We start from the raw sequence: 55,977 nt of genomic DNA, 5'->3' as shown, positions 1-55,977 counted from the left end.
GGCCGCCGTCGGCGGTCTCGTAGGTGCCGTAGTACGGGCAGCCGCCGTCCAGCAGGTTGGCCCCGCGCCGGTCCTGCCAGCCGCCCGCGGCCACCATGCCGTGGATCATCGCGGCCAGGTGCGCGGTGCCGTCCACGATGGCAGCGTCCACGACCTGGCCGGTGCCGGTCGCGCGCGCGTGGTGCAGCGCGGCCAGGACGCCGACGACGAGGTAGAGGGAGCCGCCCGCGTAGTCGCCGAGCAGGTTGGCGGGGACGGCCGGGGGCTCGTCGGGGCGGCCGATCATGCCGAGGGTGCCGGTGAGGGCGATGTAGGCGATGTCGTGGCCCGCGCGGTGCGCAAGGGGCCCCTCCTGGCCCCAGCCGGTCATCCGGCCGTAGACCAGGCGGGGGTTGCGGGCGTGGCAGTCCGCCGGGCCGACGCCGAGCCGCTCGGCGACGCCGGGGCGGTAGCCCTCGATGAGGATGTCGGCGCGCGCGGCCAGGTCGAGGACGCGGGCGGGGCCGTCCGGGGACTTGAGGTCGACCAGTACCGAGCGCTTGTTGCGGTTGGTGACGTCGTACGCCGGGTCGATCGCGAGCCCCGGGCCGCCGGGCCGGTCGACGCGGACCACGTCGGCGCCCAGGTCGGCGAGGAGCATGGCGGCGAACGGGCCCGGTCCGATGCCGGCGAGCTCGACCACGCGCACGCCGGAGAGCGGGCCGTGTCCTGGCGTCCCTGCCGTGGTCATGCCGCCCCCAGTCATGTGACACAACTGATGTAACACCAACGATGCTAAGAACACGTTCCACTGGGCACAAGAGTGGACGAGCAAGCGCTTAGTCAAGATACCCGGTGGGGGTGCGTCCGCACTCCTCACGCTAGCCTCAGCCACCGACAACGGCACGGGTTGCAGGACCGAGAGGTGTCATGAGCAGGCTGAAGACGACGGACCGCCCCTACGACCTCGTGCTCTTCGGAGCCACCGGCTTCGTCGGCGAGCTCACCGCCGAGTACCTGGCCGCGCACGCGCCCCAGGGCCTGCGCTGGGCGCTCGCGGCTCGGGACGAACACAGGCTGGAGGCCCTGCGCGAGCGGCTGCCGGGCGGCGCGGCGGTCGGGGTGCTGCGCGCCGACGTCGCGGAGCCCGCCACGATCCGCGCCCTCGCCGAGCACGCGCGCGTGGTGGCCACGACGGTCGGCCCCTACGGCCGTTACGGCGAGGACCTGGTCGCGGCCTGCGCGGACACCGGCGCCGACTACCTGGACCTGTGCGGCGAGCCGGAGTTCGTGGACCTGATGTACGTCCGGCACGACGCACGCGCGCGTGAGACGGGGGCCCGCCTGGTGCACGCGTGCGGTTTCGACTCGGTCCCGCACGACCTGGGCGCCTACTTCACGGTCCGGCAGCTGCCGGAGGGCGTGCCGCTGACCGTGGACGGGTTCGTGACCGCCGACGCGACCTTCTCCGGGGGCACTTTCGCCTCCGCGCTGGACCAGTTCGCGCGCCCACGGCAGATGCTCGCCGCCGCGCGGGACCGCGCCCGGCACGAGCCCCGGCTGATGAGCCGCCGGACCAGCGCACCGACGGGTGCCCCGCGGTTCGCGCCCGAGGTCGGCGCCTGGGCGCTGCCGCTGCCCACCATCGACGCCCAGATCGTGCGACGTTCGGCGAAGGCCCTGGACCGCTACGGTCCCGACTTCCGCTACCGGCACTACGCGGCCGTCAGGCACCTGCCGGTGGCGCTCGGCGGGATAGCCGCCGTCGGCGCGGTCGCCGCGGCGGCCCAGCTGCCGCCCGCCCGGCGCTGGCTGTCGGACCGGCTCAGGCCCGGGGACGGGCCGGACGCCCAGAAGCGGGCCCGCAGCTGGTTCACGGTCCGGTTCGTCGGCGAGGGCGGCGGACGGCGGGTCTTCACGGAGGTCTCGGGCGGGGATCCCGGCTACGACGAGACGGCGAAGATGTTCGCCGAGGCCGCCCTCTCCCTCGCCTTCGACGACCTGCCGCCGACGGCCGGCCAGGTCACCACCGCCCAGGCGATGGGCGACGCGCTGACCGAGCGGCTGCGGACGGCGGGCATCGGGTTCCGGGTGGCTGCAACGTTCTAGTGCCGCATGAACCAACGTTCGCCCTGTAGTGCCGCGCTGTTTGTTTTCGCCGTCCTGGGTTGCTCAGCGGGCTCCCGCAGGGGCACGGAGCTGTTCGGCCAGCCGCTCGAGTTCGGCCGCCGGGGCGGGCGAGGGGTCGTTGAGTCCGCTGTGCACGGCCGTCGGGCTCTTCAGGAAGCGCCGGAGCACGGCCACGAGGAGCCCTTGCGGCAGAGCCCGCAACGCGGCGAAAGCGCGAGGTACCGGCGGCGTCTCCATCGCGGCGAGGTTCTGCCGCACGAGGTGGAGCATGCCGCGGACCGCGTCCGGGTCGTCGGCCAGCGCTACCGGGCCGCCCGCCGCGCGTACCGCCTGCCCGAGCGGGACCTCGAACGCGGCGTGCGTCCTGAGCCAGGCATCCATCCGCGGCTCGGCCTTGGCGTTGATCCCGGCGGTACGGAACGTCTCCACGATCCGTTCCAGTCGCGGGGTGGTACGGCCGTCGGGCTCGCCGACCGGCATCGCGACCCGGCGGGTGATGAAATTGGTCTTGCGGTAGCGGACCACGTCGCCGTCCATCGTGCCGCCAGTCGTGGGGAAGCCGAGCAGCACCCGCTCGTGGCCGATCACCGCACCCAGCGTCTCCGGGCCGGCTGCCCAGTTGAGCAGGAACAGCACGTCACCTTGGACACCGGCGAGTGATTCCAGCACCGCATCCACCTGGTGGGTGCGGACGAAGACGGCGATCAGGTCGTACTCGCCGTCCGGGTGCTCCACCACCGGTACCGGCACCCGCCTGACAGGGCCGTCTTCCTCGGCGAGCTGCACTCCCTGCCGGCGCAGGGCGGTCAGGCGCTCGCCCCGGGCGAGGAGCGAGACGTCGTGGCCGGCCTCGCGCATGCGGGCGGCGAACAGGCTGCCGCAAACCCCGGCGCCGTACACGAGCAGCTTCATGGCAGTCCTCTTTCACACGTTCGTTTGATTCATACGTTCGTTTCATTCAAACATATATATAGTCCCTCGTGTGGCGACCCCAGACACCCGCACCCAGATCCTCGACGCGGCCGAGCACCTCTTCGCCGAGCACGGATACCGCGGCACCTCGGTCCGCGCGATCACCAAACTCGCCGGGGCGAACCTGGCCGCCGTCGGCTACCACTTCGGCTCGAAGGCGGAGCTGATGGCGGCAGTCGCCCACCGCGTGGTCGAGCCCATCACCGCTGCCCAGTGCGCCGGGCTCGACAAACTGCTCGCCCGAACCCCCGACCCACCGGTCAGCGAACTGGTGGAGGCATTCGCGGGGCCGCTGTTCGACGAGATGCCGGCCGGCGACGAGGGCGGCGCCCGGACGTCCCGGCTGATCGTGACGATCCTCAGCGACCCGGCCGAGGAGGCACGCAGCTGGACCGGCCCGGCCGAGGACTCGGTCCGCGAGCGCTACTTCGCAGCCTTCGCGCGCGTACTGCCCGGCCTTTCCCCCGAGGAGCTGTGGTTCCGGATGCGGGGGATCTTTGCCGTGACGGCCGTCGACCGCCTCCAGGTCCACCAGCAGCCCTCCCCTGGCTGCGCGTCCCCGGTAGCGGGCGAGGCGGCCCGGCAATGGGCGATCACGTTCCTGACGGCAGCGATGAGTGCACCGCCGATCCGGTCCTGACGACCCAGGACAGACGCCGGCGGCGCGGGTCAGGCGGCGTTCGCCCTGTGGACGAGGGCAGCGAGGCGCTGGTCGGCAGCGTTCTTGTTCCGTCAGGTCGGGTGGCCGGTGCCGTCGAGGGCGAAGTGACGGAGGGCGGTGAACTGGGCCTCGATCCTGTTCAGCCAGGAGCCGTTGGCCGGGGTGTGGACGATCTCGGCGTCATGGGCAGCCGCCCACGCGCCGACCCGCCGGCAGCGCTCGGTCTTCTTGATGTGGCCGTAGAGCTGGTCTTTGCCCAGCTCGTAGGCTGCGAAGAGGTGACGCACGCCGTGCGGGCGGGTGTAGGTGGCGCGGCGGCGCGGTCGAGGTTCGCGGCCGGGGTAGGACAGCGTGACGGATGACCGATGTCGGCCACGTCCTTCACACAGCGCGGCACTACAGGGCGAACGTTGGTTGATGCGGCACCAGCAGACTCGGGCGCCGTCAGGCCTGCCACGACAGCACGGTGTAGAGCATCCCGACGATCCAGGCGAACCCCGCCACCACGGCGAGGACCAGCGCCGCGTTCACGGCACGCTCGGCGGACTGGACGGGCTGGGCCACGGACTTGGGTGCACGGTGTGTCGTCATGCGGGCCAGCCTGCCGCCCGACGGTAACAGCGGCATCCGTACTCGTACTCAGAATCGCTACTCAGGTCTGGGCTGCTCAGGTCTGGGCTTCCCGCAGCGCCCTGCGGCACAGCGCGTCCGCGCGGCGGGTGGTCTCCGGCAGGCGGTACTTCGGGGTGAGCGCGAGCGTATGGGCGCAGGCGTTGTCGAGGCTCACCCGGTGGCCGACGGAGACGAACACCGGTTTGACGGCGTCGCGGGTGCGCAGGGCACGGCCGACCTCCTCGGCGCCGGCGAGCAGCGGTGTGTGGCTGCCGCGCGGGGTGTCCGGGTCGTCGTGCGCGAAGGTGAAGGGGTTCTTGGCGACGCCGATGGTGGGCAGGCCGGTGAGGACGCCGAGGTGGCTGGCGAGGCCGAAGCGGCGCGGGTGGGCGAGGCCGTAGCCGTCGCAGACGACCAGGCCCGGCGGGAGGGGCAGGGCGTCGAGGGCGGCCCGTACGGTCGGGATCTCACGGAAGGCGAGCAGTCCCGGCACGTACGCGAAGGACACCCGGCCGACGGCGGTCGCCTCGGCGACCACCTCCAGGGTCGCCGCGTCCAGGACGACGGCCGCTGCGGCGACCAGGTCGCGCTCGTCGTCGTAGGCCACGTCGACGCCGGTGACCTGCCCGGTGCCGGGCGCCGGGCCCGGCTCGTCGAGGACCACCCGCCCCCGCAGCTCGTCCTGTACGGCCAGGGCCTGTTCCTCGGTCGCGGGCCAGCCCGCGGGTACGCGTACGGTCGTCGTCATGGTGGGCACGAGCGTACGGCGTGCCACGCGCGCGTGCGGTGGCGAATCAGCCCTTCCTGGCGTTGACGGCGCGTTGCAGCTGGGCCTTGTTCATGTGCGAACGGCCTTCGATGCCCCGCTGTCCGGCCTCGTTGTACAGCTGGTCCCGGGTCGGTCCCTGGGAGCCCTGCCGGTTGCCCGACCGCAGGCCGCCGCGCCTGCCGGACGAGATGTCCTGGGTGGACGTCCGGCTCGCGGTCTCGGACTCGCCGGACCGGGCGCGTTCCTTGTTGACGGTCCGGGCGGCGATCTCCTCGGCGCGCCCCTGGCTCTCGCCCCGGTCGAGGGCGCTCTCCTTGATGTGCTCGTACTGGCGTTCCCGCTTCGGGCTGGATCCGCGTGGCATGACCGCTCCTTTCCCGGTCGACGAGAAACGGGTACCCGCGGGTCAGTTCTCCAGGCGTGCCGCCCGCCCCTGCTCGCCGGCCGCCCAGCAGCTCAGGTCCGGCGTGCAGGCCACGGTGTCGTACGAACCGGTGTCGACGGTCCGCCAGGTGCGGCCGCCGTCGGTGGTCAGGTCGGTGCCGGTGGGGCCGACGGCGAGGGCCGTGGCGCGGCTGTACGGGAGCCAGGCGACGCCCGAGCGGTAGGCGGGCGGCGGGGTGGCGGCGGGCTGCCAGCTGCGGCCGCCGTCCGGGGTGACCGCGGCCGCCTGCGGCGAGGCCTGGTCGGCGCGGTAGTCGCCGCCGACCGCGATGCCGTGGCCGCGGTCCCGGAAGGCGAGGGCGAAGACGCCCTTGGCCGGGTCGCCCGCCGGGATCGTGGTGTCGGCGGCGGTCCAGGTCAGGCCGCGGTCGGTGGAGTGCAGCACGCGCGCGTGCGCGCCGCCGCCGGTGGCCAGCCAGGCGTCCTTCGGCCCGGAGGTGACCAGGCACTGTCCGCTCGCCGCGAAGCCCGCCTCGCCGGCCAGGGCGGCCGGCATGCCGTCGTCCGGCAGCACGCGCCAGGAACGGCCGCCGTCGCTCGTCGACAGGATGCGGAACCTCCCGTCGACCGGGTCGCTCATGGCGAGGCCGTGGCGGCGGTCGAAGAAGGCCATGCAGTCGTAGAAGGCGGCGGGGTCGGTGTTGCGGAAGGACTCCGTCCAGGTCCGGCCGCCGTCGTCGGTGCGGTAGACCCGGGACGCCTCGCCCTCACCGATGGCCAGGACCACCGCGCGGCGCGCGTCGAACGCCTCGACGTCCCGGAACTGGAGGTCGCCCGCGCCCGGCGGAGAGACGTTCCGCCAGCTCGTCCCGCCGTCCGTGGTGCGCAGCACGGTGCCGCCGGTACCGGCCAGCCAGGCGGTGTCCCGGTCGACGGCGGCCAGGCCGCGGAACCGCACGTCGGGGGTGCCGGTGTCCTTGACCGCCCAGTGCGGGGCCCGCGTCGTGGCCTGTGCGGAACCGGCGGTCAGCGCGGCCAGCGCCGCCGTGCACGCCACCCCCACCGCGACCGCTCGGCCGGTACGTCGGGCTCGTCCTGTGCGTCGCGTGCTCCCCAAGCGCCTCATGGCGCGCGAAGCTAGCTGACCGGCGCGGTGCCGTCCAGAGGGCCCCGCAGCCCCTGGCGACAGGTAAGCCCCGGGTGTGAATAGGGCCGGTGACAGAGGTCACTCGCCCTTCGCGTGCACGGATCGGCCACTTCCGTCGTCTCTTCCAGTGCCAGGTCTCACACGCCCGGAAATTCGTACAACCGTCACGAGGGAGCAAGGCGTTGTCCATCGTCATCGAGCAGCCCGTAGAGGCTCGCCTGGTCGCCGCGTCACCGCGCATGCCGAGCATTCCCGCCACCCTGGGCTACGACCGCGAGGATCCCTTCGCCGTGCGCATGACCTTCCCGGCCCCGGCGACCCTGGAGGGGGTCGACGTCTGCTGGACGTTCTCCCGCGAGCTGCTGGCAGCCGGACTGCACGCGCCGGAGGGCAACGGGGACGTCCGGGTGCGGCCGTACGGCTACGACCGGACCGTGCTGGAGTTCCACGCCCCCGAGGGCACCGCCGTCATCCATGTGCGCACCGGCGAGATACGCCGGTTCCTGGAGGCGACCGGCGACCTGGTGCCCACCGGTCTCGAACACCTCCAGCTGGACCTGGACCACGACCTGGCCGAGCTCATGCGGGACGCCTGCTGACCTGGCGCTCCCGCGTCGGCCGGGCGTCGGGCTCGCCGTGGTCGAGCCCGCCCTGATCGCCGCACGGTCGCCGGTGGTCAATTGCGTTGACACTCCAGGTGGGCCCTCCTAGCGTGTACATCGGTTCTGTTGCCGTCGATTGGAGAAGGACGTTGCTCGTCTGAGGTCCTGAGACACCGCGTCACACCCGTGAGGTGTGTCTGTGGCGTTCGACCTCGGCGTGTGAGCCGTCCTCCCGGCGCAGGATCTCTTCCTGGCCCTTTCGGCTTCTGCCTCGCGGTGTCTCGACACGCGTCTGTCCCCCGACACCGCAAGCAACCGCGAGGCGCCCATGTCTGCATCCGTCACCATCACCTCCCTGTCCTTCGCCTGGCCCGACGGCTCCCCCGTCTTCGACGGCCTGGACATCTCCTTCGGCCCCGGCCGCACCGGCCTGGTCGGCGTCAACGGATCGGGGAAGTCGACGCTGCTGAAGCTCGTCGCCGGAGAACTCACCCCGGCCGACGGCTCCGTGAAGGTCGCCGGTGAGGTGGGCCACCTCCCGCAGAACGTCACGCTCGACACCGCGCTGCGCGTCGAGGAGGTGCTCGGCATCGCCGCCCGGCGGGCCGCGCTGCACGCCATCGAGGCGGGTGACGCGTCCGAGCGGCACTTCGAGACGCTCGGCGACGACTGGGACGTCGAGGAGCGCGCCCTGGTCACCCTCGGCGAACTCGGGCTCGGCCACATCGGCCTGGACCGGACCGTCGGGGAGGTGTCCGGCGGCGAGTCGGTGCTGCTGCGGCTGGCCGCGCTGCTCCTGCGGCGGCCGGACGTGCTGCTGCTCGACGAACCCACCAACAACCTCGACCTGTACGCCCGCAGGCGGCTGTACGCGGCCGTCGCCTCCTGGCCGGGCGTGCTGATCGTGGTCAGCCACGACCGCGAACTCCTCGACCTGGTCGACCAGATCGCCGACCTGCGCGCCGGGGAGGTCACCTGGTACGGCGGCAACTTCTCGGCGTACGAGGAGGCCCTTGCCGTCGAACAGGAGGCGGCCGAGCGCATGGTGCGGGTCGCCGAGGCCGACGTCCGCAAGCAGAAGCGCGAACTGTCCGACGCCCAGGTCAAACTGGCCCGCCGCAAGCGGTACGGGCAGAAGATGTTCGAGCAGAAGCGCGAGCCGAAGATCGTCATGGGGGCGCGCAGGCGCGCGGCCCAGGAGTCCGCGGGCAAGCACCGCATCATGCACGAGGAGCGGCTCAGCGAGGCGAAGGAGCGGCTGGACGAGGCGGTGGAGGCGGTACGGGAGGACGACGAGATCCGCGTCGAGCTGCCGTACACGGCTGTTCCGCCGGGCCGGAACGTGCTGACGCTGGAGAACCTGGAGCTCGCGCACGGCTCGCGGGTGAAGGGGATCGTCGACCTGCGCGGGCCCGAGCGGATCGCACTGATCGGACGCAACGGCGCGGGCAAGACGACGCTGCTGCGGACGATCGCCGGGGAGCTGGCGCCGGTGGCGGGCGAGGCGCACGCGCACGTGCCGCTGCGTTTCCTGCCGCAGCGGCTGGACGTTCTCGACGACGAGCTGACCGTCGCCGAGAACGTGGCCCGGTTCGCACCGGACGCCGGCAACAACCGGATCCGGGCGCGGCTGGCCCGCTTCCTGTTCCGGGGCGCCCGGGCCGACCAGCAGGCAGGGACGCTCTCCGGCGGCGAGCGTTTCAGGGCGGCGCTGGCCGCGCTGCTGCTGGCCGAGCCCGCGCCGCAGCTGCTGATGCTGGACGAGCCGACGAACAACCTCGACATGGCGAGCGTCCGGCAGCTCACCACGGCCCTGGAGTCGTACGCGGGCGCCCTGATCGTGGCCAGCCACGACCTGCCGTTCCTGGAGTCGATCGGGGTCACGCGGTGGCTGCTGATGGCGGACGGGGAGCTGACCGGCACAACTCCGGACGAGGTGGCGCGTCTCGGTGAGGGCACAGCCTGACGACAGGGGTTTTGTCGACACCGATCCGCCCTGCATGATGGCGGTCCGGCGCCCCCACAATGGGCGCCGGACCGAATCACCGACCCCGGAGACCCGTCGTGCCCAGCAAGAAGGCCCTCATCCGCCGCCCCAGCCCGCGCCTCGCCGAAGGCCTGGTGACGCACATCGAGCGGGAGAAGGTCGACGTCGAGCTCGCCCAGGAGCAGTGGGAGGCGTACGCGGAGACGCTGCGCGCGCACGGCTGGGAGACCGTCGAGGTGGACCCGGAGGACGACTGCCCGGACTCGGTGTTCGTCGAGGACACGGTCGTCATGTACAAGAACGTGGCGCTGATCACCCGTCCCGGCGCCGAGTCCCGGCGCGAGGAGACGGCCGGCGTCGAGGAGGCGGTGGCCCGGCTCGGCTGCTCGGTGAACTGGATCTGGGAGCCCGGCACCCTGGACGGCGGTGACGTCCTCAAGGTCGGCGACACCGTCTACGTCGGCCGCGGCGGGCGGACCAACGCGGCCGGGGTGCACCAACTGCGGGCCGCGTTCGAGCCGCTGGGCGCGCGCGTGGTCGCCGTACCGGTGAGCAAGGTGCTGCATCTCAAGTCGGCGGTGACCGCGCTGCCCGACGGAACGATTCTGGGGCACATCCCGAACGTGGACCGGCCGTCGCTGTTCCCGGGCTTCCTGGCGGTGCCCGAGGAGGCGGGCGCCCATGTGGTGCTGCTGGGCGGCGGGAAGCTGCTGATGTCTACGAGCGCCCCGAAGACCGCGGAGCTGCTGGCCGATCTCGGCCACGAGGTGGTCACGGTGGACATTTCCGAGTTCGAGAAACTTGAGGGATGTGTGACGTGCCTCTCGGTGCGGCTGCGGGAGTTGTACGCCTGACGGGTGATCGTTTCACCCCTTCAGCCCTGGGACCTGCGAGTCCCGGGGCGGCTTGGCATGTCCCGATTCGCCTTGTGCACCGGGCCTGATCAGCAGTCTTTACAGCGCACTTAACCTACGGCTTCGTAACCTACGCTTTCGTAGCCTACGATCACGTAGGTTTCCGGCCCCGCTCGCCGGTCTTCTCCCGTTCATCCGCTCTTGTTCGGCGTCCCCCTGGAGTTCTCGTGACGATCACTTCTCCCCACCTCGGCAGCCCGTCCGTGTGGACCGACGCGCGGCTGCTGTACGCCCTGGAGGAAGTGGTCGAGAAGGAGCTGAACCGGCATCTGAAGGTCGCCAAGGACTGGATGCCGCACGAGTACGTGCCGTGGACGGACGCCCGTAACTTCCCCGGCTTCTTCGAGGACGGCGAGGCCTGGAGCAAGGAGCAGTCCAAGGTCACCGAGATCGGCCGGACCGCGCTGGTGGTGAACCTGCTCACCGAGGACAACCTGCCCAGCTACCACCACGAGATCGCCTCGCTGTTCGGCCGGGACGGCGCCTGGGGCACCTGGGTGCACCGCTGGACCGCCGAGGAGGGCCGGCACGGCATCGTGATGCGCGACTACCTGCTCGCCTCGCGCGCGGTGGACCCGGACAAGCTGGAGCAGTTCCGGATGTCGCACATGAGCGAGGGCTTCGAGTCGGACAACCGGCACTCGATGCTGCACTCGATCGCATACGTCGCCTTCCAGGAGCTCGCGACCCGCATCTCGCACCGCAACACCGGCCACCAGTCCGGCGACCCGATCTGCGACCGCATGCTGGCCCGCATCGCGACCGACGAGAACCTGCACATGGTCTTCTACCGCAACCTCCTGAAGTCCGCGTTCGAGCTGGCCCCCGACCTGACCATGCAGGCGGTGCGGGACGTCGTGGTCGACTTCCGCATGCCCGGCCACGGCATCCCCGGCTTCGAGCGGGCCGCCGCCCAGATGGCGATCGGCGAGGTCTACAACATGCGCATCCACCACGACGACGTGCTCCAGCCGGTGCTGCGCCACCTGAAGGTCCTGGAGATCGACGGCCTCGGTCCGGAGGGCCTGCAGGCGCAGGAGGAACTCGGCCTGTTCATGGGCGGACTGAACGCGGAGGCCACGAAGTTCGACGAGAAGCTGGCCGCGCGCAAGGCCCGGATGGCGGCGCGCGCCGGCGCCTGACGCGACGACCGGCGGGCGCCCGGATTTTCCGGTGCGCCCTGTCGGCGGCCTGCGGCATCATGCGCGCATGCGTGCTGACACCACCTCCGGCCGGGCGGTCGGCTTCCTCCTGGACCTGATCGACTCCGCGGACGCCGACCGGGTACGCGCCCGTGTCGGGCTGCCCCGGCCGGCGCCGGAGGACCTCCGGGAGGCCAGGCGCCGGATTCCCCAGGGGCTGCCGGCGCTGCCGTCCTCGGTGGTGCTGTGGATGCTCCAGGAGGACGACCCGGATCTCAACGCCGTCGTCTGGCGGCTGCTCACGGACCGGGACACGGCACTGCAACGGGCGATCCTGGACGGCGTGCCCTTCGCACCGGGGCGACTGCCGGCGGTGGAGGTCGACCCGGTCCTGCGCGACGACTACGAGGCACCGCCGGTCCCGGACCGGGTCGCCCGCCTCGGACTGGTGCCGGCCCTGCGCGAGTCGGACTCCATGGCCGCCGCGCGGGAGGCCACCTCCATGGTCTACCGGCGTGAGCACTGGCAGACGGTCGCCGAGGCGGACCGTGAGAACTCCCTGCCCGGCTACGTCCGCTGGGCCCTGGCCGTCCGCCCGGACTGCCCGCCCTCACTGCGCGCCCAGTTCGGCACGCACCGCAAGTTCGATTTCCGCGTCCGCCAGGCGGGGATCCTGGACGGGCCCGCCGTGTACGCGCTGGACCACGGACCGGCCCTGGACGTGCTCAAGGTGCTCTCCCTGGGGCACGTGATGTTCCCGCGCCGCGCCGCCGAGGCCGAGGACGCGCTGCGCCCGCTGGTCCGGGACCACCTGGGCGACCGCGAGGAGGCCTGGGCGGTACTGGCCCAGCTCCTGGACACCTTCCACGGCACGACCGGCGAACTGGTCAGGACCGCGGGGGCCATCGCCTAGCCGGGCCGCCGCCCCGCTGCCGATCACCGGCCCGGAGGGCCTGCCTCTGCGCTGCGGGCCGACGACGGGCCACGCCCTCTTCGAGGCGCTTCAGGGGGGCGGGGCGGCCGGATTCGAACCGGCGTGTTCTGGTTCTGGAGACCGGTGCGCCTGCCTCTGCGCTACGGCCCCGCCCGTGCGGCAGATCGTAATGCCTTGGCCCGTTGTCGGTGCCGGCTGGTACCAATGAAGCACCGGGGGAACTGCGGGGCGGGGGACGGCGCATGACGTACGGAGAGCGGGGGCGGCCACGCCCTCCTGTGGTCGACCTGGCCGACCGCAGGGCACTTGCGGCCTACCGCCCGGCCGATCCGGAGGTCGTGGCTCAGGCGCGGCGGCTGAAGGAGGCCGCGCTGCTGGACTTCGGGCTGACGGAGTCGGCGGTGGCCTCGTGGCTGTACTCGAAGTGCGCACATCAGATCCCGACGACGGCGGTGGACACGGCGGCCGTGGTCGCCTCGGGCGACGGCACCTGCCTGCTGCTCTACAACCCGGACTTCTTCGTCGCACTGGGCCTGGACGGCGTCAAGTTCGTGCTGTTCCACGAGGCCCGGCACCTGGTGCACCGTCATCTCCTGGCCGATCCCGAGCTGCGCGAGGACCCGGTGTTCGCGCTCGCCGCCGAGGTCGCCGTCAACCACGTGGCCCTGGTCCGCCTCGGCCGTACGGAGCTGCCCCTGCTGGACGGCCGGCCGACGGGCGTCGACCCGCGCAGGGTCTACGACGCCTACCGGGAGGACCTGACGGCCCACGGCCTGGAGCCGCTCACGTACGAGGGGTTCACCGAGACCGACCTGCGGATCTACGGGGAGCTGAAGCGCATGTGCGATCCGCCGGTGCCGCCGCCGCTGTGCCCGCACCTGGTGGCCGGTCTGGTCCCCGCCGACCAGGTGACCGTGGACGAGGTGGCGTCGTCGGCGCTGCTCAACTCCCTGCTGGCGGCCCGGCGCGGCCACCCGGGCGCGGAACGCGAACTGCTCGATCTCATGAGCCGTACCGAGGAGGGATCGGCGCGGGCCGCGCGGCTCTGGGGGAAGCTCGGCGCGGGCATGCTGCGCGGCGAGACCACCCGTACCCGGACCGTCGACTGGTGGCAGCGCTGGCTGGTCGACGTGCTGGGCTCCCGGCTCCGCGACGGCGAGCGGCTGGTGTACCCGAAGAAGCGCGGTGCCCTGCTCGCGGCGCTCGGCCAGGACCCGATCCTCGCCCGGCGCGGCCCGGTACGCGAGAAGGTGCTCGTCATCGCCTACGACACCTCGGGCTCGATGCCGGACCGGGTGATCGACTGGCTCACCCGGCTCGTCGGCCGGATCGACGGGGTGGCGGCGCACTGGCTGTCCTTCGACGCCGTGGTGATGCCGTTCCGGCCCGGCGAGAGGGTGTACGGCGGGGGCGGCACCAGCTTCCAGGCGGTCGCCGACTACGTGGAGGGCCGTACCGAGGTGGCGGGCCGGCGCTGTGAGGCGAACCCGGACGCGGTCGTCGTCCTCACCGACGGATACGCGCCGCCGATCACCCCGGCCGAGCCGGAGAAATGGATCTGGCTGATCACCGAGGGCGGCAACGACTGGCCCGAGACGCACACACCCGCGATGGACTGCCATCGCGTCACCACGGGATCACGGTAGATGACCACGGAAACACAGCAGTCGACGACGTCCCGGCTGGAGTCGTTCATCGACGCGATGATCGACCTGCGGCAGACCGGGCAGGTCTTCGGCGAGCACGGCATCGGCAAGACGGCGACGTTCTTCTCGCATCTCGCCCGCGCGTACCCGGACACCACGCTGGTGTACGTGCCGGCGGCGAACCTGACCCCGGACGACCTGCTGGTCAACGCACCGGTCCGGGACCCGCGCACGGGCGAACTGGTGCTGCGCCAGCTGGTGATGAGCCGGCTCCGGCCGGGCCGGCCGTTCGTGCTGCTCATCGACGACTCGCTGCAGGCGGGCGACACGATCCAGTCGCAGCTCATGCAGGTCGCCTGCAACTGGTCGCTGGGCGAGCACGATCTGCGCGCCCTGGGCTGCGTGGGCGTGTTCCTCACCGACAACGAGTCGCTGTCGGAGACCTCGGCACGCCGTGGTGACCTGGCACTGCTGGACCGCATGGTGACGATGCGGATCACGGCGAACGACACGTCGTGGCGCCGGTATCTCGCGGCCAAGTACCGTCCCTGGGACCTGCGTCCGGTCTTCTCCCTGTGGGCGTCCCTCTCCCCCGCCCTGCGCGAGCTGCTCTCCCCGCGCACCCTGGACCATGTGCTGGCCAACGCGCGCGAGGGCTTCCCGCTGCGCTGGGGCCTGCCGCTGGTCGACGGCGAGCGGCTGCGGCTGGCCGAGCCGGGCCCGGACGGACGGCCGGGGCAGAACCGCACGGCCGAGATCCTCGACCGGATCGCCGCGAGCCTGGGCGTCGCCAACCCGGCGACGGTCGCGGACCCGGTGCGGCAGGTGGTGCGGGCGGCGCTGCGCAACCGCTGGACGGTGCTGCTCCAGGGGCCGCCGGGCTGCGGCAAGACGGAGCTGGTCCGGGAGACCCTGCGCGCCGGGCTCGGCCGGGACGCCCTGTACTTCTCGCTGCCGGTGACGAACGTCGAGGACCTGTGCGCGCCGGTGCCGTCCCCGGACGGCACGCTCGACAACCTCCTCGCCGCGCCCTTCACGGGCCCGGAGCCCAAGGCGATCGTGTGGGACGAGTACAACCGGCCCAAGGACCGGGCCGCGTTCGCCAAGCTGATGGAGGTCACCCAGGAGTGGTCGCTGGCGGGACGCCGGATCGAGAACCTGCGGGCCCAGATAGCCGTGCAGAACCCGCCGTACCACCTGGGCCGCAAGCTGCTGGTGTCACGGAACAACATCGCCCAGGCGACCCGTTTCACGGCGTCCCTCCTGGTCGAGCCCGAGGACATCCCGGCCAACGAGTGGCTGCTCGCGCGGTACGGCCGGGACGCCGAGACGGTCCTGGAGTGGTGGAAGCACGACATCGACGACGAGGGCCGGGAATGGATCACCAAGCGGACCCTGGAGCGGCTGGTCAAACTGCACCGCAAGGGGCTGCCGCTGGAGATGGCCACGGTCTACCTCGGCGACGGCGAGTACGCGCCGGTGCCCTTGACGGCCCTCGTCGACCGCTTCAAGGGCCGCCCGGTCACCGGTCTGCGCGAACTGGCCCGGGACGTCGACGCCTGGGAGGCCAGGCTGCGCGCGGCCGCCGCGCACTCCGGCGAGGGCGGTGACGACAGCGACGTGGTGCACCAGATCCTCGCCAACGCGGAGCTGTCCCAGCTGAAGAGAGACCGGGCGGTGGTGGGCCGCCTGGTGGCCCTGCTCCCGGCCAAGCTGCGGGCGACCTACCTGGTGGGGGCGTCGGAGCGGCACCAGCGGTTCTGGACGGAGGTGTTCACGGAGCTGCGGCGGAGCTGACGGCCGGGCCGCGGGCGGCGGAATGCGGCGCCCTGCTCACCACTCCGCCTCCCGGTAGTCCTTCAGGAACACGCCGGACACCGGGTCCCCGGCCTCGCCGCGCACGATCGGGTCGTAGACGCGGGCCGCGCCGTCGACGATGTCGAGCGGGGTACGGAAGCCGGCGCCCGCCATCCGGGCCTTCTTGGGGGCCGGGTTCTCGTCGGTGATCCAGCCGGTGTCGACGGCGCACATGTGGACGCCCCGCTCCGCGAGTTCGGCGGCGCTGGTGCGGGTGAGCATGTTGAGGGCGGCCTTGGCCATGTTGGTGTGCGGATGGCCCGGCATCTTGTTGCGGACGGTGAATCGGCCCTCGACGGCGGTCACGTTGACCACGTAGCGGCGCGGCCGGGGCGAGGCCAGCAGCAGCGGCAGCAGCCGGTCGCACAGCAGGGCCGGAGCCAGGGCGTTGACGAGCTGGGTCTCCAGGACCTCGGCCGGGTCGAGGGCACCGAGCCGGGCCGACCAGGAGTTCTCGGGCGACGGGTCGGGCAGCAGCCCGGCCTCGTCGGCCTCCCGCAGGGCGACGGGCAGGGCCGCGGCCGAGCCCGCCAGCCGGCGCATCGGGGTGAACCCGGGGGCCTGCCGGGCGCCCGGGGGCAGCGCGTCGGGTTCGCCGGCGGCCAGCAGGGCGTACGACTCGGGCGGTCTGCGCACGGTCTGGGCCGCGTTGTTGACGAGGATGTCCAGCGGCTCGCCCTCCTGCCGCAGTTCCTCGCACAGGCCGAGCACCTGGCGCGGGTCGCGCAGGTCGACGGCGAGGACGGTGAGCCGGTCCAGCCACTTGGCGCTGCCGGGGGCGGCCTCGAAGCGGCGCATGGTGTCCTGCGGGAAACGGGAGGTGATCAGGACTTCGGCGCCGTCGCGCAGCATCATCAGGGCCAGCTGGAAGCCGATCTTCACCCGGCCGCCGGTGAGCAGCACCCGGCGGCCGCCGAGGTCGGTGCTCAGGGCGCGCCGTGCGGTGTTGTCGGCGGCGCAGTCGGGGCAGAGCCGGTGGTAGAAGGTGTCGACCTGTCGATAGGGCGACTTGCAGACGTAGCAGGTACGCGGCTTGCGGAAGACACCCCCGGCACCGGGCACGGCCAGCGGCGCGTCCTCGCGGCGGTCCAGGGCGCCGGTCGCGGTCGCAGCCATCACGGCGGCGTCGGCCGTCGACGTCTCGGTGCCGCGCGTCCTGCGGCGGCGCAGCCGGCCGTCGCGGGCGAAGGAGGCGGCGACCTGCTCGGCACGCAGCCGTACCGGATCGTCGACGGGCAGCGCCCGCAGCTTCCCCACGACCTCGTGGAAAGCGGCCAGTTCCGCCTCGGTGATCGCCTCGCTCATCCGCCCCGCCCCGTGTCCGCCGTACCGCGGTCCCGGCCGGATTCGAACCGGCGTATCCACCTTGAGAGGGTGGCGAGTCTGCCTCTGCTCTACAGGACCTCACCGCGCGGCCCGGACGACCGGATTCGAACCGGCGTGTCCGCCTTGGCAAGGCGGTGCGTCTGCCTCTGCGCTACGTCCGGCCGCGTCCCCGGATGGTATCCGGGCCTGGGCGTACGGCCGCACCGCATTTCCCGGGCGGGCGTGGGTTCAGCGGGACCCGCGGCGCAGTTCCAGGCGTTCCTTCTCGGACAGGCCGCCCCAGACGCCGAAGCGTTCGTCGTTGTCGAGCGCGTACTCCAGGCAGGCCGGACGCATCTCGCACATGCCGCAGATGCGCTTGGCCTCGCGCACCGAGCTGCCGGGCTCGGGAAAGAAGAAGTCCGCCCCGGTCTGCGCGCACAACGCCTGCGCCTGCCAGGCCGGGACGGGCGTGCGGGGCGGGGTGATGGTGTCGAAGTGCATGGCCAGGATCGTGCCGGGCGGCGAAAAACGTTCGATCAACGCCCGCTCAACGTCCCGGCGACAGAGCACCGCAGCCTCGATCATGCTCCCGTGCGCCACGCCCGCGCACGGCGGCGCGCGGAACGGATCCGAAACTCGGCGACTGCGTCGGGTGACCCACGGTAACCGGGCTGCGGTGGGCGTGGTCGGGCAGCGATTGTCAGTGGGCGGTGGAAGACTCGGCGCAGCAGAGAACAGGACCCTTCCGAGGAGGGCGATGATGCTCACCACCCGTTTCGTCAACGGCGCTCCCAACTGGATCGACCTCGGCACACCCGAGATCGACGGCGCCGTCTCCTTCTACAAAGGTCTCTTCGGCTGGGAGTTCCAGTCGGCGGGTCCCGACGCCGGGGGTTACGGATTCTTCCAGCTGGACGGCAGGACCGTCGCCGGCGGTATGCAGACCACCCCGGAGCAGGGTCCGCCGTCCTGGACCGTGTACTTCCGGAGCGAGGACGCGCAGGCCACCGCGAAGGCGGCCGAGCAGGCGCACGGCAGCGTCCTCGCCCAGCCGATGGACGTGATGGGCCAGGGGCACCTGGCGATCCTCGCCGACCAGGCGGGCGTGCCCTTCGGCATCTGGCAGCCGGCGCTGACCAAGGGGGTCGACGTGGCGGGCGATCCGGGTTCGCTGTGCTGGGTCGAGCTGTACACCCCGGACATCGCAGCCGCCGCGGCGTACTACCACAAGGTGCTCGGTCTGGAGACCTCCGGCGTGCCCTTCCCCGGTGGCACCTACACCTGTGTCAACCCGGCGGGCGGTGACGACGCGTCGATGTTCGGCGGGATGGTGCCGCTGGCCGAGGACCCGGCCGAAGCGCAGACCGGCGCGTACTGGCTGCCCTACTTCGAGGTCGAGGACCCCGACGCGGTGGTCGAGAAGGCCCAGCAGACGGGCGGTCGGGTGCGGATGCCGGCGACCACGCTGGAGGGGGTGGGCCGGATGGCCAAACTGGCCGACCCGTACGGCGCCCGCTTCGCGGTGATCAAGGGCGAACCGCAGCAGACCTGAGGCGGCAGCCGGGATCCGCTACGCGGTCGCGCGCCGTATCAGCGTCGTGGGCAGGACGACGCTGGACGGCGCGCCGGTCGCCGCCTCGCCGCGGGTCAGCGTGGACAGCAGCAGGCGGGCCATCAACCGGCCCATCTCCTCGATGTCCTGACGGACCGTCGTCAGCGCCGGCTCGGTCTGTTCGGCGACGGGCAGCACGTCGTCGAAGCCGATCACGGCGACGTCCTCGGGCACCCGGCGGCCGCGCTCGCGCAGGACACGCAGGGCGCCGAGGGCGGTGAGGTCGTTGGCGGCGAACACGGCGTCCACGTCCGGGCAGCGGTCGAGGAGTTCGCCCATGGCGCGCTCGCCGCCGGTGGGGGTGAAGTCGCTGGCGACGACCAGCCGGGGATCGGTCTCCCCCATCACGTCCCGGTATCCCTGCAGCCGGTCGGCCGCCGACGTCTGGTCCAGCGGCCCGGTGATGTGCGCGATCCGGGTCCGGCCGAGGCCGACGAGGTGGCGCACCGCGTCCTCGGCACCGCCCCGGTTGTCGCAGTCGACGTACACGGCGCTGTCCGTGCCGTCGCTCCAGCCGGGCCGGCCGCCGAACACGGTGGGCACGCCCGCGCCCTCGATCAGACCCGGCAGCGGGTCGTCGAGGTGCAGCGAGAAGACCAGCGCGCCGTCGACATGGCCGCCGGCGAGATAGCGGGCCACCCGCGCGTGGTCGTCCCGTCCCTCGGTGAGCAGCAGGACGAGCTGGTTGTCATGGGCGGTCAGTTCCTTGCTGATGCCGCGCAGTTGGAGGGCGAAGAAGGGATCGGTGAAGATCCGGGTCTCCGGTTCGGCGATGACGACGGCGACGGCGTCGTGCCGTCTGGTGACGAGGCTGCGGGCCGCCTGGTTGGGGACGTAGCCGAGTTCCTCGACCGCCCGCCGGACCCGCTGGACGAGGGGCTCGCGCACGCCGTCCCCGCCGTTGACGACCCGTGACACGGTGGCCCGGGAGACCCCGGCCCGCGCGGCCACGGCCTCCAGCGTGGGGCGCGACACTGCCTCGGACACCCTCGGCCCTCCTCCTCGGCGGCTGACGATCAGCATAGTCCCGGGCACCGGAAGGCGGTCGGAGCGCTCCCGCTGGGCACCGCGCCTGCCGACCGCCGCCGGGGCGTTGCCGACTCCCGCCGTCAGGAAGGCTGTTCGGGCCGTGCCCGGCTCGGCTGGACGCGTTTGGGCTCGCCCGGCATCTTCGGGTACTCCGGCGGATAGGGCAGGTCTCCGAGGCCGTGCTCCTCCTCGTCACGGCGGGCGAGTTCCAGGAGGGCGTCGAGGGAGTAGGCGTGGTCGTCCATGTCGGCGTGCACGTCGCCGAGTTCGGCGAACCGGGCCTCCATCGTGACCAGGTCGAAGTCGGCGGGCTGCACGTCGTCGACCTCCTCCCAGCGCAGCGGCGCCGAGACGGGGGCGTTCGGGCGGGGCCGCAGGGAGTAGGCGGAGGCGATGGTGCGGTCGCGGGCTGTCTGGTTGTAGTCGACGAAAATGCGCTCGCCGCGCTCCTCCTTCCACCACTTGATGGTCACCCGGTCCGGCATCCGGCGTTCCAGCTCGCGGCCCACGGCGATGGCGGCGCGCCGGACCTGGGTGAAGGTCCAGCGGGGTTCGATGGGCACGAAGACGTGCAGCCCGCGGCCGCCGGAGGTCTTGGGCCAGCCCCGCAGTCCGCCGAACTCGTCCAGGACGGCGCGCAGTTCGTGGGCGGCGCGGACCGCGTCGGCGAAGTCGGTGCCGGGCTGCGGGTCGAGGTCGATACGGAGTTCGTCGGGACGGTCGACGTCATCGCGGCGCACCGGCCAGGGGTGGAAGGTGAGCGTGCCGTACTGCGCGGCCCACACCACGGCGGCCTCCTCCGTGGGGCACATCTCGTCCGCGGTACGGCCGCTGGGGAAGGTGATGTGAGCGGTGGGGATCCAGTCGGGCATGCCCTTGGGGGCGCGCTTCTGGTAGAACCACTCGCCCTCGACGCCGTCCGGGTAGCGCTGGAGGGTGGTGGGGCGGTCGCGCAGGGCACGCAGGATGCCGGGGGCGACGGCCGCGTAGTAGCGGGCGACGTCCAGCTTGGTGAAACCGCGCTCCGGGAAGAACACCTTGTCCGGGCTGGACAGCCGTACGGTCCGGCCGGCCACCTCCAGTTGCACCGCATCGCCCATGCGGCCACGGTAGGCGCACCACCCCCACCCCGCATATCGGCTCGACACAACCGCCGGGTCGGTACCGAAGTGTGCAGCGTGACGAGCGGACGCCCGGGAGCGCTCGTAGAGTCGTGGCATGGATCTGCCGGTGATGCCACCCGTGAAGCCGATGCTCGCCAAGTCGGTGGCGACGATCCCGCCGGACATGCAGTACGAGGCGAAGTGGGACGGCTTCCGCGCGATCGTGTTCCGGGACGGCGCCGAGGTGGAGCTCGGCAGCCGGACCGGGAAGCCATTGACCAGGTATTTCCCCGAGCTGGTGGCGGCGCTGCAGGAGCGGGTGCCCGAGCGGTGCGTGCTGGACGGGGAGATCGTGATCGCGCGGGAGGGCCGGCTGGACTTCGACGCGCTGACCGAGCGGATCCATCCGGCGGACTCCAGGGTGCGCACGCTGGCGGAGCGGACGCCCGCCTCCTTCGTCGCCTTCGACCTGCTGGCGCTGAACGACGAGTCCCTCCTCGACGTCCCGCTGACCGACCGCCGCGCCCTGCTCACCAGCGCCCTGGCCGGCGTGACCCCTCCGGTGCATCTGGCGCCGGCCACGACCGATGTCGAGGTGGCCCGGCAGTGGTTCGAGCAGTACGAGGGGGCAGGCCTCGACGGGGTCATCGCCAAGCCGCTCACCCTGCTCTACCGCCAGGACGAGCGTGCCATGTTCAAGGTCAAGCACGAGCGGACGGCCGACGTCGTGGTGGCCGGCTACCGCTTCCACAAGAGCGGCCCCGTGGTGGGCTCGCTGCTGCTGGGCCTGTACGACGACCGGGGCGCCCTCCAGCACGTGGGTGTGTCGGCCGCGTTCCCGATGAAGCGGCGGGCCGAGCTGGTCGAGGAGCTGGAGCCGCTGCGCATGGCCGACGTCTCCGGGCACCCGTGGGCGGCCTGGGCGGAGGAGGCGGCGCACGAGTCGGCCCGGCTGCCCGGAGCGCCGAGCCGCTGGTCGGGCAAGAAGGACCTGTCCTGGGTGCCGGTGCGGCCGGAACGGGTGGCCGAGGTGGCGTACGACCACATGGAGAACGGGGCCCGCTTCCGGCACACGGCCCGGTTCCGCCGCTGGCGCCCGGACCGCACGCCGGAGAGCTGCACGTACGCCCAGCTGGAGGAGCCGGTGCGCTACGACCTCACGGAGATCCTGGGGTCCTGACCGTCCCCGATCCGGTTCGACCAGGTATGGCCCCCGATGACTTGTTGAGCACACAATCAAGCAAGAGCGTGAACGGGGTGGGACGAACGGGGGGCAGCGGTGGACAGGCGACACGAGGCGCCGACACGTCGGACCGTGCTGACAGCAGCACTGGCGGCGGTCGCGACGACGGCTTCCCTCACGGCGGGCTGCACCCGGCACGGCACGACCGACGACGGCCGCACACCACAGGCCACCCCGACACCGCGCGAGGGCACCCCGGCACCGAGCGGGCGGCAGGCCACCGGATCCGTCCTGGCCGTGAAGATCGACAACGTGGCCGCGGCCCGCCCGCAGACCGGGCTGGACTCGGCGGACGTGGTGTACGCGGAGCAGGTGGAGGGCGGGCTCAGCCGGCTGATGGCGGTGTACGCCACCCGGCTCCCCGAGGTCATCGGCCCCGTCCGCAGCGCCCGCGAGTCCGACCTGGAGCTGCTGCGCCAGTTCGACCGACCGACGCTCGCCTTCTCCGGCGCCCAGAAGAAACTGCTCCCCCTGATCGGCCGAGCGCCGTTGCGGCCGGAATCACCCGCGGAGGCGTCCGGCGCCTACTACCGGGGCAGCGGCCGGCCGGCCCCGCACAACCTGTACCTCCGCCCGGCCGAGCTGATACCGGACGGGGCGCCCGGCAAGGCGGCGCTCACCACCGGCTTCCGCTACGGCGCGGCCCCGGCCGGCGGCACGGTCACCGCCTCCCGCACCGTGCGGTACCCGGCGGCCCGTTTCACCTTCACCTGGTCCGGCGACCGGAACCGCTGGCTGGTGTCCATGGACGGCACACCGGCGAGGACGACGGCGGGCAACCGGCTGGCACCGGCGACGGTCGTGGTGCAGCACGTGCAGGTCCGGCCGTCGGAGTACCACGACGTACTCGGCAACAACACACCGTTCACCGAGACGGTGGGTTCGGGGAAGGCGGAAGTGCTGCGGGACGGGCGATCCTTCGGAGCCACCTGGTCACGCCCGGAGACCACCGGCGGAACGACGTTCACGAACGCGGACGGCAGCCCGGTGAACTTCGCCGACGGTCAGGTCTGGGTGGTGTTCGCGAAGTCCTGATCCTGCGGCACGGCCGGCTCGGCCGGGTTGCGCAGGTCCTCCGCCGCGTCCGAGACCCGGCGGATCAGATCGAAGAACTGGGTCTGCTCCGCGGCCGAGAGCGGGGCCAGGAAGACCTGGTTCATCCGGGCGGTGCGCACGCTGAGCTTGCGGTGGGTGCGCAGGCCGTCGTCGGTGAGACGCAGCAGGAAACGGCGCCCGTCCTGCGGGTCGCGCACCTTGTCGAGGAGCGCGCGCCGGCCCAGCCGGCTGATGACCTCGGCGATGGTCGACCGGTCCAGGCCCACCCGCTCCCCCACGGTCCGCTGGTCCAGTCCCGGCTCGGCGACGAGCGCGTTCAGTACGGCGAACTGCGGCGAGGTGATCTCCTCCGAGACCATCGTGTTCCACAGCAGGTAGTGGGCCTGCTGGAGCCGCCGGGCCAGGTGCCCGGGGTGGGTGGTGAGGTCCACCGCGGCCATATGCGCTCCCGTGGTCCGAATTCGTTGGTGCACTGAACGATACCCGCGGTCATCCGTCCTGTCTGTACACCCGACTGCCGTCGGCCGAGGCCTTGACTGGTGCTGATGCCAGTGGCAGCGTGGCAGACATCTCGCTGAAATACTCAGTGCCCTGATTAATCCGCTGAGAGATGAGGCTTCACGAATGGACAAGGTGGTCGCCACGGCGGCGGAGGCGGTGGCCGACGTGCCGGAGGGCGCGTCTTTGGCGGTGGGCGGGTTCGGGCTGAGCGGTGTGCCGAACGCGCTGATCGGGGCGTTGTACGAGCGGGGTGTGAGCGGCCTGTCGGTGGTCTCGAACAACTGCGGGGCGATGGACACGGGTCTTGCGGTCCTGCTGGCGGCCGGGCGGATCGCGCGGGTGACGGGGTCGTACATCGGGGCGAACAAGGAGTTCGCGCGGCAGTATCTGGCGGGTGAGCTGGAGGTGGAGCTGATCCCGCAGGGCACCCTCGCCGAGCGGTTGCGGGCGGGCGGTGCGGGGATCCCCGCGTTCTACACGCCGGCGGGAGTGGGCACGCAGGTCGCGGAGGGCGGGCTGCCCTGGCGCTACGACGGCTCCGGCGGGGTGGCCGTGGCCTCGCCCGCGAAGGAGGTGCGGGAGTTCGACGGCACCGAGTACGTCCTGGAACGGGGGATCCGCACCGACTTCGCGCTGGTGCGGGCGGCCAAGGGCGACCGGCACGGGAACCTGGTCTTCAGCAAGTCCACCCGTAACTTCAACCCGCTCGCGGCGATGGCCGGGAAGATCACGATCGCCGAGGTGGAGGAGCTGGTGGAGCCCGGAGAGATCGATCCGGACGCGGTGCATCTGCCGGGGATCTTCGTGCAGCGGGTCGTGGCCCTCACCCCCGAGCAGGCGGCGGACAAGAAGATCGAGCAGCGGACGGTGAGCAGCTGATGGCCTGGACGCGTCAGGAGATGGCCGCGCGGGCGGCGCGTGAACTCGAGGACGGGCAGTACGTGAATCTGGGGATCGGGCTGCCGACGCTGATCCCGAACTACCTGCCCGAGGGGGTGGAGGTGGTCCTGGAGTCGGAGAACGGCATCCTCGGCACCGGCCCCTACCCGACCGAGGACCAGGTCGACCCGGACCTGATCAACGCGGGGAAGGAGACGGTGACCGTGCTGCCCGGGGCCTCCTTCTTCGACTCGGCGCTGTCGTTCTCGATGATCCGCGGCGGGCACATCGATGTCGCCGTGCTCGGTGCGATGCAGGTCTCGGCGGGCGGGGACCTGGCGAACTGGGCGATCCCGGGGAAGCTGGTGACCGGGATCGGCGGGGCGATGGACCTGGTCCACGGTGCCCGCCGCGTGATCGTGGTGATGACGCACACCGCGAAGGACGGCTCGGCGAAGATCCTGACCGAGTGCGCGCTGCCGCTGACCGGGAAGGCGTGCGTGGACCGGATCATCACCGACCTGGGCGTGCTCGACGTCACCGATGACGGACTCGTCCTCGTCGAGACCGCTCCCGGGGTCGGTGCCGAGGAGATCATCGCCAAGACCGACGCGAAACTCACTGTCCCGGAGGGTCTGCTGTGAACACGGTGTACATCGTCGACGCGGTCCGGACGCCGATCGGCCGCTACAACGGCGGTCTGGCGGGCGTGCGCCCGGACGACCTGGCCGCCCACGCCATCCGCGAGCTCCTCGCCCGCACCCCTGACCTGGACCCGGCCCGGATCGAGGACGTCTACTTCGGCAACGCCAACGGCGCGGGCGAGGAGAACCGCAACGTCGGCCGGATGGCCGCCCTCCTCGCCGGCCTGCCCACGTCCGTGCCGGGCGTCACCGTCAACCGGCTGTGCGCCTCGGGCCTTGAGGCGGTCGTCCAGGCCGCCCGCGCCATCGCCGTCGGCGACGCCTCCATCGCCGTGGCCGGTGGCGTCGAGTCCATGACCCGGGCGCCGTACGTCCTGCCCAAGAACGACCGGCCCTTCCCCGCCGGACACGCCGAGCTGTACTCGACCACCCTCGGCTGGCGCATGGTCAACCCGAAGATGCCGCCGCAGTGGACCATCCCGCTGGGCGAGTCGGCCGAACGCATCGCCGACAAGCACAAGATCAGTCGCGAGCAGCAGGACGAGTTCGCCCTCGCCTCCCACCGGAAGGCCGCCGCCGCGCAGGAACAGGGCCTGTTCGACGCCGAACTCGCAGCCGTGCCCGTCCCGCAGCGCAAGGGCGACCCGGTCCCCTTCGCCGCCGACGAATGCGTACGCCCCGATGCCTCCCTCACCGCGATGGCAAAGCTCAAGCCGTCCTTCCGTACAGAGGGCGGCACCGTGACCGCGGGCAACGCCTCCCCCCTCAACGACGGCGCGGCGGCGCTGCTGCTGACCGACGAGGAGGGGCTGAGGACGCTCGGGCGGGAACCGCTGGCCCGGGTCAGCGCGACCGGGGTGTCCGGGATCGACCCGGACTACTTCGGGCTGGCCCCCGTCGAAGCGGTGACGCGTGCGCTGGGCAAGGCCGGCAAAACCTTCGCCGACCTCGACGTCCTCGAACTCAACGAGGCGTTCGCCGCCCAGGTGCTGGGGTGTGTCGCCGAGTGGCCCGAGTTCGACCCGGCCATCCTCAATCCGCAGGGCGGCGCCATCGCCCTCGGTCACCCGCTGGGAGCTTCGGGAGCGCGGCTTGCCGGGACCGTGGCGCATCAGCTGGCACGGCGTGGAAGCGGTACCGGTGTTGCCACCCTTTGCATCGGCGTCGGGCAAGGACTCGCGCTTGTTCTTGAGCGATAGGTCTCAGGGCACCTGCGGGTGCGTTGTGGCTGGTCGCGGCCACGCGGCGGAGCCGCATATTGACACAGCCCCGCGCCCCTACAGACAGGGCGCTTCACCGAGGACTTCTTATGACACTCACCCAGGCCGACATCGACGTCGAGATCGCCGCCAAACATGCCGACTACGAGAAGGGCGTCGCCGAAGGCGCCCCGGTCGAGCACCATCCCCGCCGGGACTACGCCCCCTACCGGTCCTCCGTTCTCCGGCATCCGAAGCACCCCCTGGTCGCCATCGACACGGCCAAGGACCCGGAGCTGGTCGAGCTGCACTCCCCCGCGTTCGGGGAGCGGGACATCACCGGGATAGACAATGATCTGACGCGGCAGCACAGCGGTGAGCCCGTCGGTGAGCGGATCACCGTCTCCGGGCGGCTCCTGGACCGGGACGGCAGGCCGGTCCGAGGACAGCTGATCGAGATCTGGCAGGCCAACTCGGCGGGCCGCTACGCACACCAGCGCGAGCAGCACGACGCCCCGCTGGACCCGAACTTCACGGGAGTCGGTCGTACGATCACCGACGCCGACGGCGGCTACCGCTTCACCACCATCCAGCCGGGCCCCTACCCCTGGCGCAACCACCTCAACGCGTGGCGCCCGGCCCACATCCACTTCTCGATGTTCGGTACGGCGTTCACGCAGCGGCTGGTGACGCAGATGTACTTCCCGAGCGACCCGCTGTTCCCGTACGACCCGATCATCCAGTCGGTGACGGACGACGCGGCCCGCCAGCGCCTGGTCGCGACCTACGACCACAGCCTGTCCGTGCCGGAGTTCTCGATGGGCTACCACTGGGACATCGTGCTGGACGGCCCGAACGCCACCTGGATCGAAGAAGGACGCTGACCTGCCATGACGAAGATCGACACGAGCAGCCCGGAGCACGTGCTGCCCACCCCGTCGCACACGGTCGGCCCGTTCTACGGCTACGCGCTGCCGTTCCGCGGCGGCGAGGACATCGCACCCCTCGGGCACCCGGACACGATCACGGTCCACGGGTACGTCTACGACGGGGAGGGCACCCCACTGCCCGACGCGCTCGTGGAGCTGTGGGGCGCCGACCCGGACGGGAACGTGTCCACGACCGACGGTTCGATCCGCCGCGACCCGGCGACCGGTGACTACCTCGGCCGCAACGGCGTGGAGTTCACCGGCTGGGGCCGGATCCAGACGGACACCAACGGGCACTGGTACGCGCGGACGCTGCGGCCCGGCGCACGTGGCGGCGGTGCGCCCTACCTCAGCGTGTGTGTGTTCGCGCGCGGGCTGCTGGTGCACCTGTTCACCCGGATCTACCTGCCGGGCGACGACGCGGCGCTCGCCGCCGACCCGCTGCTCACCCGGGTGGGCGAGCGGCGCGGCACGTTGATCGCCGCCGACGAGGGCCGGGGGACCTACCGTTTCGACATCCGCCTTCAGGGCGAGGGCGAGACGGTCTTCCTGGAGTTCCAGTGAGTTCAGTGGATCACGGCGGCGGTGACGCCGGGCTGCTCGGTCCCGGGTGGTCCGGTTCCGCCGCCGCGGCCGCATCGAGCGACGGCGCCTTTCTGCGGGCGCTGCTCGACGCGGAGGCGGCTCTCACCCGGGCCCAGGCCGCTCTGGGCCTGGCCCCGGCCGGGGCCGCGACGGCCGTGACCGAGGCGGCCGACCCCGGCCGTTACGACGTCGGCGCCCTCGCGGAGCGCGCCCGCGGCGGCGGCAACCCGGTCATCCCGCTGGTCGCCGACCTGACGAAGGCGGTCGGCACGGAGTACGGGCCGTTCGTCCACCGGGGTGCGACCAGCCAGGACATCATGGACACGGCGACGATGCTGGTCGCCGCCCGCACCCTGGACCTCGTACTCGCCGACCTCGGACGAACCGAGCGGGCGCTGGCCCGGCTGGCCGCCGCGCACCGCGGCACACCGATGCCCGGCCGCACCCTCACCCAGCACGCCGTACCGACGACGTTCGGGCTGAAGGCGGCCGGCTGGCGCTCGCTGGTCCTCGACGCCCGGGACCGCGTGACCCCGGTCCGGGAGTCCCTGCCCGCTCAACTGGGCGGCGCGGCAGGCACGCTGGCCGCCTTCGGCGCGTACGGCGCGGCGCACGCCGAGGAGCTGCCGGCCGCGTACGCCCGTGAACTGAGCCTCGCCGCACCCCTGTTGCCCTGGCACACCCTGCGCACGCCGATCGCCGACCTCGCCGGGTGCCTCGCCTTCACGGCCGGGGCGCTGGGGAAGATCGCCGCGGACGTGCTGATCCTGTCCCGTACCGAGATCGGCGAGGTCTCCGAGGGCAGCGGGGGCGGTTCCTCGGCGATGCCGCACAAGGCGAACCCCGTGCGATCGACGCTGATCGCGGCGGCCGCCCGGCGGGCCCCGCAGCTCGCGGCCGTCCTGTACGGCTCGATGGCCGCGGAGGACGAGCGGCCGGCCGGTGCCTGGCACGCCGAGTGGGAGCCGCTGCGGGATCTGCTGCGGACCGTCGGAGGCGCGGCGCGGGACGCGGCGGAGCTGGCGGAGGGACTGCGGGTGCACCCGGAGGCGATGCGCCGCCATCTCGACCTCACCGACGGGCTGATCGTCTCGGAGCGGCTCTCCGCCGAACTGGCCCCCGTGCTCGGCCGGGCCCGCGCCAAGGAGCTGCTCACCGAAGTGGCCCGCCGCACCCGCACCGAGCACCGGACGCTGCGCGAACTCCTCGCCGAGGAACCCGACTTGAAGGACGTCGACCTCGACAACCTGACCGACCCCGCCCGCTACACCGGCTCCGCCGGCGTGCTCACCGACCGTGCTCTGGAGCGACGTTGACCGAGAACCTCCTCAACCACCGCGTCGAGGGCCCCGCTTCGGCTCCCCCCCTGCTCCTCGGGCCCTCGCTCGGCACCTCGTACGCCCTGTGGGACGCCGTGGCGCCCGAACTGTCCACCGCCCACCGGGTGGTGCGCTGGAACCTGCCGGGCCACGGCGGTTCGGCACCCGACCTGATCAAGGCGGGGGCGACCGTCGGTGACCTCGCCGACCTGGTGCTGGCGCTGGCCGACTCGCTCGGCATCGGGCGGTTCGCGTACGCGGGCGTGTCGCTGGGCGGTGCCGTGGGGCTGCACCTGGCCGTCCACCACCCGGACCGGCTGGAGAACCTGGCGGTGATCTGCTCCTCGGCCCACTTCGGCGGGTCCAGGCCGTGGGAGGAGCGGGCCGAGCGGGTGCGCCGGGAGGGTGTGGAGTGGCTCGCGGAGAACGCCCCCAGCCGCTGGTTCACCCCCGGCTTCACCGTGCCACGGCTGGTCGAGGACCAGCGGACGGCCGACCCGGAGGCGTATGCCGCCTGCTGCGACGCGCTGGCCGCCTTCGACCTGCGGGACCGGCTCGGCGAGATCGCCGTCCGCACCCTGCTGATCGCCGGCCGTCAGGATCCCGCGACCCCGCCACCGCACCTGCGGGAGATCGCGGACGCGGTGGCCGCGTCCACGCTGGTCGAGCTTCCGGGCGCCGCGCATCTGGCGCCCGCACAGTGCCCGGAGGCCGTCCTGACCGCGCTCCGCTCCCACCTCGACGGGGGCGCCAGGCGCGGGATGGCGGTACGCCGCGAGGTGCTCGGCGACGCGCACGTCGACGGCGCCCAGGCCCGGCAGACCCCGTTCACGGCCCGCTTCCAGGACTTCATCTCGCGCTACGCATGGGGCGAGATCTGGACCGACCCCACGCTCTCCCGGCGCGAACGCAGCATGATCACCCTCACCGCGCTGGTCGCCCACGGCCACTACGACGAGCTGGCCATGCACGTACGGGCCGCCCGGCGCAACGGACTGACGCCGGAGGAGATCGGCGCGGTGCTGCTGCAGACGGCGGTGTACTGCGGGGTCCCGGCGGCCAACTCGGCGTTCGCGACGGCCCAGCGGGTGCTGGCGGAAGAGGAAGGGTGACCCTGCCGGTCGTACCTCCAGCGGCACCACCCACCCGGCACCGTCCCGCGCCTAGGCTGACGGCATGTCCACTGTTCTGATCACCGGTGCCACCTCCGGGCTCGGCCGGTACGTCGCCTTCGAACTGGTCCGCGCCGGACACCTCGTCCTCGCCCACGGCCGCGATCCGGGCCGTACCGAGCGACTGGTCGACGAGCTGCGCACCGAGGGCGCCGCGGAGGGCTTCGTCGCGGACCTGGCCTCGCTGGCCCAGGTCCGCGAACTGGGCGCGCGGGTCGCCGACGCCCATCCCGACCTGGACGTACTGGTCAACAACGCGGGCGTCGGCGCCGGTGCCCCCGGCTCGGGCCGCGAACCGAGCACGGACGGCCACGAGCTGCGCCTGGCCGTCAACTACCTGGCCCCGGTGGCCCTCACGCACGCCCTGCTTCCGGTGCTGCGCACGCGTACCCCCGCGCGGATCGTGAATGTCGGCTCGGCGGGCCAGGAACCCCTCGACTTCGACGACCCCGAATTCACCCGCGGCTACCAGGGCTTCGCGGCGTACTGCCGTGCCAAGTTCGCCCTGGCGGCCCATACCTTCACCTTGGCGGAGGAGTTGGCGGGCACGGGCGTCGCAGTGAATGTCCTGCACCCAGCCACCTTCATGGACACGGCGATGGTGAGGGAGGGCGGGGTGGCACCGTGGAGCACGGTGGCGGACGGTGCGCCGGGGGTACTGGCCCTGGCGACGCAGAACCTGGGAACGGGCGGCTACTTCGACGGCACGAGCCCGGCCAGGGCACACGAGGCGACGTACGACCGAGAGGTGCAGAAACGCCTGTCAGCGGTGACTGATCAACTCCTGTCCCTGTAGCGCCCCTTCTTTTAGGGGCGCGGGGCTGTATCGATATGCGGCTGCCGCCGCGTGGGCGCGACCAGCCACATACAACCCGCACCCTTCAACGCAACCCCCGCCCGGTATCCAAAACCTCCCGCGCCTGAGCAACCAGCCCATCGGCCCCACAGGACCGAGCCAACGCCAGCCCCCTGTTCAGCTCGGCCACCGACCGCGCAGCGATCCCGTACTCGACCCGCGCCGCCGCATGCTCGTACTGGCAGGGCGAGGCCTCCAGATACGCCACCGCCTGCGAGGCGAGCCGCACCTGGCGTTGCCCGGTCTCCAACGCGGCGGCGCACCGCAACGCCTCGCCGATGGCGGTGTCCGTGCCGAACCGCTCGGCCTGCCGTCGCGCGTCGCCCGCCAGTTGGGCCGCCCGCGCCGGATCCTCGCTCGCGAGGGCGCGGGCGAGGTCGAGCGCCCAGGGCACGACCACGGGGTTGAAGTGGCCGCGCGCGGCGGCCGCCTTCTCCGCCGCCTCCAGTTCGTTGACGGCCTCGTCCGTGCGGCCGACGGCGAGCAGCAGCCGGCCGCGCACCGACCGCGGGTCCGGCATGACGATGGTGGAGGGGTACGGCGGTGCGAAGCCGTACTGTTCGGCGGTCTCCCAGGCCTGCTGGACATGGCCGCGGGCGAGCAGCGTGTCGACGAGGTTGCAGGTGGCGGTCCAGTAGAGGGGCAGCCGGCGGCCGACCCGCTCGGCGATCCGCAGGGACTCGCGCAGGGAGGTCTCCGCGTCCCGGAGCCGGCCGCGCCTGCGATGGCCGAGGCCGACGTAGGCATGGGCGAGGGCGAGGTGCCCGCCGCTCCAGCCGGACGACTCGTAGGCGCGCAGGGCCTCGTTGTACAGGCTCTCCGCGCGGTCGAGGCGGTCGGTGTAGACGTAGGAGTTGGCGAGCATCAGCAGGAGTTCGATGCCCCACTCGGTGTCGGTCCAGCCGAGGCCGGGCGCGAGCCGGCCGTTGACGAGGGCGCGGTCGCACAGTTCGACGACCTCCTCGGCGTTCTCGCCCTGGATGAGGAGGTCGAAGCCGCGCAGCATCAGCAGGGCGCGCTCGGAGTTGTCGCGGCCGGTGCAGGTGGCGGCGAGGTCGGCGAGCCGTTCGGAGCGGCGTGGGGAGACGGCCTCGCCGGCGATGCCCTCCCACATGAACTGGACGGCCTGGAGCCGGAGTTTCGCGGGTCCTTCCTCGTGCCGGGCGGCCTCCGCCTCGACCGCGCGGACGGCTTCCTCCAGCTGGTCGTTGTGGAGGAGTGCCTGGGAGAGCCGGAAGACGGCGTCGACGCGTTCGGGGCCGGAGAGGCCGGGCATGCCGAGAGCGCTCTGCAGATGGCCGATGGTGACGGCGGGCTTGGTGAGCAGGGTCGCGCAGCCCAGTTCGTACAGCACGCGCGCGTGGACCTCGGGGAGGGGCGGTTCGCGCAGGGCGCGTTCGAGGCAGCGGCGGGCCGCGTCCGGGGCGCCGACGGCGAGGTGTTCCTTGGCCGCGTCGCGCAGCTGTTCGACGAGTTCCTCGTCGTCGTCCGGGTGCACCTTCAGCAGATGGCGGGACGCCTCGGCGATGCCGCGGCCGTCGTCCAGGACGATCTGGGCGGCGATGCCGTGCATGGCGGTGCACATCGCGGGCGGGATGGAGTTGTAGACGGCGGTGGCGATCAGCGGGTGGACGAACTCCAGGTCGCCGGTGTGGGTCCGGGAGCCGGCCGGGTCGGGCGCGGTGAGGATACGGGCGGTGCGCAGCAGTTCGGCGCAGCGCTCGGCGTCGTCCACGGCCATGCTGGCGAGCTGGGCGACGAGACCGACGGAGATGCCGGTGCCGAGGATGGCGGCGGCCCAGGCGAACCGGGTGGCGTCGACGCCGAGGCCTTCGAGGCGGGTGACGAGTCCGCCGCCTCTGGCCGACCGGTTCAGGGCGCGCAGTTCGCCGGCCCGGGCCTCGACGGGTTCGACCTCGCTGTCCTGGACCTTGGCGAGGAGCTCGACGGTCTCGTAGGGGTTGCCGCCGGTGACGGCCCAGACCTCGCGGCAGAACGGGGCGTCGGCGTGCTCGCCGAGGGTGGCGCGGGTGAGGCCGGCGGTGGCGTCCGGGGTGAGCGCGCTGATGGTGCGGACGGGGCGGCCGGCCGCGGCGGCCACGGCGTCGAGGTAGCGGGCACTGTCGCCGTTGACCTCGCCGGGGCGGCGGGCCACCAGGACCAGGACGGACAGGTCGTCGAGACGTTCCACGAAGGCGGCGAGCCAGGTCAGGGTCTCCTGGTCGGCCCAGTGCGCGTCGTCGATCAGCAGGACCAGCGGCCAGTCGCGTTTGGCGAGCCGGCGGACGGCGGCGACCAGGCCGTCGCAGACGCCCTGCGGGTCGGCCCGGCGGTCCCCGGGGTCGGTGATGCCGAGGGCGGGGCCGGCGATCTCGTACCAGTCGCCGAGGTACTCCCTGGCCTCCTCGGGCAGCAGGGAGACCAGGGCGGGCTGGAGCAGTTGCCGTACCACGTGGAAAGGGACGCTGCGCAGGGTCTCCACACCGCGGGTGGACCAGACGGTGCAGCCCCGGCGTTCGGCGATGCGGCGGGTCTCGGCCAGCAGCGCGGTCTTGCCGAGCCCGGCCTCGCCGCGGATCACCAGCAGGTTCCCTGACGTGGAACGGTCGGCGCACAGGACGTCGAGCGCCTCGGTGACGGCGGCGATCTCCTCCTCGCGCTCCCAGAGGCGGGCCGAGGCGCCTCCCGGGGGCTGCTCCTCCGTCATCCTGCTACCTCCCCAAGTCGCCCGAACGACGTACAGACCACGAGCGTAGCCGTCCTGTTGGCTGTCCGGAGGCGGGTCCGGACAGCTGTGGCCGTGACGGGTGAAAGCGGGTGCGGCCGGGCGACGCGGGACGGCCCCGACCTGCCGCTGTGCAGCGAACGGACCGTCAACGGGCAGGGACATGAAGCTGACTTTCGAAGATCGGGCAGTACGGGAGCGGAACCGGCCCCTCCGGGCGCTGGCGGCGGGCTCGGTGGGGAACTTCATCGAGTGGTACGAGTTCGGTGTCTACGGCTATGTCGCGACCGTCGTCGCCGAGCGGTTCTTCACCCCGGCGGGCGGCAGCGCGGCCGAGGGGCTGGTGCGCACCTACGCCTCCTTCGGGCTGGCGTTCTTCTTCCGTCCGCTGGGCGCGGCCCTGTTCGGCCGGCTGGCGGACCGGCTGGGCCGGCGGCCGGTGCTGATCCTGGTGGTGGCGCTGATGACGGGCGCGACGGCGCTGATCGGCGTGCTGCCGACGTACGCGCAGGCCGGTGCGCTCGCGCCATGGCTGCTGACGTTCCTGAGAGTGGTTCAGGGACTGTCGGCTGGCGGAGAGTTCGGTGGCGCCGTGGCGATGCTGACCGAGTTCGCGCCGCCGGGGCGGCGGGGGCTGTACGGGGCGTGGCAGTCGTTCACCGTGGCGTTGGGGCTGCTGGGCGGGGCGGGCGTGGCGGTGGGGCTGTCCACGCTCCTGACGGTGGACCAGTTCGGTTCCTGGGGCTGGCGGTTGCCGTTCCTGCTGGCATTGCCGCTGGGCGCGCTCGCGCTGTGGCTGCGGATCGGGCTGGACGAGACGCCGGAGTTCCGGGAGCCGGCCGTGGCCGCCGCGCGATCCGAGCGCGTGCCGGTCCGGGCGATCGCGCTGGCCGCCGCCCGGGTGATGGGCTGGTCGGCGGCCGGGTACACCTTCCTGGTGGTGCTGCCGTCGTACCTCCAGGCCGCCCTGCACACCGGCTTCCGTACGGCGCTGCTGGCGACCGTGGTGGCGAACCTGGGGTTCGCGGCGGCGATCCTGCCGGCGGGGCTGCTCAGCGACCGGGTGGGGCGGCGGCCGGTGATGCTGGCGGGCGCCGGACTCGTGGTGCTGCTGGCGCTGCCCCTGCTGCACCTCCTCCAGGATCCGGGGACCCCGGCCGCCGTGAAGGGGGCGGCCCTGTGCGGTGCGGGCGCGGTGGTGGGGCTGATGGCGGGGCCGGGGCCCGCGCTGCTGGCCGAGATGTTCCCGGCGCGGTCCCGCTGCACGGGCCTCGGACTCGCCTACGCGCTGTCCAATGCCGTGTTCTCGGGCTGTGCGGGCCTCATCATCACGGAGGCGGTGCGGCGCACCGGGAATCTGGACGTTCCCGGCTACTACGCGGCGGCGACCTGCGCGGTCAGCGTGCTCGCGCTGCTCGGGTCGCCGCGGACCGAGGCGGGTCGCGAGGCGGGTGGAGAGGCAGGGTGAGACGGTGCTGGTGATCGGCCTGATGTCCGGGACGTCGTACGACGCGGTGGACGCGGCGGCGGCCGAACTGCGACTGCTGGACGGCACGCTGCTGCTGAAGCCGCTGGGCATGGTGAGCACTCCGTACGACGAGGAGCTGCGGGAGGCGCTCGCGGGGGCACTGCCGCCGGCCGCCGTGCCGCTGGCGCGGGTGTGCCTGCTGGACACCCGGATCGGGCAGGCGTTCGCGGCTGCGGCGGTCCGGGCCGACCGCGAACTGTGCGGCGGCCGGGCCGGGTTGGTGGCCTCGCACGGGCAGACGGTCTACCACTGGGTGGCGGACGGCCGGGTGCACGGCACGCTCCAGCTCGGGCAGCCGGCGTGGATCGCGGAGGCGACGGGGCTGCCGGTGGTCGCCGACTTCCGGCCGCGGGACGTGGCCGCCGGGGGCCAGGGGGCTCCCCTGGTCAGCCTGGTCGACCTGCTGTGGCTGCGCGGGCGGCCGGGGACGCCGGTGGCGCTGAACCTCGGCGGGATCGCCAACCTCACCGCGCCCGACGGCACGGCCTTCGACACCGGGCCCGGGTGCGCCCTGCTGGACGCGGCCGTCCGGGAGTTCACCGGCGGCCGGCTGACGTACGACGTGGACGGGGCGCTGGCGGCGCGCGGCCGTCCGCACGGACCGCTGCTCGACGAGCTGCTGACGGAGCCCTACTACGCGCTGCCCGCGCCGAAGACGACCGGCAAGGAGCTGTTCCACGCCGGGTACTGGCGGGCGCCCGCCGGGATCCCGGCCGAGGACGCGCTGGCGACCCTCACCCACCTGACCGCCCGGACGGTGGCGGACGCGGTGCGGGGCGTGGCGGCGACGGAGGTGGTGGCGTCGGGCGGCGGCACCCGCAACCCGGAGCTGATGCGGACGCTGCGCGGTCTGCTCCCGGAGATCCCGGTGCGCGTCTCGGACGAACTCGGGATGCCCGCGGCGGCGAAGGAGGCGTACGCCTTCGCGGTCCTCGGCTTCCTCACCGCACACGGCCTCGCGGGGACGGCCCCGGCCGCCACCGGCGCCCGGCACCCGAGCATCCTGGGCACGCTGACCCCGGGGCGGAACGGCCTGTGTCTGCCCCCGCCGGCACCGGCGCCACCGGTCCGGCTACAGCTCGAATGAGGTGTGCCGGACCGCTCGTACGAACATTGCCGGATCCTCTCATCCGACTTTCACCGATGCCTCATACGGTGGGGGCATGACGCAGGTGACTCCCCCCGGGTGGTATCCCGATCCCGGGCAGACAAGTGACGGTCCGGCCACCGAACGCTGGTGGGACGGCAAGGCCTGGACGGAGCAGACCCGGCCCGCCGGGTCGGCCGCGGACTGGGGTCCCCCGCCGCAGCCGCCGGCCGACGAGGCCCAGCCGGCCGCCGGGGCCCACCCGGCGTACCCGGCCGACGGGGCCTACCCCGCCTACCCGGGTTATCCGGGCTACCCGGCGCAGCCGCCGGCCCCCGCCAGGCGCGGGCTGCGTACCGGCATCGCCGTCGGCGTCGCCGTGGCGGTCCTCGCCGCGATCGGGGTGGGTGCCTGGGCGCTCACCGGCAACGGCAGCGGCGACCAGCAGGCCTCGCCGCAGAGCTCGGGCGGTCAGGGCGGTTTCGGCCAGGGCGGTCCCGAGGGGCAGAGCGGCGGGCAGAACGGCGGTCAGGGCTTCCCGTTCGGCGGGTCGGGCGGTGGCTCGGGTTCCGGTGGCACCGACGGGGGCGCGTCGCCGTCGCCGGGCCAGTCCGAGGCGCCGAAGGTCAAGGGCGGCGGCACGGTGTCGGACTCGATCAACGCCATCAGCATCCCGGTGCCGGACGGCTGGACCGGGCAGGCGATCAGCTACGGCGCCAACGTCAGCTCCGACGACTCCTACAAGTGCCCGGGCGACACCTCGCAGACCTGCACCGCCGGCGGTGCCTACTCGGCGCCCGCGGTGGTGCTGGGCACCAAGGGGACCACGGCCGAGGAGATTGCCAAGGCGGACATCTCGGCCAACGCCACGGAATCGTACGGCGGCAAGACCTACGGCTCGATCACCTCGCACCAGGTGCTGGCCTCCAAGGCGGTCACCGTGGCCGGGCAGAAGGGGTACATGGTCCGCTGGAAGGCGATCACCAGCAAGGGCGCCGACGGCTACGTCGAGTCGCTGGCCTTCCCGTCGCCCGCGAACTCCGCGCAGATCGTCGTGGTCCGGTTCGGCATCGACGTCGGCCAGAAGGAGTCGGTCATCGACACGATCACCAGCGGGATCAAGGTGTCCTCGGGCAGCGGCAGCGGTTCCAACGTCTGACCCGCACCGGTCCCGGAACACCAGTCGGCCGGGTGGAGCGCCCCTCCGCTCAAAGGGGCACCCCACCCGGCCGGGGGGTGCGCGCCGCCCCCGTCCCCACGGTGCGGCGCGAGCAGGTCGCCGTCCAGTCATCCCGTGGACGGCGGCCTGGGTCTCATGTCAGTCCGAGTGCGGGCAGCGCGACGGCCTCCACGAAGCGGACGAGATAGTCGGCGTCGGCGTACTCGCCGGTGAGCACGGGCCGCACCCGCAGCACGCCGAACATCATGGCGGGCACGTAGTCCAGCGCGGGATGCCCCTCGGGCACCTCGCCGCGCTGGACACCGCGGCGCAGGATCTCCTGGAGCGCGGCGACCTCGGGTTCGACGAGCGCCTCGCGCAGCGCCGTCGCCAGTTCCGCGTCCGAGTGGAGCGCGTGGCCCAGCGCCGAGAGCAGCTTGGTGTCCTTGCGGGACCAGTCGCCCGCGGTCCGCGCCACCTCGCGCAGGTCCCCGGCGAGTGACCCGGTGTCGACGCCGGCGAAGCGCACCTCGCGGTTGGCCCGCAGCGCGGCCGCGACGAACTGCGGCTTCGTCTTCCACTGCCGGTAGAGCGTGGACTTGCTGCACCGGGTGCTGGCGGCGATCCCCTCCATGGAGACGGAGTCGTAGCCGCACTCGCGGATCTGTTCGAGCACGGCGTCGAAGAACTCCCGCTCACGCTCCGGCGTGATCTTGGAGCGGCGCGAGGCGGCGACCATGTCCGGTCCGTCCGCGGCCTGCGACGTCATGTGCCCTGCTCCTCACTCGTTCATCACGTGCGGATCACTTCCGCCCCGCCCGCCGTTCGACCGGCGCGGAAACCTACAACCAGTGTGGCCTACGTCTATCGATACGCCACTGTACCGGTACTCGACCGTATCGGTACAGTGGCGTATCGGTACGCTTCCGTATCGAAGAGTTCGGGCCACCGTCCGGGACTCGCACAGCACCACCGTCAGTGAGGGGGCCTGGGATGAGATCCCAGTCCGAGCCGGCAGCAGCGGAGCCGGGCGCGATAGCCCGGCCGCCGCTCGTCCGTGAGCTCCTGCTCGTCGCAGGGCTCTTCCTCGTCTACAAGTTCGGGCGCCAACTGGCCACCGGCCATACCGCCGAGGCCCTGCACAACGCCCACCGGATCTGGGACCTGGAACGGACGCTGCACCTGCCCTCGGAGGTCGACGTGCAGTCCGCACTGCTGCACGGCGACACCCTCGTACACCTGGCCAACACCTACTACGCCACCGTTCATTTCCCGGCCACGCTGGCCTTCCTGGTCTGGCTCTACCTGAAGCGCCCCGCGCACTACGTCTGGGCCCGCCGGGTCCTCGCCCTGGTGACCGCGGCCGCCCTGGTGCTGCCGTTCACGTTCCCGCTGGCACCGCCCCGGATGCTGGCGGCGACCGGCCTCGTCGACACCGCCCGGGTCTACGGCCCCTCCGTCTACGGCCCGCCCTCCAGCGACCACCTGTCCAACCAGTTCGCGGCGATGCCCTCGCTGCACTTCGGCTGGGCCCTGATGGTCGCGATCGGCCTGATCGTCGCCACCCGCTCCCGATGGCGCTGGCTGTGGCTGCTGCACCCCGCGATCACCCTCCTCGTGATCGTCGGCACCGCGAACCACTACTGGCTGGACGCGATCGTCGCCACCGCGATGCTCGGCGCCGCTCTCGCCCTCATCCACCCCCCGCACCGCACGGCCACCACGGCTGGGCGCGGCACCCGGCACCTCGTCTCCGAGGAGCCCGCACTGGTGGGGGCGGGCCGATGAGCGCCGCGGCCCTGATCGCCGTCGTCCTCTCCCTGGTCTCGGCCGTCGCCTACGCGGCCGCCGCCGTGGCCCAGGAACGCCTCGCCTCGAAGACCGCCGGCGCGGGCCTGCTGCGGCTGCTCGGCTCCGGTGCCTGGTGGGCGGCGGTGGGCCTGAACGCCGGCGCCGCCCTGCTCCACGTCGTCGCACTGAAGTACGGCCCGCTGACCCTCGTACAGCCGCTGGGCGCGCTGACCCTGGTCGCGGCCGTACCGATGGGCGCCCGGGTGGCCGGCCGCCGGGTCACCGCCACCGAGTGGCGGGGCACCGCCCTGACCCTGCTCGGCCTCGGCGCCCTCCTGATCACGGCCTCCGGCCCCGCACCCCACCAGGTCCTGAGCCTCACCGAGGCCCTCGCCGTCGCCGGTACGACGGCCGCCCTGATCGGCTTCCTGTCCCGCCCCGGCACCCGCCCCGGCCTGCGGCACGCGACCGCGTCCGGCTTCGCCTCGGGCGTCGCCTCGGCCCTCACCCAGACGGTGACGGTGGCGGCGACGGACCGCTCGGGCCCGGCCCTGAGCGTCGAGGTGATCGTGGTCGCCCTGCTGGTCGCCGCGTTCGCGGTGGGCGGCCTGCTGCTCTCCCAGACGGCCTACCGCGGCGGCCTGGGCGCCCCGCTGGCCATGGTCACCCTCTCCAACCCACTGGCGGCGGCGGTCATCGGCCTGACCCTGCTGGGCCAGGGCCTCCAGGACGGCGCATGGGGCATCCTGCTCGCCCTGACGGGCGCGGGGCTCGCCTCCTGGGGCGTGGTCCTGCTGACCCGGGTGACCCCCATGCCGGTATCCGAACCGGACGAGGAACACCCGGTGGCAGCGGTCCTGGCCCTGGACCCGACCCTGCTCCCCCGGCAATCGCCGGAGCCGAAAAAACTCACGGCCCTCTAAGCGCCCCGTCAGGGGCGCGGGGCTGTATCGACTGTGCGGCTGCCGCCGCGTGGGCGCGACCAGCCACGACTCGCCCGCAGCCGCCACACAACCGCTCCCCGCACCCCCTCAGGCGGACCTCACACCGTGATGATCGCCGGGTCGCTGACCCCGGACTCCCCGTTCTCCACGTGCCCCGCGAACCGCCGCGCAAAGCTCGCGTCGGCCTCGGACGTGACCGTCAGGTCGTACCACCGCTCGCTGTGGTTGAGGTGCACGATGTGCGTCACGACGGCACCGGCACGCACCGTGAACGTGCGGCCCCGGCCGCCGTACCCGTCGGCCACCGCCAGCTTCACCGTGCCGCTGCCCTTGTTGGTGAAGGTCAGCTCGATGTCGTCGCCGTGCGGCCGGGCGGTGACCTCGGGGCCCGCCACCTTGCCGGGGCCCTGGAAGGTCCGCAGGAAGCCGTTCGGGCCGTGCACGGTCAGGTCGTACGAGCCGCCCGAGTACACCGAGTTCCAGGTGTCGGAGACGGACTTGCCGGCCTCGGTGGTGTAGCTCCAGGGACCGTCGGCGCGGTTGTTGGAGGTGACCAGGAAGGCGGCACCGGCCTGCGCGCCCGACGCGAAGGTGAGCGTGAACTTGCCGGCCGCCGCGTCCAGCGAACCGTCCACCAGCGGGGCGTACTTCAGCGGCCGGGTGGGCCGCGAGCCGCGCTCCTGCTTCGGCAGCGCCGGGTTGGCCGGCGGGGTGGGCACGTAGTCGGGGTGGCGGTTGCCGTCCGGCGGCCGGTAGCCGTCCGTGGACGGCAGCGCGACCGGCTTGGTGTCCTTGCGGGAGAAGTCGAACGCGGCGGTCAGGTCGCCGCTGACGGTGCGCCGCCAGGGCGAGATGTTGGGCTCGTGGACGCCGAAGCGGGCCTCCATGAACCGGATGATCGAGGTGTGGTCGAGCGTCTCGGAGCAGACGTAGCCGCCCTTGCTCCACGGGGAGACGACGAGCATCGGGACGCGCTGGCCGAGGCCGTAGGCGCCGGCGGGCCGGCTCGCGTCGCCCTTGTAGAGGTCCAGGCTCGGGTCGACCGTGGACTTGCCCTGCGCGGCGGAGGACGGCGGGAACGGCGGGATCAGGTGGTCGAAGAAGCCGTCGTTCTCGTCGTACGTGATGAACACGGCCGTCTTCGCCCACACCGCGGGATCGGCGGTGAGCGCGTCGAGGACCTGGGAGACGTACCAGGCGCCGTAGTTCGCGGGCCAGTTGGGGTGCTCGGTGAAGGCCTCGGGGGCGACCACCCAGGAGATCTGCGGCAGCTTGCCGGCCTTGACGTCGGCCTTCAGCTGGTCGAAGAAGCCCTCACCCTTGGTGGCGTCGGTGCCGGTGCGGGCCCTGTCGTACAGCGGGTCGCCGGGCTGGGCGTTCTGGTACTGCTTGAAGTAGAGCAGCGAGTTGTCGCCGTAGTTGCCGCGGTAGGCGTCCTGGATCCAGCCCCAGCCGCCGGCCGCGTCCAGGCCGTCGCCGACGTCCTGGTAGATCTTCCAGGAGACGCCGGCCTTCTCCAGGCGCTCCGGGTAGGTCGTCCAGCTGTAGCCGGCCTCGTCGTTGCCGAGGACCGGGCCGCCGCCCCGGCCGTCGTTGCCCGTGTAACCCGTCCACATGTAGTAGCGGTTCGGGTCGGTGGAGCCCATGAACGAGCAGTGGTAGGCGTCGCAGATGGTGAAGGCGTCGGCGAGGGCGTAGTGGAACGGTATGTCGTCGCGGTTCAGGTACGCCATGGTGGTGGTGCCCTTGGCCGGCACCCACTTGTCGTACTTGCCGGCGTCGACGGCGGTGTGCGTGTCGTTCCAGCCGTGCGGGAGGTCCTGGATGAAGGCGAGGCCCAGGTCGTCGGCGTCCGGGTGGAAGGGCAGGATGTCCTTCGTGCCGTTCGACTGCTTCCACACGGACTTGTTGTTCTGGGTGACCGAGCGGGGGTCGCCGAAGCCGCGGACGCCGTTGAGGGTGCCGAAGTAGTGGTCGAACGACCGGTTCTCCTGCATCAGGACGACGATGTGCTCGACGTCCTCGATCGACCCGGTGCGGTGGTTCGCGGGCAGCGCGGCGGCGCGCTGGATGCTGCTGGACAGCGCGGTGAACGCCGTGGTGGCGCCAGCGAGTTGGAGGAATCGGCGCCGGTTGACTTCGGGCATGGGTGAGCGACCTCTCATCCTGACGCACGGGATGGCCGGAACAGGGCGGATTGTGCGCGGGTGCGAGTGTTCCAAGGGCATCGAACGTCAGGGAAGGGTCTGATGGCGCTGATGTGAAACTCGGCGGTACGTGAGGTAGGTAATCGGTAAGGAGACGGAGCCGACCGCGGCGGAGGGGCGGTGACCACGGCCGGTCGCCCGGCGTCAGCTGATGAACGATCCCGCGGCGCAGGCGCTCTGCGTCACCCACTGGTGGGACAGGATGTTGTCGTTCATGGGGTGGCCGTCGGTGAAGTGGTCGCGGGTGAGGTCGTCCACGTAGAGCTCGCCCGGCTTGAGGCAGCCGTAGCCGCCCGAGTAGTTGGCGTAGTAGTAGAAGGCGACGACGTCCTTGCCGCCGACGTAACCGCTGTTCATCACGGAGGAGGCGGCGTTGCCGGCGCCGGCCTGGAAACCGCCGGAGTTGTCGTTCCAGTTGGCGTCGTTGCCCGCGCTGACGCCGAGCAGGCCGCCGGCGCAGTCCCAGTCCTTCCAGGCCCGCACGTTGCCGTCGCGGCCCGGCCAGGCCGCGTTGCAGCCGGCGGAGGCGTGGGCGGTCGCCGGCACGGCGAAGCCGACGGCCGCGAGGGCCAGCGTGGTGAGGGCGAGGGTCATTTTGCGCATGATGAGTCCCGTTCTGCCTCGTCGGAGGCGGTCGGTGTGGGAGAGGGCCGCGGCGGGCGCCGCGGAGTCATGGGGTCGCGGCAGGTGTCAGGTGCGGGCGGGCACGATCCGCTCGGCGCGCTCCAGCGCCCTGAGGCGCACCTGCCGGTAGGCGTCCAGCCGGGCGCCGTACTCGCCGTCCAGCTGGGCCAGATAGTGGGCCTCGCGGTCCTGGCCCACGGACTTGAGGGAGACCTCGCGGGCGCAGGTGGCGTCGGCGACCGCGATCCGGGTCTCGGCCGCGAAGCTCCGGTCCTCTTCGGCCCGGGTCTGGACCGCGGGGTGCTCCCGGGTGGCCTGCCGGGCCGCGTCCGGGTCCGGGTAGGGGTGGCCGGCCCACTTCATGCAGCCGGACCACGCGTGCACGGCGGCGGTGAACCGCCGGTCGTGCAGCAGCTTGCCGACGTAGAGCGGGCGCAGGTTGCTCGCCGTGGTGTCGAGCCGGAACCAGGTCTGCGGATCGCCGTAGAGCTGCCGCTCCGCCTCGCCGTCGCAGCCGCCGGTCTGCTTGCTGACCTTGCCGCCGCCCGGGACGTCGGTGCGCAGCAGTTCGGCCTGCCGGCCGCCGTCGAGAGCGGTGTCGTACGCGGCCTTCCGGGTGGCGCTGAGGCCCTTGCGGTAGGCGCTGTTGGGGTTGCGCAGCCGGGCGCGGTCCTCCTTCGCCGCGATCCGGCTGCCGTATCCGTAGGTACGGGCCCAGCGCACGTCGTCCTGGACGTAGCCGAGCGGCCTGCTCTCGGCCAGGCTCAGCGGGCGGTCCGTCCAGTAGCGGAACCCGTGGCGGGCCATGCACCGGGCGACCAGACGCTGTTCGGCGTCCGAGACCCGCAGGTCCTCCGCGTAGGTGAGGTCGCGGACCCGGTGCGCGGCGGCGGGGGCCGAGCCGTCGCCGGACGCCCGGGAGCAGCCGGTGAGGGCGAGCGCGGCCACGGCGGCGGCGGCGCTCAGCTGCGCGGTCCTTCGGCGGAAGGCGGTGCGCTTCATCGGGCGACTCCCTGGGCGTACGGCGAACGGCTCGGTGCTTACGGGCCGTTGACGCCGCCGGCAGGGCGTTCGTATGACATGCGGCCGCGAAGAATTTCCGGCGCCACGGATTTCGCGGCGGATCCGGGTACGCGGTCATACGAGGGCCGGAGGCGGGCCGTCTCCCGCACAGGGGCCGCTATGGCCACCCACAGAAACCAGCCAACTGCGGCAGGAGGGAGAACGGCTCCCGCGGCGCCGACGGGCCCCGTTCCCGTTCGGCATACCGGGCCTCGCGGCGGTTCCGTCCGGCAGGTGGGACGGAACGGTTCCGGACACGACGGCCCGGCTGTCGCTCTGCCCGGACGGTGGCCGCCGATATCGTTGTCGCCATTCGCGGGGCGGCGATCGGGGACCGATGTTCGAAGTACGTCTGCTCGGCCCGGTGGAGGTCTGGGAGGGGGGCAGGCGGGCCCCGCTCGGCGGCTCCCGGCCGCTGGCCGTCCTCGCCGCTCTCGTCGTCCATCTGGGCGAGGTGATCTCCACCGAGCGCCTGGTGGACTTCGTCTGGGACGAGGAGGCACCGGCCACCGCGGGCGCCCTGGTCGCCACCCATGTCTCCGCCGTACGCCGGGCCCTGGCCCGGGTCGGCACGGACGAGGTGATCCGCACCCGCCCCCCGGGCTACGTCGCCGAGCTCGCCGCGGACCGGGTCGACGCCCGCCGCTTCGAGGAACTCCTCGCGGCCGGGCGGTCCCTGGGGCGCACGGAGGAGGCCGCCGACGTGCTCGCCGAGGCGCTGGGGCTGTGGCGCGGCCGGGAGGCGCTGGAGGGGCTCGGCCAGTCGTTCGCCCGGATCGAGGCGGCCCGGCTCGGGGAGCTGCGGCTGGTGGCCCAGGAGGAGTCCTTCGGGCTGGACCTGGAACTGGACCGGGCGGACGGCACCATCGCTCCGCTGCTCGCCCATGTGGCCGCGCATCCGCTGCGGGAGCGGCCGCGCGGCCAGCTGATGACCGCGCTGTTCCGCACCGGCCGGGTCTCCGACGCGCTCCGCGTCTACCAGGAGGGCCGGTCGGTGCTCCGCGACGAACTGGGCATCGACCCGGGGCCGGAGCTGCGGGCGGTGCACCAGGCCGTCCTCACCCATGACACCGGCGTGCTGGGGACCGGGCGGGCCACCCGGCCGGTACCGGCTCCCAGAAGCGGGCGGACGCGCCCCGCGCCCTCCCATCTCCCGCCCGACATCGCCGACTTCGTGGGCCGGGCGGAGCAGGTCAAGTGGGCGACGGAGCTGGTGCGGGGCGTCGGCGACACCGGCCGGACCGCGCCGCCGATCGGGGTGATCTCCGGGCGCTCCGGCATCGGCAAGACCGCCCTCGCGGTGCATGTCGGCCACCGCACCGCCGACCTCTTCCCGGACGGCCGTCTCTTCGTGGACCTGCGGGCCGCCGACACCACCCCGCTGGAACCCGCCGACGCGCTGGCCCGGCTGCTGCGGGCGATGGGCGTCGACCCCGACACGCTGCCCTCCGGCGTCGAGGAGCTGACCGGCCTGTACCGCACCCACATCGGGCACCGGCGGACCCTGATCGTCCTGGACAACGCGGCCGGTGAGGCGCACCTGCGGCCCCTGCTCCCGCCGGGCCCCGGTTCGGCGGTGCTGATCACCAGCCGCCGCCGGCTGGTGGCGCTGGAGGGCGCCGCCCATCTGGACCTCGCCGCCCCGGACGAGGCCGAGGCCCTCGACCTGCTCCGCCGGGTGGCCGGTGCCGGACGGAGCTGGGCGGAGCCGGAGCAGGCCGCCGAGATCGTCGCCCTGTGCGGGCGGCTGCCGCTCGCGGTGCGGATCGCCGGTGCCCGCCTCGCCGCCCGCCCGCACTGGGCACCCGGCCGGCTCGTCGGCCGGCTGCGCGACGAGCGCCGCCGGCTCAACGAACTCAGTGCGGGGGACCTGGAGTTGCGCGCCAGCCTGGAGCTCGGCTACTCGGACCTCGATCCGCAGGAGCGCCGGGCCCTGCGCCGCCTCGCCCTGCTGGACCTGCCCGACTTCGCGGCCTGGATCGCCGCTCCCCTGCTCGACATAGGGACGGAGGAGGCCGAGGAGGCCGTCGAGCGGCTGGTGGACTGCCACTTCATCGACGTGGTCGGCGCGGACGGCACCGGCCTCGCCCGCTACCGCATCCACGACCTCGCCCGCGAACACGCCCGCGAGCGCTGCCTCGTCGAGGAGAGCGCCGAGGACCGCGCGGCCGCGGTGGCGCGGCTGGCGGCGAGCTGGCTGGACCTCGCGCGGAAGGCCGCCGCCCGGGGGCCCGGCGGCGCGACCCGCCACTTCCCCGAACCGGCCGCCGTCCGCCCGCTCGGCCCGGAGATCGAGGAGGCGGTCCTCGCCCGGCCCGCGGCCTGGTTCGCCGCCGAGCAGGCCGGACTGCTGGCCGCCGTGACGCACTGCGCCGACCACGGCATGGCCCGCACCGCCCGTGATCTCGCCGGGGCGCTGATCGCGAGTTCGGCCGCGCTGTACAACCAGTTCGACGCCTGGTCCCGCGCGCACACGGCGGCGATGGCTGCGGTGCGGCGCGGCGGTGACGTGGAGGGCGAGGCCTGGCTCCTCGCCGGGCTCGGTCAACTCCGTTACGAGCAGGACCGGTTCGAGGACTCCTACGCCTACTTCGCGGACGCGCTGCGGCTGTTCGGGGAGCGGCTGCCGGACGGGGCGGCCGTGGCCCTCGCCGGGATGGGCACCGCCCGCCGCGAACAGGCCCGCTATGCCGAGGCGTTGGAGCTGCTGGAGGCCGCGCTTGAGCGGTACGGCGACACGGGCGACGCCGGTGCCCGGGCGGGCGTGCTGTACGGCATCGGCTACGTGCACCGCGAGCAGGGGCGCGGCCCGCAGGCCCGGGCGGCGCTGTCCGGGGCCCTCGCGCTGTACCGGGCGTCGGCCGACCTGCACGGCGAGGGGCTCACCCTGCGCTCGCTGGGCCTGTGCGACCGGGCCGAGGGCCGGTACGCCGACGCCGAACGGCTCTTCCTCGACGCGCTGCGGATCTTCACCGGCCTGCAGGACACCTTCGGCGTGATGTACACCGAACAGGCGCTGGCCAAGGTGGAGTTGCGCACCGGCCGGCCGGCGGAGGCGGGGCGGCGGCTGATGCGCTGCCTGGCCGTGGCCCGGGAGCGCCAGGACCGGTTCGGCGAGGCGCTGGCGCTGCGCACGCTCGGGGAGCTGCGGCTGGCGGCCGGTGACACCGAGGCGGCCCGGGAGCCGCTGGAGCGGGCGGCGGAACTCTGGGCGGAGTTGGGGCTGCCGCTGTGGCGGGCCCGCACGGTGTGGGACCTGGCCGGGGTGTGGTCGGCCGACGGCGAGACGGAACGGGCGCGGGCGGCGCGGGCGGAGGCGCTGGAGGTCTTCCGGTCGGTGGGCGGGCGGGAGGCGCGGGAGCGAGCGGGGGACGAGACGCCCTAGCCGAACCCCGGCTGCAGAAGGCCTGGTGACGCGCTTGCAGGGAAGCTGCAGAGCAATTGCAGGGGCCCCGGGCACGCTGTTCTGCGTGACGGACATCATCACGCTCTCCGACTCCCGGGTCGCCGAGGTCACCGAGCAGGAGTGCGGTGAACCGCTGGTCGACCTGCGGGAGACACCCGGCCTGCGGATCGACCTCCGGCAGGCCGACGCCGACGGCAGCTTCGCGCACCTGCGCCTCGGGGCGCTGCGCCGGCTACTCCAGGCGCAGTCGCTGCTGCCCGCCGGGATCCGGTTCCTGGTGGTCGAGGGGTACCGGCCGCCCGACCTGCAGCGCCGCTACTTCGAGCAGTACGCGGCGACCCTGCGCGCGGCCCACCCCGACGCCGGTCCGGACCGGATCCGCGAGCTGGCCAGCGCCTACATCTCCCCGCCGGAGGTGGCCCCGCACGTGAGCGGCGGGGCGGTGGACCTGACCCTGTGCACGGCCGACGGCACCGAGCTGCCGCTGGGCACGGAAGTCAACGCCACCCCGGAGGAGAGCGCGGGCGCCTGCCGTACCGCGGCGCCGAACGTCGGCGCCGAGGCGCGCGCCCACCGCGCGTCGATGAACCGGGCGCTGACCACGGCCGGCTTCGTCAACTACCCCACGGAGTGGTGGCACTGGTCCTACGGCGACCGGTACTGGGCCCTGCTGAGCGGGGCACCGGCCGCCCGCTACGGGCCCGCCGCCGCACCCGTCCGGCCCGCCTGACCGGACATCTTTTTCCTCGCCACCAACGACCATCGGGGGACGACCATGGAAAGCCACGGCGGCACGTGTACGCAGGACCCGCGCGACGAGGTGAACACCGTCGTCGAGTCCATGAGCCCGGGAGAGTTCGACGCCCGCTTCACCGCCGACATGCCCAGACTGCGCAGACGGCTGCTCGCCCTGACCGGCAATCCGCACGACGCCGACGACCTCCTCCAGGAGACGTATCTGCGGCTCTCCCGGCGGGCCCGCGCCCGGAACCTGACGCCCCAGCAGCACCCGTACGCCTACGCCTGCACGGTCGCGCTGAACCTGCTGCGCGACTCCTGGCTGCACCCCTCCCGCCGGGAGCGCACCACCGACCGGCTGCCCGAGGCCGGCTGGGACGGCGGACTCGGCACCTACGAGGCCTCGGCCACCGCCCTCGCGCTGCTGAGCGTGCTCTCGCCGAAGGAGGCGGCCGCGGTGATCCTCGTCGACCTGGAGGGGCTCACCCACGACACGGCCGGGGAACGGCTCGGCGCCCATCGCGGCACCGTCCAGCGCAACCGGATGCGGGCGCTGGCCAAGATGCGCGCCGCGCTGGCCGGCTGAGCTCCGGGTGCCGCGCCCCGACGGGGGTGGGGCGCGGCACCCGGTGGATCCGCCCGACCCCCGCACCCGGCTCCACGTCGACGAAGGATGTACGCCTTGAACCTCATCACGCCTGCCAGGACGCTCGCGGCGGTCGCGGCCCTTGCCATGGCCCCGCTACTGCCCGTCACCGCGCACGCCGCGGCCCAGGACACCTCCTGCGGTGTGCTGGCCTCCGGTGCCTCGGCCACCGCGCAGGCCGCCGTCGCGGCGGCCTGCTCCCAGATCGGCGTCTGGTACAGCTGGGGCGGCGGCCACGGCGCCACGCCCGGGGCCACGTACGGCTACTACGACGGCTCCGACCCGGACAGCCTGCACGACAACGAGCGCATGGGTTTCGACTGTTCGGGCCTGATGCGGTACGCGTACTACCGGGCGACCGGCTCGGACCTGCTCAACGGCACCGCCGACGACCAGTTCCACAGCCGGCAGGCCTCGGCCCGCTTCTCGGCGAGTCAGGGCACGGCCCCGCTGGTCCCCGGTGACCTGATGTTCTGGGGCAGCGGGTACATCCACCACGTCGCCATGTACCTGGGCGCGGGACAGATGGTCGAGGCGTACGAGTCGGGCACTCACATCCGGGTGACCCCGGTCCGCACGGGCGGGGACTACGCGGGCGCGATCCGCATCAACCCGTCCGGCACGCCGGTGCCGCCGCCGGCGAACGGCGGTTCGACGTTCCAGACCTGGGGCACGGGGGTGCACACGCACTCCACGCCGAGCGTGCACGCCTCGGTCGTCGACACCTTCGCCGGTCCCACGCAGATCTCCGTCCAGTGCCAGGAGCACGCGGAGGAGGTGAGCGCCGAGGGCTACACCAACGACATCTGGGCCAAGCTGGCCGACGGCTCCTGGATGACCAACATCTACATCAAGGGCCCGGCCGAGCTGCCCGGCATCCCGGACTGCGGCGGCGACAACCCGCCGCCGCCGAGCGGGGGCAGCACGGCGTTCCAGACCTGGGGCACGGGCGTGCGCACGCACAGCGAGCCGAACGTGAACGCGGGTGTCGTCGACTACTTCCCGCAGCCGACGACGGTCAACGTGGTGTGCCAGGCGCACGCCCAGACGGTCACCGCCGAGGGGTACACCAACGACGCCTGGTCCAAGCTGACCAACGGCGCGTGGATGACGAACATCTACCTCAAGGGCCCGGCCTGGCTGCCGGGGGTCGCGACCTGCTGACCCGAGCCCGACCACGGGGTGCCCGCCGAGGCGGGCACCCCATCCGCATCCAGAGACCTACTCACTTTGTTGCTTATGAAGGGCCGCCCGCTGTTCGAGTCTGCGCAGGGCCAGCTCCCCCCACTGGAGGTTCTCGCGCTCGAAGGACATCCCGCGCAGCAGGGTGAGGTACGGGCCGATGCGCTCCGCCTCGGCGAAGTACGCCTCCTCCGAGCGGCCGGCGAGCAGGCGCTGCCGGAGCCGTTCGTAGCGGGCCAGTTTGGCGGCGGCCCACTCCATGCGCTCGGCGACGGCGGTGCGGACCGCGTCGAGGTCGCCGGCGTCCGCGCACTGCACCTTGACCAGCAGTTCGTCGCGGACCACGGACGGCCGGGCCGGGGGCTCGGCCGTGTACGCGCGGACCGCGTCGCGGCCGGCCCGGGTGAGCGAGAACAGCCTCTTGTTGGGGCGGCGTTCCTGCTCGACGACGCGGGCGGTGACCAGCCCCTCGGCCGCCATGCGCTCCAGTTCGCGGTAGAGCTGCTGGGGCGTCGCCGTCCAGAAGTTGGCGACCGTCGCGTCGAATCCCTTGGCGAGGTCGTACCCGGAGGCCTCGCCCTCCAGGAGGGCGGCCATCACCGCATTCCGCAGAGCCATGAGTGCACGCTAGCATGCACCTAATCAACTTTTTGACTAGGTGAGGTGGACCATGCATTCCGCGCACCCTGTGCACCCCTTCCGCAAGGCCGTCGAGAACGGCGACATGGATGCCGTGGCCGCCCTGCTGGCCGACGACGTCGTCTTCACCAGCCCGGTCGTCTTCAAGCCGTACCCGGGCAAGGCGATCACGGCCGCGATCCTGCGCGCGGTGTCGCAGGTGTTCGAGGACTTCGCCTACGTACGGGAGATCGCGAACCCGGACGGCCGCGACCACGCCTTCGTGTTCACGGCGACGGTCGCCGGCAAGCAGCTCCAGGGCTGCGACTTCCTGCACTTCGACGCGGACGGGAAGATCGACGAGTTCACGGTGATGGTGCGTCCGCTGTCGGCCGCGCAGGCGCTGTCCGAGGCGATGGGCGCCCGGTTCGAGCAGATCGCCCAGGAGGCCGCCGCCGCGCAGTGACCCCGGTGGAGCGCGGCGGGCCCGGCTCCCGCGCCGCCCCGTCGAGGGACCGTGTCGCCCGGCCGGGAGACCGTGTCGCCCGATCGAGCGACTGGCGGCGCCCGGGAGCCGGCCACAAGACTCGTGCCATGACCCCTTCCTCCGACCGGCCGCAGGCGCTCGCCTGGGACACCCCCGCGGCGGCGGCCGCCTACCGCGACCGTGACATGCGGCTGGCCCGGCAGCTGATCTTCCCCGCGGTCCTGGACCGGGTCGGCACTCCCCCGGATCCCGGCGCGACCGTCCTCGACATCGGCTGCGGCACCGGCGCGCTCGCCCTGGAGCTGGCCGAGGGCGGCGGCTGGTCGGTGCAGGGCGTCGACCCCTCGGTGCACATGCTGGACATCGCCCGCGCCGACCGCCCGCACCCGCGCGTCGACTACCGCCGCTTCGACGGCCGTTCGCTGGCCTGGATCCCGGACGGCACCGTCGACGCGGCCGTCTGCTGCCTGGTCTACTGCACCGACCCCGACGACCTGCGGCTGGCCGCGCTGACCGCCGAGATCCACCGGGTGCTCCGGCCCGGCGCCCCCTATGTCCTCGCCGACCTCAACCCGGGCGCGGTGGGAGAGCAGTTCACCACGCTGCGGTACGGCGAGCCCGGCGCGTCCTATGCCGAGGGGGCGCCGGTGCCCACCGAGCTGCGCCGGCTCGACGGCGGCTCGGTCACGACGGTCTGCCACTTCCGCTCCGTGTCCGCCTACACCGCCCTGCTCACCGGGGCCGGTTTCGCCGCACCCGTCACCGTCACCCCGGCCGTGGCCGGGCCCGACCGGGCGGCCGGGCCGGGCCGGGCGCCGTACATGCTGCTCAGTACCGCCCGTCCTGGGGCCGGCCGGTGAGGGCGTCGCGCAGGCCGGCGCGGGAGGAGACGCCGAGTTTCGGGAAGGCGCTGCGCAGGTGCGTGGCGACCGTGCGGGGCGAGAGGTAGAGCTGGGCGGCGATCTGCTTGTTGGTCAGCCCGGTGGCGGCCAGTTGGGCCGTCTTCAGTTCCTGGGGGGTGAGCAGGGCCGCGCGGTGCGCTCCGGACGCCGTACCGGCGACGGCGATGCCGCTGGCCCGCAGTTCGTTCGCGGCCCGCGCGGTCCAGGGGGCGGCGCCCAGGCGTCGGAAGGTGGTGAGGGCGGCGTCGAGATGGACCCGGGCCGCCACGCCTGCCTTGGCCCTGCGGAGCCGTTCGCCGTAGAGCAGGCTGATCCGAGCCCATTCGAAGGGCCAGCGCTGCGCGTCCGGGGTGGCGAGGGCGCGCTCGAACAGGTCGTGGGCGACGACGTCCGGGGTGGCGACGGCCTGGGCGGCGTCGGTCAGCATCGCCAGGCGGGGCGAGATGGCGGGGGTGTGGGTCTCCCGGACCGCGGCCACGTGGGCGGCGGCCTCCGCGTGGCGGCCGGTGCGGGCAGCGGTCTCGGCGAAGTCCAGGAAGAACCAGAGGACATGGGGCTGGTACGGCGGCAGCTCGCCCGGGGTGACGACCGACGCCAGCTGCCGGTAGGCACTCTCGAAGTCGGCGTCGGCGAGCGCGCACATCGCCCTGATGTGGGCCGCGTACACGCCCAGTGTGTCCAGTCGCCGGGGGCTGCCCCAGGACACCAGGCGGTCGGCGACGGTCAGCGCGGTGCGGGTGTCGCCCCGGGCGGCGGCCAGCAGCCCTCGCAGGTACCGGCAGGGCTGCGCCGTGAGCCGGTAGCTGTGCCGGTCGCACCAGCGCAGCCCCTCCTCGGTGAGCCCCGGTATGTCGTCCCACTGTCCGGAGAAATAGGCGTCGATCGCGAGCATGAAGCTCGCCTCGATCGCGGCGGCGACGGCACCTCCGTCGCGGCCGCTGTCGATGACCCGCCGCAGGGCGCTGCGGCAGCCGGGCAGGCGGTCGACGAAGGTGGCCGCGGCCGCCGCACCGATGATCCTTCTGAGGTCGGTCTCGCGGTGCAGGTCCGCGAGGAGGCCGTCGAGCGTGTCCAGCACGGGCAGCGCCGCGTGCACGGGATCGCCGAGGGCGCCGCGGAGCACCGGCAGCAGCGGCTCGTCGGCCGTCGACGGAGTCTCGCGGACCGCGTCGTCGAAGGTCCGCCACAGCTCCGGCCGGCCGCTGTAGAAGCACACCCGGACCAGGGTGAGCACCGCTTCGTGCAGGACGTCGGTGCTGAACCGGTTCTGCGGATTCCTGCCGCCGATCGCGCCGACGAGGAGTTTGTGAGCGGTGTCGGCGTCGCCCTCTCCGTTGACGAGCTGACTGGCCGCGGCGGTCGCGGCGGCCAGGGAGTCGGGGTCCGTGGGGTCGGCGAGCGCGGCGTCGGCCAGCAGGGCGCGTACGTTGCGCAGGTCGCCGGTGATGTTGGCGCCCAGGCAGGCCGCCTCGGTCAGCATCCTGGCCTTGGCCGCCCCGTCGAGGCTCAGTTCGGAGGCGCGCAGCAGGGTGGTGATGGCACCGACGGCGTCACCGCGGCCCAGGGTGCGGTGGGCGACCTCGTACAGGAGGGCGGCCGCCTCGTCGTCCGGCCCGATCGTGGCGTCGGCCAGGTGCCGGGCCCGGTGTTCGGATCCCGCCGGGAACTCCCGGGCCAGGGCCAGGTGCCCGCGCCTGCGTTCGGCGCCCGTCGACAGCTCCAGGACCGCGGACCGGGTCAGCGGATGCCGGAAGACGAGCCGGCCGGTCGTGGCATCCACCCGTACCAGGCCCGACTGTTCGGCGGGGCCGAGGGCGGCCAGGACGTCGCCGTTCCCGGCCCGTTGGAGGATGCCCAGGCGGCCGGAGCCGTCGAGGACGGCGAGCAGCAGCAGGTCGCGCGTCGGTTCCGGCAGGTTGCCGACCCGGTCGCCGTAGATCTTCTGCAGCCGCTCCGACAGGGGCAGCGCGGCCGGCAGCGGTCCGCGTTCCGTCAGCTGTGCCTCGTCGAGGGTGGCCGGCAGCTCCAGCAGGGCCAGCGGGTTGCCGGCGGCCTCGGTGACCAGCCGGCGGCGGACCCTCGGCGTCATGGCCGGGAACCGCTCCGTCACCAGGCGGTTCGCGGACTCCGTGTCCAGCGGCCGGACCTCGTGGGTGGGCAGGCCGGTGCCGCCCAGGTAGGACTCGTCACCGGTCCGGGAGGCGGCCAGCAGGGCCAGCGGGCTGCTGCGGACGTGGCGGGCGAGGTTCGCCAGGACGACCGCGCTGGGGCGGTCGAGCCAGGTCACCTGGTCGACGACCAGCGCGACGGGGCCGGAGGCGGCCGCGGTCCGGGACAGCAGGGTGTGGACGGCGCCGGACACGGCGAGGAGTTCGGCCGGCTGCTCGTCGGACAGGCCGAGGGCCGCGCGGAGCGTGCTCGCCTGGCGGGCGGGCAACGCGGCCATCTCGTCCGCCAGTGGCTGGAGCATCTGGTGCAGGGCCGAGAAGCTGACGCTCTCCTCGAACGCCGAGCCCACGACCCGCACGACCCGGAAGCCCCGCTCGGCCGCCCGCGCCGCCGCGGCGTCCAGCAGGGCGCTCTTGCCGACGCCCGCGTCGCCGGTCAGCATCAGCGCGGCGCCCCGGGTGACGGCGGCGGCGAGGAACCCGTCGAGCAGGGCCAGCTCCGCAGACCGCCCGACGAGGCGGACGCCCGGTCCCGTGCCGGTCCCCGCGTCCAGGTGAACGGCGCCCTCGCCGGCCGGAGGTGCGGGGGACGTCACGGAGCCTCCCGTCGTGGCGGGAGCGCCGTCACGCCCGCGACCGTGGTGTCGGCGATCAGCTCCAGGTAACGGCTGTCCACGGGCTGACGGGTCAGCAGCAGTCTGAAGTGGATCGGCGAGACGAACAGTTCCAGCAGCGTGCGGCCGGGGACGTGGGCGGGGAGTTCGCCCCGGGCCTTGGCGCGTTCCGTCATGACCTCGGCCACGGTGAGGCGGTTCTCCCAGAACTCGTGCCGGATCCGCGCGACATCGGCGTCGTTGTCGTGGGCGGCGAGACTCCGTACGAGTGCCGAACCCAGCGGAGAGGTTCCGTAGCCGACGATCCGCTGTCCCAGGGCGACCAGGTCCCCGCGCAGCGAACCGGTGTCGGGGACCGCGAGCAGTTCGTCGCTGAGCTCGATCATCGAGTCCAGGACGAGCCGTTCACGGGTCTTCCAGCGCCGGTAGATCGAGGTCTCGTGCACTCCGGCGCGCGCGGCCACCTCCGCGATGCTCAACTTGTCCAGGCCTGACTCGGCGAGCAGTTCGACGGTGGCCGCCGTGACGGCGGACCGGACCTTGGCGCTGCGGCCGCCGGGACGCCGGCGCACCGGCTCGGTACTCATGACGGACACCTTAACGCAAGAGTCCTGCGTTTGGTCGGACCGGTTTCCGGCCTCGCCCGGCACCGGCCGCCCACGCCGGACCGCCCCCCTCTCGGACGAGTCCGGCTGCACCAACGGCGCCGAGATCACCGTCGACGGCGGCCACGCGGCCCACGGCGGGGTCAAGGCCATCACCGACGCACCGGACGCACCGTGGTTCCGAGCGGGCGGCACGGCGACGCGGCGCTACGGCTCCCCCACCGGCACCCGCCACACGAGCGTCGTGCCCCCGCCCTCGGGACCTGCGGGGCAGTCCCATTCCAGTCGGCCGCCGAGTTCCGCGGCCCGCTCC

The 55,977-nt window shown here is 72.9% G+C and carries 50 protein-coding genes, 3 tRNA genes and 1 pseudogene (1 of these 54 only partly in view); 31 read left to right on the top strand and 23 right to left on the bottom strand.

All coding sequences use genetic code 11. From position 1 onward, the window contains the following. Positions 1 to 730 carry the 5' portion of a CaiB/BaiF CoA transferase family protein gene (locus ABT137_RS30435; RefSeq protein WP_351714311.1) on the bottom strand. Its footprint begins 422 nt before the window's first position, so the window shows 730 of its 1,152 coding nt (coding positions 1-730); its start codon is at positions 728 to 730; the stop codon falls past the left edge of the window. 179 nt (positions 731 to 909) lie between these two features. Between ABT137_RS30435 and ABT137_RS30430 the strand changes: the two genes are divergently transcribed. Continuing rightward, complete coding sequence (locus ABT137_RS30430; RefSeq protein ID WP_351714310.1) at positions 910 to 2,088, top strand: saccharopine dehydrogenase family protein; 1,179 nt, start codon at positions 910 to 912, stop codon at positions 2,086 to 2,088. Between the two features lie 63 nt (positions 2,089 to 2,151). On the opposite strand, the gene ABT137_RS30425 is transcribed toward ABT137_RS30430, so the two are convergent. Then, positions 2,152 to 3,021, bottom strand: a complete 870-nt coding sequence (locus tag ABT137_RS30425) for a ketopantoate reductase family protein (protein ID WP_351714309.1) — start codon at positions 3,019 to 3,021, stop codon at positions 2,152 to 2,154. 70 nt (positions 3,022 to 3,091) lie between these two features. Between ABT137_RS30425 and ABT137_RS30420 the strand changes: the two genes are divergently transcribed. Then, a complete protein-coding gene (locus ABT137_RS30420; RefSeq protein WP_351714308.1) occupies positions 3,092 to 3,721 on the top strand; it encodes a TetR/AcrR family transcriptional regulator in 630 nt (209 codons plus the stop codon). A gap of 29 nt (positions 3,722 to 3,750) precedes the next feature. On the opposite strand, the pseudogene ABT137_RS30415 reads toward ABT137_RS30420, so the two are convergent. The 5 genes and pseudogenes from ABT137_RS30415 to ABT137_RS30395 form a co-directional block, all read right to left on the bottom strand. Then, positions 3,751 to 4,125 (bottom strand): annotated as a pseudogene (locus tag ABT137_RS30415) (IS630 family transposase); the annotation flags it as partial. 61 nt (positions 4,126 to 4,186) lie between these two features. Then, the gene (gene mmpA / locus ABT137_RS30410) at positions 4,187 to 4,333 is read right to left on the bottom strand and encodes a morphogenic membrane protein MmpA (RefSeq protein ID WP_351714307.1); all 147 of its coding nucleotides are present in this window, start codon (positions 4,331 to 4,333) and stop codon (positions 4,187 to 4,189) included. A gap of 76 nt (positions 4,334 to 4,409) precedes the next feature. After that, a complete protein-coding gene (locus ABT137_RS30405) occupies positions 4,410 to 5,102 on the bottom strand; it encodes an endonuclease V (protein WP_351714306.1) in 693 nt (230 codons plus the stop codon). A 46-nt stretch (positions 5,103 to 5,148) separates the two neighbouring features. Further along, positions 5,149 to 5,487 carry a plasmid stabilization protein gene (locus ABT137_RS30400; RefSeq protein WP_351714305.1) on the bottom strand — a complete coding sequence of 113 codons (339 nt, stop codon included), beginning with the start codon at positions 5,485 to 5,487 and terminating at the stop codon, positions 5,149 to 5,151. Between the two features lie 42 nt (positions 5,488 to 5,529). Next, positions 5,530 to 6,633, bottom strand: a complete 1,104-nt coding sequence (locus ABT137_RS30395) for a WD40/YVTN/BNR-like repeat-containing protein (RefSeq protein ID WP_351714304.1) — start codon at positions 6,631 to 6,633, stop codon at positions 5,530 to 5,532. 203 nt (positions 6,634 to 6,836) lie between these two features. On the opposite strand from ABT137_RS30395, the gene ssgD reads away from it, so the two are divergent. The 5 genes from ssgD to ABT137_RS30370 all read left to right on the top strand — a co-directional run bounded on the left by ssgD (position 6,837) and on the right by ABT137_RS30370 (position 12,212). Then, the gene (gene ssgD, locus ABT137_RS30390; RefSeq protein ID WP_351714303.1) at positions 6,837 to 7,253 is read left to right on the top strand and encodes a spore wall synthesis regulator SsgD; all 417 of its coding nucleotides are present in this window, start codon (positions 6,837 to 6,839) and stop codon (positions 7,251 to 7,253) included. Positions 7,254 to 7,584: 331 nt separating this feature from the next. Continuing rightward, positions 7,585 to 9,222: an ABC-F family ATP-binding cassette domain-containing protein gene (locus tag ABT137_RS30385; protein ID WP_351714302.1), complete on the top strand. Its 1,638-nt coding sequence runs from the start codon at positions 7,585 to 7,587 to the stop codon at positions 9,220 to 9,222. Positions 9,223 to 9,320: 98 nt separating this feature from the next. Next, entirely contained in the window at positions 9,321 to 10,097 is a 777-nt protein-coding gene (gene ddaH, locus ABT137_RS30380) for a dimethylargininase (protein WP_351714301.1), read from the top strand. 227 nt (positions 10,098 to 10,324) lie between these two features. After that, positions 10,325 to 11,299 carry an acyl-ACP desaturase gene (locus tag ABT137_RS30375; RefSeq protein WP_351714300.1) on the top strand — a complete coding sequence of 325 codons (975 nt, stop codon included), beginning with the start codon at positions 10,325 to 10,327 and terminating at the stop codon, positions 11,297 to 11,299. Between the two features lie 67 nt (positions 11,300 to 11,366). Then, complete coding sequence (locus ABT137_RS30370) at positions 11,367 to 12,212, top strand: hypothetical protein (RefSeq protein WP_351714299.1); 846 nt, start codon at positions 11,367 to 11,369, stop codon at positions 12,210 to 12,212. Between the two features lie 97 nt (positions 12,213 to 12,309). On the opposite strand, the gene ABT137_RS30365 is transcribed toward ABT137_RS30370, so the two are convergent. Then, a tRNA-Trp gene (locus ABT137_RS30365) sits at positions 12,310 to 12,385 on the bottom strand. A 90-nt stretch (positions 12,386 to 12,475) separates the two neighbouring features. On the opposite strand from ABT137_RS30365, the gene ABT137_RS30360 reads away from it, so the two are divergent. Both ABT137_RS30360 and ABT137_RS30355 read left to right on the top strand, forming a co-directional pair. Further along, complete coding sequence (locus ABT137_RS30360; protein WP_351714298.1) at positions 12,476 to 13,879, top strand: vWA domain-containing protein; 1,404 nt, start codon at positions 12,476 to 12,478, stop codon at positions 13,877 to 13,879. Next, positions 13,880 to 15,676 carry an AAA family ATPase gene (locus ABT137_RS30355; RefSeq protein ID WP_351714297.1) on the top strand — a complete coding sequence of 599 codons (1,797 nt, stop codon included), beginning with the start codon at positions 13,880 to 13,882 and terminating at the stop codon, positions 15,674 to 15,676. Positions 15,677 to 15,712: 36 nt separating this feature from the next. Here the strand turns inward: ABT137_RS30355 and ABT137_RS30350 are convergent, their stop codons facing one another. The 4 genes from ABT137_RS30350 to ABT137_RS30335 form a co-directional block, all read right to left on the bottom strand. Further along, the gene (locus ABT137_RS30350; protein ID WP_351714296.1) at positions 15,713 to 17,041 is read right to left on the bottom strand and encodes an SDR family NAD(P)-dependent oxidoreductase; all 1,329 of its coding nucleotides are present in this window, start codon (positions 17,039 to 17,041) and stop codon (positions 15,713 to 15,715) included. A 27-nt stretch (positions 17,042 to 17,068) separates the two neighbouring features. Continuing rightward, positions 17,069 to 17,140, bottom strand: a tRNA-Glu gene (locus tag ABT137_RS30345). A gap of 11 nt (positions 17,141 to 17,151) precedes the next feature. Further along, positions 17,152 to 17,223 (bottom strand) — tRNA-Gly (locus tag ABT137_RS30340). A gap of 67 nt (positions 17,224 to 17,290) precedes the next feature. Next, positions 17,291 to 17,545, bottom strand: a complete 255-nt coding sequence (locus tag ABT137_RS30335; RefSeq protein WP_351714401.1) for a WhiB family transcriptional regulator — start codon at positions 17,543 to 17,545, stop codon at positions 17,291 to 17,293. A 259-nt stretch (positions 17,546 to 17,804) separates the two neighbouring features. Between ABT137_RS30335 and ABT137_RS30330 the strand changes: the two genes are divergently transcribed. Then, entirely contained in the window at positions 17,805 to 18,596 is a 792-nt protein-coding gene (locus ABT137_RS30330) for a VOC family protein (RefSeq protein WP_351714295.1), read from the top strand. Between the two features lie 18 nt (positions 18,597 to 18,614). Here ABT137_RS30330 and ABT137_RS30325 read toward each other — a convergent pair whose 3' ends face one another. Continuing rightward, on the bottom strand, positions 18,615 to 19,643 hold the full coding sequence (locus tag ABT137_RS30325; protein ID WP_351714293.1) for a LacI family DNA-binding transcriptional regulator: 1,029 nt from the start codon (positions 19,641 to 19,643) through the stop codon (positions 18,615 to 18,617). Positions 19,644 to 19,765: 122 nt separating this feature from the next. Then, a complete protein-coding gene (gene ligD, locus ABT137_RS30320) occupies positions 19,766 to 20,785 on the bottom strand; it encodes a non-homologous end-joining DNA ligase (protein WP_351714292.1) in 1,020 nt (339 codons plus the stop codon). Positions 20,786 to 20,903: 118 nt separating this feature from the next. Here ligD and ABT137_RS30315 point away from each other — a divergent pair, with 118 nt between their 5' ends. Together ABT137_RS30315 and ABT137_RS30310 are read left to right on the top strand one after the other, a co-directional pair. Then, complete coding sequence (locus tag ABT137_RS30315; protein WP_351714291.1) at positions 20,904 to 21,968, top strand: ATP-dependent DNA ligase; 1,065 nt, start codon at positions 20,904 to 20,906, stop codon at positions 21,966 to 21,968. Positions 21,969 to 22,103: 135 nt separating this feature from the next. Beyond that, positions 22,104 to 23,066 carry a DUF3048 domain-containing protein gene (locus ABT137_RS30310; protein ID WP_502984596.1) on the top strand — a complete coding sequence of 321 codons (963 nt, stop codon included), beginning with the start codon at positions 22,104 to 22,106 and terminating at the stop codon, positions 23,064 to 23,066. On the opposite strand, the gene ABT137_RS30305 is transcribed toward ABT137_RS30310, so the two are convergent. Next, positions 23,036 to 23,527: a MarR family winged helix-turn-helix transcriptional regulator gene (locus tag ABT137_RS30305; protein ID WP_351714290.1), complete on the bottom strand. Its 492-nt coding sequence runs from the start codon at positions 23,525 to 23,527 to the stop codon at positions 23,036 to 23,038. The two genes, ABT137_RS30310 and ABT137_RS30305, sit on opposite strands and share 31 nt — an antisense overlap. A 184-nt stretch (positions 23,528 to 23,711) precedes the next feature. Between ABT137_RS30305 and ABT137_RS30300 the strand changes: the two genes are divergently transcribed. From ABT137_RS30300 to ABT137_RS30265, 8 genes are all read left to right on the top strand, one after another. Continuing rightward, positions 23,712 to 24,467: a CoA transferase subunit A gene (locus ABT137_RS30300; RefSeq protein WP_351714289.1), complete on the top strand. Its 756-nt coding sequence runs from the start codon at positions 23,712 to 23,714 to the stop codon at positions 24,465 to 24,467. After that, the gene (locus ABT137_RS30295) at positions 24,467 to 25,111 is read left to right on the top strand and encodes a CoA transferase subunit B (RefSeq protein WP_351714288.1); all 645 of its coding nucleotides are present in this window, start codon (positions 24,467 to 24,469) and stop codon (positions 25,109 to 25,111) included. Before ABT137_RS30300 ends, ABT137_RS30295 begins: the two co-directional genes overlap by 1 nt. After that, positions 25,108 to 26,310 carry a thiolase family protein gene (locus ABT137_RS30290; protein WP_351714287.1) on the top strand — a complete coding sequence of 401 codons (1,203 nt, stop codon included), beginning with the start codon at positions 25,108 to 25,110 and terminating at the stop codon, positions 26,308 to 26,310. Before ABT137_RS30295 ends, ABT137_RS30290 begins: the two co-directional genes overlap by 4 nt. 110 nt (positions 26,311 to 26,420) lie before the next feature. Continuing rightward, on the top strand, positions 26,421 to 27,194 hold the full coding sequence (gene pcaH, locus ABT137_RS30285; protein ID WP_351714286.1) for a protocatechuate 3,4-dioxygenase subunit beta: 774 nt from the start codon (positions 26,421 to 26,423) through the stop codon (positions 27,192 to 27,194). A 6-nt stretch (positions 27,195 to 27,200) separates the two neighbouring features. Beyond that, positions 27,201 to 27,803: a protocatechuate 3,4-dioxygenase subunit alpha gene (gene pcaG, locus ABT137_RS30280; RefSeq protein WP_351714285.1), complete on the top strand. Its 603-nt coding sequence runs from the start codon at positions 27,201 to 27,203 to the stop codon at positions 27,801 to 27,803. Between the two features lie 5 nt (positions 27,804 to 27,808). Then, positions 27,809 to 29,140, top strand: a complete 1,332-nt coding sequence (gene pcaB / locus ABT137_RS30275; RefSeq protein ID WP_351714399.1) for a 3-carboxy-cis,cis-muconate cycloisomerase — start codon at positions 27,809 to 27,811, stop codon at positions 29,138 to 29,140. Continuing rightward, positions 29,137 to 30,255 carry a bifunctional 3-oxoadipate enol-lactonase/4-carboxymuconolactone decarboxylase PcaDC gene (gene pcaDC, locus ABT137_RS30270; RefSeq protein ID WP_351714284.1) on the top strand — a complete coding sequence of 373 codons (1,119 nt, stop codon included), beginning with the start codon at positions 29,137 to 29,139 and terminating at the stop codon, positions 30,253 to 30,255. Before pcaB ends, pcaDC begins: the two co-directional genes overlap by 4 nt. Positions 30,256 to 30,319: 64 nt before the next feature. Further along, positions 30,320 to 31,111, top strand: coding sequence for an SDR family NAD(P)-dependent oxidoreductase (locus ABT137_RS30265; RefSeq protein ID WP_351714283.1), 792 nt, complete (start codon positions 30,320 to 30,322; stop codon positions 31,109 to 31,111). Positions 31,112 to 31,196: 85 nt separating this feature from the next. Here the strand turns inward: ABT137_RS30265 and ABT137_RS30260 are convergent, their stop codons facing one another. Next, positions 31,197 to 33,878, bottom strand: coding sequence for an ATP-binding protein (locus ABT137_RS30260; protein WP_351714282.1), 2,682 nt, complete (start codon positions 33,876 to 33,878; stop codon positions 31,197 to 31,199). A gap of 181 nt (positions 33,879 to 34,059) precedes the next feature. Between ABT137_RS30260 and ABT137_RS30255 the strand changes: the two genes are divergently transcribed. The 3 genes from ABT137_RS30255 to ABT137_RS30245 all read left to right on the top strand — a co-directional run bounded on the left by ABT137_RS30255 (position 34,060) and on the right by ABT137_RS30245 (position 37,670). Continuing rightward, positions 34,060 to 35,364 carry an MFS transporter gene (locus ABT137_RS30255; protein ID WP_351714281.1) on the top strand — a complete coding sequence of 435 codons (1,305 nt, stop codon included), beginning with the start codon at positions 34,060 to 34,062 and terminating at the stop codon, positions 35,362 to 35,364. Positions 35,365 to 35,368: 4 nt separating this feature from the next. Further along, positions 35,369 to 36,511 (top strand): anhydro-N-acetylmuramic acid kinase, encoded by a 1,143-nt coding sequence (locus ABT137_RS30250; protein WP_351714398.1) that lies wholly within the window; start codon positions 35,369 to 35,371, stop codon positions 36,509 to 36,511. Between the two features lie 76 nt (positions 36,512 to 36,587). Further along, entirely contained in the window at positions 36,588 to 37,670 is a 1,083-nt protein-coding gene (locus tag ABT137_RS30245) for a DUF2510 domain-containing protein (RefSeq protein ID WP_351714280.1), read from the top strand. A 154-nt stretch (positions 37,671 to 37,824) separates the two neighbouring features. Here ABT137_RS30245 and ABT137_RS30240 read toward each other — a convergent pair whose 3' ends face one another. Beyond that, positions 37,825 to 38,439, bottom strand: coding sequence for a TetR/AcrR family transcriptional regulator (locus ABT137_RS30240; protein ID WP_351714279.1), 615 nt, complete (start codon positions 38,437 to 38,439; stop codon positions 37,825 to 37,827). Positions 38,440 to 38,663: 224 nt separating this feature from the next. On the opposite strand from ABT137_RS30240, the gene ABT137_RS30235 reads away from it, so the two are divergent. Then, the gene (locus tag ABT137_RS30235; RefSeq protein ID WP_351714278.1) at positions 38,664 to 39,458 is read left to right on the top strand and encodes a phosphatase PAP2 family protein; all 795 of its coding nucleotides are present in this window, start codon (positions 38,664 to 38,666) and stop codon (positions 39,456 to 39,458) included. Beyond that, positions 39,455 to 40,384, top strand: coding sequence for a DMT family protein (locus tag ABT137_RS30230; RefSeq protein WP_351714277.1), 930 nt, complete (start codon positions 39,455 to 39,457; stop codon positions 40,382 to 40,384). The genes ABT137_RS30235 and ABT137_RS30230 overlap by 4 nt, the downstream gene beginning before the upstream one ends. Before the next feature lie 119 nt (positions 40,385 to 40,503). On the opposite strand, the gene ABT137_RS30225 is transcribed toward ABT137_RS30230, so the two are convergent. From ABT137_RS30225 to ABT137_RS30215, 3 genes are all read right to left on the bottom strand, one after another. After that, the gene (locus ABT137_RS30225; RefSeq protein WP_351714276.1) at positions 40,504 to 42,552 is read right to left on the bottom strand and encodes a phosphocholine-specific phospholipase C; all 2,049 of its coding nucleotides are present in this window, start codon (positions 42,550 to 42,552) and stop codon (positions 40,504 to 40,506) included. A 204-nt stretch (positions 42,553 to 42,756) separates the two neighbouring features. After that, positions 42,757 to 43,215 (bottom strand): hypothetical protein, encoded by a 459-nt coding sequence (locus ABT137_RS30220; RefSeq protein WP_351714275.1) that lies wholly within the window; start codon positions 43,213 to 43,215, stop codon positions 42,757 to 42,759. A gap of 87 nt (positions 43,216 to 43,302) precedes the next feature. Next, positions 43,303 to 44,238: a hypothetical protein gene (locus ABT137_RS30215; protein WP_351714274.1), complete on the bottom strand. Its 936-nt coding sequence runs from the start codon at positions 44,236 to 44,238 to the stop codon at positions 43,303 to 43,305. Positions 44,239 to 44,635: 397 nt separating this feature from the next. Between ABT137_RS30215 and ABT137_RS30210 the strand changes: the two genes are divergently transcribed. The 4 genes from ABT137_RS30210 (at position 44,636) to ABT137_RS30195 (ending at position 50,252) form a co-directional block, all read left to right on the top strand. Beyond that, positions 44,636 to 47,683: an AfsR/SARP family transcriptional regulator gene (locus ABT137_RS30210; RefSeq protein WP_351714273.1), complete on the top strand. Its 3,048-nt coding sequence runs from the start codon at positions 44,636 to 44,638 to the stop codon at positions 47,681 to 47,683. An 85-nt stretch (positions 47,684 to 47,768) separates the two neighbouring features. Then, positions 47,769 to 48,434, top strand: a complete 666-nt coding sequence (locus ABT137_RS30205) for a M15 family metallopeptidase (protein WP_351714272.1) — start codon at positions 47,769 to 47,771, stop codon at positions 48,432 to 48,434. Positions 48,435 to 48,479: 45 nt separating this feature from the next. Then, entirely contained in the window at positions 48,480 to 49,028 is a 549-nt protein-coding gene (locus ABT137_RS30200; protein WP_502984595.1) for an RNA polymerase sigma factor, read from the top strand. Positions 49,029 to 49,175: 147 nt separating this feature from the next. Then, the gene (locus ABT137_RS30195) at positions 49,176 to 50,252 is read left to right on the top strand and encodes a C40 family peptidase (protein ID WP_351714396.1); all 1,077 of its coding nucleotides are present in this window, start codon (positions 49,176 to 49,178) and stop codon (positions 50,250 to 50,252) included. Positions 50,253 to 50,309: 57 nt separating this feature from the next. On the opposite strand, the gene ABT137_RS30190 is transcribed toward ABT137_RS30195, so the two are convergent. After that, the gene (locus ABT137_RS30190) at positions 50,310 to 50,888 is read right to left on the bottom strand and encodes a PadR family transcriptional regulator (RefSeq protein ID WP_351714271.1); all 579 of its coding nucleotides are present in this window, start codon (positions 50,886 to 50,888) and stop codon (positions 50,310 to 50,312) included. Positions 50,889 to 50,958: 70 nt separating this feature from the next. Between ABT137_RS30190 and ABT137_RS30185 the strand changes: the two genes are divergently transcribed. Both ABT137_RS30185 and ABT137_RS30180 read left to right on the top strand, forming a co-directional pair. Beyond that, complete coding sequence (locus tag ABT137_RS30185) at positions 50,959 to 51,354, top strand: nuclear transport factor 2 family protein (protein WP_351714395.1); 396 nt, start codon at positions 50,959 to 50,961, stop codon at positions 51,352 to 51,354. Between the two features lie 128 nt (positions 51,355 to 51,482). Further along, positions 51,483 to 52,235, top strand: coding sequence for a class I SAM-dependent methyltransferase (locus ABT137_RS30180; RefSeq protein ID WP_351714270.1), 753 nt, complete (start codon positions 51,483 to 51,485; stop codon positions 52,233 to 52,235). Here ABT137_RS30180 and ABT137_RS30175 read toward each other — a convergent pair. Further along, positions 52,204 to 55,041 (bottom strand): ATP-binding protein, encoded by a 2,838-nt coding sequence (locus ABT137_RS30175; RefSeq protein ID WP_351714269.1) that lies wholly within the window; start codon positions 55,039 to 55,041, stop codon positions 52,204 to 52,206. The two genes, ABT137_RS30180 and ABT137_RS30175, sit on opposite strands and share 32 nt — an antisense overlap. After that, positions 55,038 to 55,646, bottom strand: a complete 609-nt coding sequence (locus ABT137_RS30170; protein ID WP_351714267.1) for a TetR/AcrR family transcriptional regulator — start codon at positions 55,644 to 55,646, stop codon at positions 55,038 to 55,040. The genes ABT137_RS30175 and ABT137_RS30170 overlap by 4 nt, the downstream gene beginning before the upstream one ends. Positions 55,647 to 55,977 lie beyond the last annotated feature (331 nt).

The sequence above is a fragment of the Streptomyces sp. NPDC001980 genome (assembly GCF_040296885.1).
In the GTDB taxonomy this organism is placed as follows: Bacteria; Actinomycetota; Actinomycetes; order Streptomycetales; family Streptomycetaceae; genus Streptomyces.
Note: the sequence above shows the minus strand (reverse complement) of the source record. Positions and strands in the feature narration are given on the sequence as shown.

Coding starts and splice junctions, on each gene's coding strand:
- ABT137_RS30430 (WP_351714310.1), top strand. CDS start 910: ATGAGCAGGCTGAAGACGACGGACCGCCCCTACGACCTCGTGCTCTTC.
- ABT137_RS30425 (WP_351714309.1), bottom strand. CDS start 3,021: ATGAAGCTGCTCGTGTACGGCGCCGGGGTTTGCGGCAGCCTGTTCGCC.
- mmpA (WP_351714307.1), bottom strand. CDS start 4,333: ATGACGACACACCGTGCACCCAAGTCCGTGGCCCAGCCCGTCCAGTCC.
- ABT137_RS30405 (WP_351714306.1), bottom strand. CDS start 5,102: ATGACGACGACCGTACGCGTACCCGCGGGCTGGCCCGCGACCGAGGAA.
- ABT137_RS30400 (WP_351714305.1), bottom strand. CDS start 5,487: ATGCCACGCGGATCCAGCCCGAAGCGGGAACGCCAGTACGAGCACATC.
- ABT137_RS30395 (WP_351714304.1), bottom strand. CDS start 6,633: ATGAGGCGCTTGGGGAGCACGCGACGCACAGGACGAGCCCGACGTACC.
- ABT137_RS30385 (WP_351714302.1), top strand. CDS start 7,585: ATGTCTGCATCCGTCACCATCACCTCCCTGTCCTTCGCCTGGCCCGAC.
- ABT137_RS30370 (WP_351714299.1), top strand. CDS start 11,367: ATGCGTGCTGACACCACCTCCGGCCGGGCGGTCGGCTTCCTCCTGGAC.
- ABT137_RS30360 (WP_351714298.1), top strand. CDS start 12,476: ATGACGTACGGAGAGCGGGGGCGGCCACGCCCTCCTGTGGTCGACCTG.
- ABT137_RS30355 (WP_351714297.1), top strand. CDS start 13,880: ATGACCACGGAAACACAGCAGTCGACGACGTCCCGGCTGGAGTCGTTC.
- ABT137_RS30350 (WP_351714296.1), bottom strand. CDS start 17,041: ATGAGCGAGGCGATCACCGAGGCGGAACTGGCCGCTTTCCACGAGGTC.
- ABT137_RS30335 (WP_351714401.1), bottom strand. CDS start 17,545: ATGCACTTCGACACCATCACCCCGCCCCGCACGCCCGTCCCGGCCTGG.
- ABT137_RS30330 (WP_351714295.1), top strand. CDS start 17,805: ATGCTCACCACCCGTTTCGTCAACGGCGCTCCCAACTGGATCGACCTC.
- ligD (WP_351714292.1), bottom strand. CDS start 20,785: ATGGGCGATGCGGTGCAACTGGAGGTGGCCGGCCGGACCGTACGGCTG.
- ABT137_RS30315 (WP_351714291.1), top strand. CDS start 20,904: ATGGATCTGCCGGTGATGCCACCCGTGAAGCCGATGCTCGCCAAGTCG.
- ABT137_RS30305 (WP_351714290.1), bottom strand. CDS start 23,527: ATGGCCGCGGTGGACCTCACCACCCACCCCGGGCACCTGGCCCGGCGG.
- ABT137_RS30300 (WP_351714289.1), top strand. CDS start 23,712: ATGGACAAGGTGGTCGCCACGGCGGCGGAGGCGGTGGCCGACGTGCCG.
- ABT137_RS30295 (WP_351714288.1), top strand. CDS start 24,467: ATGGCCTGGACGCGTCAGGAGATGGCCGCGCGGGCGGCGCGTGAACTC.
- pcaH (WP_351714286.1), top strand. CDS start 26,421: ATGACACTCACCCAGGCCGACATCGACGTCGAGATCGCCGCCAAACAT.
- pcaG (WP_351714285.1), top strand. CDS start 27,201: ATGACGAAGATCGACACGAGCAGCCCGGAGCACGTGCTGCCCACCCCG.
- ABT137_RS30265 (WP_351714283.1), top strand. CDS start 30,320: ATGTCCACTGTTCTGATCACCGGTGCCACCTCCGGGCTCGGCCGGTAC.
- ABT137_RS30260 (WP_351714282.1), bottom strand. CDS start 33,878: ATGACGGAGGAGCAGCCCCCGGGAGGCGCCTCGGCCCGCCTCTGGGAG.
- ABT137_RS30255 (WP_351714281.1), top strand. CDS start 34,060: ATGAAGCTGACTTTCGAAGATCGGGCAGTACGGGAGCGGAACCGGCCC.
- ABT137_RS30245 (WP_351714280.1), top strand. CDS start 36,588: ATGACGCAGGTGACTCCCCCCGGGTGGTATCCCGATCCCGGGCAGACA.
- ABT137_RS30240 (WP_351714279.1), bottom strand. CDS start 38,439: ATGACGTCGCAGGCCGCGGACGGACCGGACATGGTCGCCGCCTCGCGC.
- ABT137_RS30235 (WP_351714278.1), top strand. CDS start 38,664: ATGAGATCCCAGTCCGAGCCGGCAGCAGCGGAGCCGGGCGCGATAGCC.
- ABT137_RS30230 (WP_351714277.1), top strand. CDS start 39,455: ATGAGCGCCGCGGCCCTGATCGCCGTCGTCCTCTCCCTGGTCTCGGCC.
- ABT137_RS30225 (WP_351714276.1), bottom strand. CDS start 42,552: ATGCCCGAAGTCAACCGGCGCCGATTCCTCCAACTCGCTGGCGCCACC.
- ABT137_RS30220 (WP_351714275.1), bottom strand. CDS start 43,215: ATGCGCAAAATGACCCTCGCCCTCACCACGCTGGCCCTCGCGGCCGTC.
- ABT137_RS30215 (WP_351714274.1), bottom strand. CDS start 44,238: ATGAAGCGCACCGCCTTCCGCCGAAGGACCGCGCAGCTGAGCGCCGCC.
- ABT137_RS30210 (WP_351714273.1), top strand. CDS start 44,636: ATGTTCGAAGTACGTCTGCTCGGCCCGGTGGAGGTCTGGGAGGGGGGC.
- ABT137_RS30200 (WP_502984595.1), top strand. CDS start 48,480: ATGGAAAGCCACGGCGGCACGTGTACGCAGGACCCGCGCGACGAGGTG.
- ABT137_RS30195 (WP_351714396.1), top strand. CDS start 49,176: ATGGCCCCGCTACTGCCCGTCACCGCGCACGCCGCGGCCCAGGACACC.
- ABT137_RS30190 (WP_351714271.1), bottom strand. CDS start 50,888: ATGGCTCTGCGGAATGCGGTGATGGCCGCCCTCCTGGAGGGCGAGGCC.
- ABT137_RS30180 (WP_351714270.1), top strand. CDS start 51,483: ATGACCCCTTCCTCCGACCGGCCGCAGGCGCTCGCCTGGGACACCCCC.
- ABT137_RS30170 (WP_351714267.1), bottom strand. CDS start 55,646: ATGAGTACCGAGCCGGTGCGCCGGCGTCCCGGCGGCCGCAGCGCCAAG.